Here is a 57,671-nt window from a genome sequence, read left to right as displayed (position 1 = left end):
CAACCCGGAACTGCTGGCCGACATGGCTCGAACGGTCGACCACATGTCGGACGGCCGTCTCATTCTCGGTATCGGCTCGGGGTGGTTCGAGAAGGACTACGACGAGTACGGCTACGAGTTCGGCACGGCCGGCAGCCGTCTGAACGACCTGGGCGCCGCCCTGCCGCGGATCTCCGACCGCCTCGGCAAGCTGAATCCGCAGCCGACCCGCGACATCCCGGTGCTGATCGGTGGCGGCGGGGAGAAGAAGACGTTGCGCCACGTCGCCGAGCACGGGAACATCTGGCACTACTTCGTGGATGTGCCCAGCTACGAACGCAAGTCGGGAATCCTCGCCGACCACTGCGCGGCGGTGGGCCGCGACCCGTCGACCATCGAGCACTCGGCGGGCCTGCAGGCCCGGACCGTCGACGACGCGCTGGCCGAAGCGGAAGAACTGGTCAAGGCCGGTATCTCCCTCATCACCGTCGGCGCGTCGGGTCCGAAGTATGACCTGTCCGTGCTGGAAGCGGTCTGCAAGTGGCGCGACAACCACAACTGAGCACAGACCAGAACTGACGAACGGCTGACACGGCGGGCGGCGGCACGCGGGACCGCCCGCCGACGGCGGATACATTGGGACGCATGCTTGCCGCCGCCACGCACACCCGTCGGTTGGGCCCGACCCGCGTCGTCCTCGGCCTGGCCGCTCTCCTCCTCGGTGTTGTCGCGCTGCTCGGATCCTTCCCGGCGCACGCGGAACCACCGTCACGCCTGCCGACGCAGGTCGTGGACTCCGCCAATGTGCTGACCACCACGCAGCGTACGGACCTCCAGGAGTCGACCGACCAGCTCTACACCGACCACGACGTGATGCTGTGGGTGGTCTACGTCCGCGACTTCGACGGCATGCCCGCCGAGCAGTGGGCTGCCGAGACGGCCGCGACCAGCGACCTCGGCGACCGCGACGTGCTGCTCACCGTCGCCACCGAGGACCGGGCCTACTACTTCGACGCCCCCGAGGAGATCGACGGTCTCGACCAGGAGGCGCTCGACGAGATCGCCCGCGGCGACATCGTGCCGGCGCTGCGTGACAGCGACTGGGCCGGCGCCGGCGAGGCCGTAGTGAACGGCATCAACTCCGCGATGACACCGTCGAACGCGGGCCTCTACACCGCCTTGGGCGTCGGTGGGGTCGTCGTGGTGGGCGGCGGTGGAGCTCTGCTGTATCGCCGGCGGCGCAAGCATCAGCGCATCGAATCCGGTCTCGAGGCGATGCGCGAGCAGGAGCTGACCGGCGACGAACTCGTCGAGCAGCCGCTCGACGTCCTCGACCCGTGGTCGCGTGAGGTGCTGACCGACACCGACAACGCGATCCGGACCAGCGAAGAGGAGCTGCAGCTCGCGATCGGCGAGTTCGGCGAGGCCGAGACGGCACCCTTCACCGAGGCGCTGGCCTCGGCGAAGCAGGGATTGGCGGAGTCGTTCGCGGTGCGTCAGCGACTCGACGACGCCATCCCCGAGACCCCCGACGAACAGCGCGCGATGCTGGTGCAGATCATCACCACCTGCACCGACGTCGACGCCGCGCTCGACGCGCAGGTCGAGAACTTCGACGCGATGCGCAATCTGCTCATCAACGCCGACACCCGGCTCGACGAGCTCACCCGCAAGCTCGTCGCCGCACGCGCCCGGATGGAGCGGTCACAGACGAAGATGGACGCGTTGATCGGCAAGCACGGTGAGACGGTGCTGGTGTCGATCGCCGACAACGTCGATCTGGCGCGCGAGGAGATCGAGTTCGCCGAACACAGCGCCGACCAGGGACGGGAGGCGGTGTCTGCCCCGGCCGGCGAACAGGGCCCAGCGGTGGCCGCGATCCGCTCCGCGGAGGGCGCGCTGGATCAGGCGAACAAACTGCTCGACGCGATCGACAACGCGGAAGGCAACATCGCGGCCGCGAACACGCAGATGCCCGCACTGATCGACGAGGTCGACGGCGAGCTCACCGAGGCGCAGGCGCTGGCCGGCGACGGCGGACCCGCGCTGGCCACCGCCGTCGAGAAGGCGACCGCGGCGCTGTCGGCGGCACGGACCGGCTTCGACGACGATCCGCTCGGCACGTTCACCGCGCTGGTGGATGCCGACGCCGACCTCGACGATGCGCTCGACGCCGCGCGCGCCACCTCGGCCGAGCGGCAACGGCGCTCGGAACTGTTCAACGCCGCGGTCACCTCCGCCCAGGCGAAGGTCTCGACCGCGAGTGATTTCATCTCGACCCGCCGGGGTGCGATCCAGTCCGTCGCACGGACGCGGCTGGCCGAGGCGCAGCGGCTGTTGACCGAGGCAACGGAGTCCGCCCAGACCGATCCGACGGGCGCGGCCCAGAGCGCCCGCCAGGCGGGTCGGCTCGCCGACCAGGCCTTGATGGCCGCCCAGGGCGACGTCGTGCAGTGGCAGCAGAGTCAGCCGCCGCAGTCGACGCCGTCAGTGGGCGGCGTGGTGCTGGGCGGCATCCTCGTCGACAGCTTCCTGCGCGGCACCCTGCGCGGCGGTGGCGGCCGCGGCTGGGGCGGCGGATTCGGCGGCTACGGCAGCGGCGGCCGAAGCCCCGGCTCCTTCGGCGGGTCGGGCAGTTCCGGCCGGATCGGGGTCGGCGGGCGGTTCTGAGACCACCCGCCCGACCCCCGGACACCTACTTGCGCGAGGTCCTCCGCAACCGGGTGTTGACGAATTCGCCCATACCCCAACGCCCGAGCTCGCGTCCGTAGCCGGACCGCTTCACCCCTCCGAAGGGCAGGCCCGGGAGTGTGGTGCCGTGCTCGTTGACGTAGGCCATGCCGACGTCGAGCCGGTCGGCCACCTGCTGCGCCTTGTCGAGGTCGGTGCTCCACACCGATCCGCTCAGCCCGAACCCGACGTCGTTGGCGAGTTCGACGGCCTCGTCGATCGAGGACACCCGGTAGACCATGCCGACCGGCCCGAAGATCTCCTCCGAGTAGGCATCCATCTCCTTGGTGATGCCGGTGAGCACGGTCGGTGCGTAGAACGCTCCGTCACGATCGAGCTTCTTTCCGCCCGTGTGCAAAGTGGCGCCCTGCTCGACCGCCTTGTCGACCTGGTCGGCCACGCCGTCGCGCGCCGAGATCGACGACAGCGGACCCATGTCGGTGCCAGAATCTGCCGGGTCACCGACGGTGACCGATTCGAACTGGCCGACAAGGGCTTCCACGAAGACGTCGTAGAGGTCGTCGAGCACGATGAAACGCTTCGGCGAGTTGCAGGCCTGACCCGAGTTGGACAGCCGAGCCTTCGCGGCGATCGTCGCCGTCCGGGACATGTCCTCGGTGTCGAGGAGGATGAACGGGTCCGAACCGCCCAACTCCAGGACCGACTTTTTGAGGTTCTCCGCGGCGGTCTTCGCCACGGCCGCGCCGGCGCCTTCGCTGCCGGTCAACGAGACGCCCTGGATTGCCGGGTCGGCGATGAGGTCTGCGACCTGGTCGTTGGAGGCGAAAACGTTGACGTAGACGTCCTCGGGAATGCCTGCCTCGTGCAGGATCTCGGCCATCAGCTGCGACGACGCGGCGCAGATCGCCGCATGCTTGAGGATGATCGAGTTCCCCACCATGAGGTTGGGCGCGGCGAACCGCACCACCTGGTAGTAGGGATAGTTCCACGGCATGACACCGACCAGCGGGCCGACCGGTCGCCGCTGCACGATGGACTCCTCGGCGCCCTGCGGGTCGAGGGTCTCGGTCTCGAGCAGATCGGGTCCGTGCTCGGCGTACCAGCGGTAGATGTCGGCCGCGAGTTGGACTTCGCCGTCGGCTTCCGCCTTGGGTTTACCCATCTCGGTGGTGATCACCGCCGACAGTTCCTCGGCACGCTTCTCGTACAGTTCGGCGGTACGCGCCAACACGTCCGCCCGTTCCTGCACCGGGGTGTCCCGCCACCGCCGGAAGCCCGCGGCGGCGCCTTGCGCGACGGCTCGCACGCGGTCATCGGTGAGAGCCTCGAACTCGCGCTCGGTGACACCGGTCGTCGGATTCGCGGTCACATATGTGCTCATCGAGTAACACCTTCCTGTCGGATGATGTTCGCGTACCCGGCAGCGGGTCGCACCCAAACACTGAGGTCGCCGCGAACCCGGTGACGTCTCGCACCAGGTGTTCTCCCCGTGTTCACGATCACCTTCGCGCGGGTTTCCTTTCGCTCCCTAACGTCCACACAGTTCTCTGCGCAGCCCTGCGTGTGTTTCAAGCCCAGCGAATTCAGCCCACTGTGTTCAGCGCGGATCACAGGGAGCGACCCCGGGGGAGGCCCGATCGTGCGTATTCCGTTGCCGTTGTTGACCTCGCAGTCCGATCGGCTCGGCCGATCCTCGCGAGCCCGCGTCACCTGCCAGTACCGATGCGGGGAGGCCTGCTGGCACGAACCCGGAAACGACAGCGACAATCCCTACTTCCGGGATGTATTGCGCGCAAAGGCTTCTCGTCGTGCTGTGCTGCGTTCGTCGGCGGGTGCGGCGGTCGCCATCGGTGCGACGTCGATGCTTGCCGCCTGCGGTTCCGACGACGCCTCCGACTCCGCAGCAGCCTCGTCGTCGCCGGTCGACGACACCCCGCCCGCCGGGATGGACTTCGCGTCCGTCGCGCCGAACACCGAGGACGCCGTGGTCATCCCGGAGGGCTACCAGCAGCGGGTCGTCATCGGCTGGGGCGATGCGGTCCTGCCCGGCGCGCCCGCGTTCGACTTCGCCAATCAGACACCCGAGGCGCAGGCCATGCAGTTCGGCTACAACAACGACTTCGCCGGGCTCATCCCGGTCGACGGTGTGTCGGGCCACTACTACCTGGTCTGCAATCAGGAGTACACCACCGAGGAGTTCATGTTCACCGGGTATGTCCCCGGTGAACCCACCGAGCAGCAGGCCCGAATCGCCATGGCGGCGCACGGCATCACGGTCGTCGAGGTGTCGGCGGAGAACGGCACCGGCGCCATCACCCCGATCGTCGGCGAACGCAACCGGCGCATCACGGCTTCCACCCCGATGCGGCTGACCGGCCCCGGCGCGGGCAGCGATTTCGTGAAGACGTCCGCCGACCCTGCGGGCGTGACGGTGCTCGGCACCTTCGCCAACTGCGCCGGCGGCCTGACGCCGTGGGGCACGATGCTCTCCGGCGAGGAGAACTTCGATGGCTACTTCAGCAACGCGAGTGCCGTCACCGATGCCACCGCGACGGAGCGACTCGACCGGTACTCCGTCGACGACGATTCCGATTACCACCACTGGGGCCGCTTCGACCCACGGTTCGACCTCGGCCAGGAACCGAACGAGATCAACCGGTTCGGGTATGTGGTCGAGGTGGACCCGCACGACCCCAACTCCACCCCGATCAAGCACACCTCGCTCGGCCGGCTCAAGCACGAGGGCGCCACGATTCACGTCGTGTCGTCGGGGCCCGACGAGGGCACCGTGGTGGCGTACACCGGTGACGACGAACGCTTCGAGTACATCTACAAGTTCGTGTCGTCCCGCAAGATGAAGACCGGGGTGTCGGCGACGGCCCGCGCCCACAACATCGGCATCCTCGACGAGGGCACACTATATGTCGCGTCCTTCACCGGCGACAGCCCCGATGCGATCGACGGCAGCGGTGAACTCCCGGAGGGTGATTCGTTCGCGGGCACCGGCACCTGGCATCCGTTGCTGACCGTCAACGCCGACGGCTCCGCGCAGTCCCACGTCGACGGGATGACCCCCGAAGAGGTGGCGGTGTTCACCCGTCTGGCCGCCGACGAGGTCGGCGCCACCAAGATGGACCGCCCCGAGGACATCGAGGCGAATCCGCGCAGCGGCAAGGTGTACTGCGCGCTCACCAACAACGACGAGCGCGGCACCGACGGCGAGGCCCCGGCCGACGAGGCCAACCCCCGCAACGAGAACAAGAACGGCCAGGTCATCGAGATCGAGGACAACCACACCGGCACCGACCTCACCTGGAACCTGCTGCTGGTGTGCGGCGACCCCGCCGCGGCCGACACGTACTACGGCGGCTACGACAAGACCAAGGTCAGTCCGATCTCCTGCCCGGACAACGTGGCCTTCGATCCCCACGGCAACCTGTGGATCTCCACCGACGGCAACGCGCTCGACAGCAACGACGGCCTGTTCGCAGTGGCGCTCGACGGTGCGCAGCGCGGCATGACCAAGCAGTTCCTCACCGTCCCGGTGGGCGGGGAGACGTGCGGTCCGATCATCGACCGCGACCGGGTGATCGTGTGCGTCCAGCATCCGGGCGAGCTCGACGACCACTCCGCCGACAACCCGGCGTCGCACTGGCCCGACGGCGGCAACACGCAGCCCCGGCCCGCGGTGGTCGCGGTGTGGCGGGACGGCGGCACGCCGATCGGGGCCTGACTCCCGCCCCCCGAAGGGCTCAGGAGCTCTTACGCCCCACCACGAAGTAGGCGATCGGACCGACGTAGTTCAGGAAGCTCACCCCGAGCCACAGCGGCTTGGGACCCCTGACCTGCGCGGCCGGTCGCCTTTTCAGGTCCCGCAGCGCAGCGCCCTGTAAAGCGAACTGGACCACCGCGCCGACGATGATCATCGCCCGAGAACGGTGCGAGAGCTGGGAGAATCGCTTCTTCTCAGATCCTGTCATGCATGTCACACTAGCTCAGCTATTATTTCGTAAACCTAAGTATTAGCGTTGTCGTGTGTCCGAAGACGAGGTGTACCGGTTGGCGTCGGCCTTGCGGCCGTCGGTGACCCGGCTGTACCTGGCGCTGAGGCGCCGCACCCCGATCGCGGAGTACACCGCGGCTCAGGCGTCGGCGCTCGCCGTGCTGCTCGACCACGGACCGATGCGTATCGGGGAGCTCGCCGAACGCGAGTCGATCCGCATGCCGACGGCGTCCAACCTGATTGACGGCCTGAGCAAGAACGGTCTCGTCGAACGAAAGCCCGATCCCGCGGATCGTCGTGCGGTGGTGGTCGGTCTCACCGACCGCGGCCACGATCTCCTCACCCAGGTGCGTGGGCGACGGGACCGCATCCTCACCGCTGCGCTGGCCGATCTCGACGAGGCCGACCGTGCCGCCCTCACGGCGGCCGCGCCCGCACTCGAGAAGCTGCGTCGACGGCTCGATGCACTGCCCAAGCCTCACGACGACACCACCAACTGATCCAGAGGAACGCATGACTGTCACAGAGAATCGGCCGGCAGCCCCGGCCGACGAGCACGACCACTCCCTGCTGGAGACGTTCCGGCAACAACCGCGCACGGTCTGGGTGACCGCCTTCGCCGCGGTCGTCGCGTTCATGGGCATCGGGCTCGTCGACCCCATCCTGCACACCATCGCCGAGGCCCTGAACGCGCCGCCGGAGAAGCTCACCCTGCTGTTCGGCGTCTACGTCGGCGTGCAGTGTGTCGCGATGCTGCTGACCGGTTGGGCGGCATATCGTTTCGGCCCCAAGCGCACGCTGACCATCGGGCTGTCGCTGATCGTCGTCGCCGCAGGCATCTCCGCGTTCGCCGGTGACATCGACCAACTCATCGCCTACCGGGTGCTCTGGGGCCTGGGCAACGCCCTGTTCCTCGCGACCGCACTCGCCTTCATCGTGACGGCGGCCAAGGGCAGCCAGACCGGGGCCATCATGCTGTACGAGGCCGCACTGGGTGTCGGCCTCGCGGTCGGGCCGCTACTGGGAGCCGTTCTGGGCGAAGTGAGTTGGCGTGCACCGTTCGCCGGTACCGCGACCCTGATGCTGATCGGCGCCATCCTCTGTGCGGTGATGCTGCCCTCCGACGGCCCTCGCTCCGCCCGCACCCGCGTCCGAATCGTCGACCCGCTCAAGGCATTGCGGAACCGCACCCTGCTGATCACGTCGATCGGTTCCGCGTTCTACACGGGCGCACTGTTCACGGTCATCGCCTGGGCTCCGATCGCGATGGGACTGCGACCCCTGTACGCAGGTCTCGTCTTCTTCGGCTGGGGCGTGCTGACCGCATTCGCCGGTGTCCTCGTGGCGCCCTGGCTGGCCGAGCACATCGGCCAGAAGCGCGGCGTCCTCGCGGCGATCACCGCCTACGCCGCGGTCATGGCACTGGCCGCAGCGGGCGTGCTCACCGACCAGGTCTGGCTGATCGGTCTGGCAGTGATCCTGTCCGGCTTCCCGTCGGGCGTACTGAACACACTGTTCACCGGAGTGGCGATGTCGTCGGGCGACAGCTCCACGCCGCAGTCGGTGTCCAGCGCCGGATACAGCTTCCTGCGCTGGATGGGCGCCGCGATCTCCGCGGTACTGGTCGCGCATCTCGCCGACTGGTTCGGTTCGGCGGCCGCACCGTTCTGGTTCGCCGCGCTGTACTGTCTCGTCGCCGTGGCGGCCGTGTCGTTCGTCCGCGGACAAGCCGCGAAGTCCCGTGATGTCGAGGACACCGCCGCGCTGGTCGGTGCCGAGGAGTACTGACCTCTACCGGAACTGGCTCAGCACACGAGTTCCCGGGCTCGCAGCGCTTCGGCGCCGATGAGTCGCCCGAGTTCGGTGTAGGCAGCGAACTGTCCTTCGTCGAACCACTGATCCGACGTACTGTCGTGCGGGAACACCGAATTGGTGTTGGCGTAGGTCATCAACCAGTCCGGGCATTCCTGCCACAGCACGGCTTTGGCGAGGAGGAGGCGTCCGGTCTGCGACACACCGCCGCTCGGCGGGTAGGTGAAGGTCGCCGCCACCACGCAGCCCTTGGTGATCCGTGCGTTGAGCGCGGCGAAGTCGTCGTCGGGGTCGAAGGACTCCCCGGTCCCGGGCGCCAGATTCTGCGCATCGAAGTCGTCCGGCGCACCGTCGCCCGGGAAGGTGAACGTCACCCCGAGTTCGGCCCGGGCGAGCCGCACGGCATCGGCCAGGGTACTGAGATTCGGCGGGGTGTCGCCGGTGGCGTCGATGCAGACGATGGTGGTGCAGCGGCGGCGCAGGGCCTCCACGAGCCCGAGATTGTCGTAGTGGCCCCCGTCGGAGATCTGCAGCAATCGTCCACGGGCGGAGTTGATGCCGAGCACCTCCCGATAGAGATACCCGGCGCCGCGGTAACGGGGCAGGCCGTGCGGCCACGCCCAGTTGTCCTTCTGGCTCGCCGACGCAGCCAGGAACATCGGATTCGGAAGCCAGGTGCCGAGCCGCGCCCCGGAGATCGCGAACAACTTCTGATATCCGGATCCCATCCGGCCCATCGCCGACGCGAAGGCCGCGCCGCTGACCGCCACCGCCGCCTGCACGGTGAGATCGCGGAGAAGGCGCGGCGGGGCAAGGGCTTTCAACGTCCGCGTCGACACCCACCCCACGTCCGGGCCGCCGACATAGTCCGTCGCGAACGTGAACGGGACGGCGTTGAGTCCGGCGGCCGGCTTCTCCGTCCCGGAAATCGTGGCGGCGGCGGCAAAGACGAAATGCGGCCGCGATCCGGGGGTGTGGAAGTCCGCGAGTTCGGTGGACTCGCTACTCGGATAGGGCACCGCGACCGTCCGCTTTGTCTCGCGCCCACCGACTCTCGACGTGACAGTCAGCCGTCGCACGGCGAATGCCCGCGCCAACCGCCGGCGGTAGAACGGATGCAGACTCGACGAGGTGACATCGTAGAACGACAGTGCGAGAGCGATCGTCACCGCAAGTGCGAAGACGATCCACACCCCGCTGCGGTCGGCCGTGTCGCTCACGAAGGTATCGAAGGTCCATGCACCGGCGCCGCCGAACGTCGCGAACCACGTGAGCGTGACCACCAGCAACGTCACGAGGACGAGCAGCAGCTGAATCGCACCGCGCGGCACGCCCTTACGGGGCGACTCGGTCTTGCCTCTGATGGTCGCGACGATCTTGCCGACGATCCCGCGGTTGCGCCAGAGGATCGCCGCCAGAACCGCCGTGTAGTTGAGCAGGGCGACCGCCGAGGCGCTCCAGACCATCCCCGACGACGACCCGGAGAAGATCGAGTCGGCGACCCGCAGGAGACCGGGCGCCGCAACGGTGATCGCCGCGATGATGGCGACGCCGATCGCGAAACAGATCGCGGCCCGGGAGAGGACGGCGCGGATCTTCTCACCTGTCGGGCCCGCCGACATCGCCTCGGTGAATCCGGCGGCGACGAGGAACACGAAGCAGATCGCCGCGAGCACCCCGAGCATCCACACCGTCGCAGTCGAGTTGGCATGCAGACTCGCCTGTTCCGGCAAGGCCGGACCGCTCGCGACGGCGTCGTCGGGCACCGGCACGACCGCGGCGATCGGAATGTGGGCATAGGTGAGACCGGCCAGCACCCCGGCGATCACCGCAGGAGTGAACAGGATGGTGAGCGACAACAGCATGTTCTTGGCGATCACCACGAGGGCAGTGGCCATCTCGCCAGGGCTGTCGGCGATGTAGCTGGCACGGCGCCGGACGTAGTCGTACTCCTCGCTGCCCTCGTCGAAGAGGTCCTCGAGGGGCACCGATTGCACCGAACTGCCCGACTGCTCGTACGCGGTGCGCTCTCCTGCCGACCAGTAGTCGAGGTTCGGCTCGTGTCGGCGCATCGCCTGCAAGAGTGCGCCGGCCGTGTACCCGCCGCCGGACACGGAGACGACGTAGTCGGGGTGCAATGGGGTCCGCTCACCTGACTGCTTGGTGAGACTCTGCATGGCGCCGAGCGCGACACAGGCCGATCGAACTCCCCCACCGGACAGACAGATGGCGGTCCTGTCGTGGTCCTCGGTACCGACCGGCTCGGGATTCGGGGTCAGATACGCGCGGTCCCAACGGGGTTCGTCCGCCCAATGTTCGTCACTCGGGGCCGGATGCCACGCGTCGGCGCCCTTCTTCTTCAGCCACCGTCGCGCCACCAGGGTCTCGACGAGGCTGACGACCGCCCACGCCGCAACCACCCCAGCCGGAAGTAGGAGCGCGAACTTGGCCGTGGCGAACACCGCCGAGGCCGCGATGCCACCGAGCCGCCAGTCGGTCAGCAGCGCGAGATTCTCCGCCAGATCGAACAGACCGGCCGCGACGATGCCGACCGCGGCAACGGTCGACACCGTCCGGTACGGCTTGGTGAAGGCGAGCAACCGGCCGAGGAACGCCAGCCCACCCAGGGCGAGAACGTAGCCGAGGATCAGCCCGAGATCGGCGGCAAGAGTGTCTCGGAGATCCTCGAGCCGGTCCGGATCGGTCGGCGGGTAGCCGAACTCCCACGCGAGAATGCCGGGCTCGTAAGACGGAACGATCGTGACCGCGATCAGCGCGATCCCCATCGCGATGACGAACAGGACCGCCACCACGGTGTTCCGGTCGGTCGGCTTGCGGGCAGCGGAGAACCGGATACCCATCCGACTCGGGATCACACTCGGTTCACTCATCGCTGGCCTCCGGGATGCGCTACCGATCTGCCGCTGTGCTGTACCAACGTGCTCTGTCTACACCCTTGGGTATGGTCCGGGCCAGGGTTGGGTGGGTGGGTGTCGGTAGATCAGATGAGTCGTGTCGTCGGCTGAAGTAGCCGCGCGAGCCTGCGAGCCGGCGCCCCCGCTCGTTGGTTGAGTAGCCGCGCGAGCGTGCGAGCCGGCGTATCAAAACCCCCCGTGACCTGCACGAACCAAACTTGTCAGACCCATGTCGTAGTTTGGTTGTCAGCAGGAACGACACGATGGTGATGCCGCCCGGACCGTAGGGTTTTGGGGCCTTCTTTCAGAGATATGTGGGACGCAGTTGTCCTGTGCTGTCCATATCTGTCTCTGAAAGGTGTCTACGGTGTCGGGTCCGGGGTGGGCGTTGTCGTCGTGGTGGCGCGATCCGTCACCATGGCCCGACCTGCCGCCGATCTTCACCGGCGGCCTGGATGCTGCCGACGTCGCGTCGACGGACACGAATGATCTGATCGGTGCCCTGGTCGCCGATGTGCGCGGGGAGGCGTTCCTGGCGTGGCACCGCTACCAGATCGCCGCCCAACTGCATGCCCGTCTGGTCGGTGATGAGCCGTCGGATCACGACTTCCTCCTGGTCGACGGCCTCGCCGACTGCGCCGCGCGGGTGGCGCTCGGGTTGGGCATCGGCCAGGCCGCCGCCGAACACCTGATCACGGAGGCGATCGCGCTGCGCGACCGCCTGCCCCGCGTCTCCGAGCGCCTGCGGGACGGCCGGATCAGCGCGACATTGATTCCGACGATCATCTCGCGCACCGATCTGGCCGACGGCCAACCCTATGCGCCCTTGGTGGATGCCGAGATCGCCGCCGACCTCGATGCGCATGCCGGGGGCTGGTCGGCGCACCGGCTACGCGACATGGTCGACCGCATCATCTTCCGGCACGACCCCGACGCGGTCCGCGAACGCCGCCAACAAGCCCTGGATGCGCGCGGTATGCACACCAAGAACAAGCCGGATGGGATGGCCGAGATCTCGGCGACCATGGCCGCCGAGAATGTGCGGATCGCCGCCGCCGCGGTGACAGCTCTCGCCCACTCGGTGTGTGAGTTCGATGAGCGCACCCGACAGCAGCGCGCCTCGGATGCGATGTTCGCGCTGCTGTCCGGCACACCGTTTGAGTGCACCTGCGGGCGTGCCGAGTGCACCGCCGACATCCCGGTGCCGGGGACGGTGCCGCCGGTCGACGCCAAGATCGTGGTGCATGTGGTGGCTGCTGAGTCCACGTTGAACGGCACCGCGCAGCATGCGGCGTTCATCGCCGGGCACGGGGTGATCTCGGATGAACATGCCCGCGATCTCGCCGCCCGCCCCGATGCGGTCATCTCCCCGCTGGTGCCCGAGGGCACCCCCACCAACCCGGACGGCACCATCACCCTGCCATCGCATCTGCCGTCCGATCCGTACCGGCCTTCAGCTGCCTTGGACCGGTTTGTGCGGGTACGTGATGGCTACAGCGTGATCCCCGGCAACGGCACGTCGTCGTTCGACGCCGACCTCGACCACGTCCACGAGTATGACCACGCCCATCCGGAGCGGGGTGGGCAGACCGAGCCGGACAACCTGAACGCCAAAGACCGCTTCTCGCACCTGTTGAAGACGTTTGGGCGGTGGGTCGATGAGCAGTACCGCGACCGGCGCGGCCGGTTACGGACGGCGTTCACCACGCCGGAGGGGCTGATCATCGAGGGCGAACCGGACAATCTGGAAACGATGTTCCCCGGGCTGCGTCGCATCCGATTCGCACCCCCGGACCCACCACCCAGGCGGCGGTCGGACACCGACCCCGACCCGCCACCACCACCGACACCCGACCCTCCCACCCGATCCACACCCCGGGTGGCGGCCAAACATGCCCGCCGACAACAAGAACGAGAACGCAACCGGCAGCGCCGACAAGAGAAACAGAGCCGACAAGAGGAGGAGAGACGAGAGGCGGAGGAACGACAAGAGAGGGAACGATGAGCGGAAGGAGACGCGATGACTGACTAGCCTGTCTCGGCCGCACTGACGCCTCGACTGCCGCTCTCCTCCAACAGGATCGGCAGGCCGACATTGATGGCATGAACACCGACCGAGGTCGCGAGCTTGAGCACCTCGAGGATCTCGCGCTGCGTGACCCCGGACGCCAGGGCTGCGCGGATGTGACGGCGCAGCCCCGGCGCGTACAAGTGCGTGCACGCGGCGTCGACCGCGATGCAGAGCAACTGGACGACCTGCGGTGGGAGGACGCCGCTCTCGTAGGGTTCGAGGATTGCGCCGAGATAGTTCTCGGTCCACTCCGGGTCGAGCTCGTCGAGCCCGTCCCACAGGTCATTCCACGTACCGTCCGCCTTCAGACGCGCGGCCAGTGACTCACCACCGGCAGCACCCGCCATCAGACCGACCCGATCATCAGGTCTGCGGCGGTGGCGGCGCGGACCTGCTCCGCGCTGGCGCCGGGCGCGCACTCGACGAGCACGAAGCCGTGGTCGGTGACGTCGATGACCGCGAGGTCGGTGATGACACGATGCACCACGGCCTCGCCGGTGAGCGGCAACGTACACCGCTCGACGAGCTTGGGCCGACCGTGCTTGTCGGTGTGCTCCATCAGCACGATCACTCTGCGCGCACCGTGGACCAGGTCCATGGCGCCGCCCATGCCCTTGACCATCGCGCCCGGGACCATCCAGTTCGCGAGATCCCCGGCGACCGAGACCTGCATCCCGCCGAGCACGGCCACGTCGATCCGGCCGCCGCGGATCATCCCGAAGCTGGATGCGGAATCGAAAAATGCGGCACCCGGTCGCACGGTGACCGTCTCCTTGCCGGCATTGATCAGGTCGGCGTCCACCTGTTCGGCGGTGGGATACGCGCCGGTACCGAGGATTCCGTTCTCGCTGTGCAGGATCGGGGTCTGCCCGGCAGCCAGGTGATCGGGGATGAGGGTGGGCAGACCGATCCCGAGATTCACATAACCACCCGAGGGCAGCTCCCGAGCCGCCCTGGCCGCCATCTCCGACCTCGACCAGCCCGGTGCTCGAACCGTGTCCATGCATGCGGGGTCCATGCAAGCGGTGTCGATCGCGGTCATTGGACCCCCTTCGCACCGACGCCGGCGAGCGTCTTCTTCTCGATCTGCTTGGTCTGCCTTCCGGTGTGCACGATCCGGTCGACATAGATGCCGGGCAAGTGAACGGCGTCCGGCTCGATCTGGCCGGGTTCCACGAGCTCCTCGACCTGCGCGATACAGATCCGCCCCGCAGCCGCTGCCAGCGGATTGAAGTTCCTCGCGGACTTGGTGAACACCAGATTCCCGTCGGTGTCGCCGCGCACCGCGTGCACCAGCGCGAAGTCGGCGGAGATCGACTCCTCGAGCACATAGCGTCTGCCCGCCCAGCGGCCACCGAACACGCGGATCTCTTTCGGCGGCGACGCGACCGCGACCGAACCGTCGGCGTCGTACCGCCACGGCAGCCCGCCTTCGGACACCGGAGTGCCCACACCGGCCGGTGTGAAGAACCCCGGAATCCCCGCCCCACCCGCACGCATCTTCTCCGCGAGTGTGCCCTGCGGGATGAGCTCCACCTCGAGCTCGCCATCGAGGTACTGCCGGGCGAACTCCTGGTTCCCGCCGACATAGGAGGCAGTCACCCGTCGGATGCGTTTGGCGTCCAGGAGTATTCCGAGACCGACGCCGTCGATCCCGCAGTTGTTGGAGTAGACCTCGAGATCGGTGGCGTCGCCGGCGGCGACCGCGGCGATGAGCTGGTCGGGTATGCCGACGAGTCCGAAACCGCCGACGGCCAGACTGGCGCCGGACCCGATGTCGGCGACGGCGTCACCGGCCGTCGCATGGACCTGTGTCATGTCGTCCTTCGTTCTTCAGGTGTGCTCACGCGGGCTGATGCGCCGAGGTCATCGTGAGCAGATCGTCGATGAGCTGTGTCGCGCGTGGCCACGGCCCGTAGCCCGCGGCCGGGTTGAGGTGGCCGACGTCCCCGAGGTCGATCACCCGCGCACCCCACACTTCGGCCATCCCGGTGATCCGCCGGAAGCCGCCCAGCGCGTCGGTACGGCTCGCGGCGACGACGGTCGGGAACGGCAGACGCCGTCGCGGTATCGGCGTCCACCCACCGTCGTCGAGTTCCTGTGTGGTCGGATACCCTTCGGGCAGACGCAGTTCCAGATCGGCGGGGGTGACGAGCAGGGCTCCGGCCACCTCTCGGGTGGGGTTCTGCGCCCAGTGCACGGTGGTCATCACTCCCGCACTGTGTGCGACCAGCACCACCGGGCCGTCCACCTGATGCAACATCCGATCCAGCGCGGCGACCCGCGCATGGCGGCTGAGCTTGTCGCGCTCGAGCGGCGGGACGGTGACGGAGTCGTAGCGCTCCGCAACGTCGAGGTCGGCCGCGAGATGGGTCTGCCAGTGGTCGGCCACGTGGTCACGCAGGCCGGGGACGATCACGATCGTGGGTTGCGGCGCGGCGTTCATCGGGTTCCTCCGTTCGAGAACTGGCCGAGTGCGGCGAGCTTGCGCACCCCGAGCGGATGCAACCGGTAGCCGACCACCAGGGCCACGATGGCGACGAGGTAGGCCAGCGGCGCCAGTTGCAGCGCCTCACGCAGGCCCAGGCGATCGGCGAGGATGCCGACGACGAACGGCCCGAGCGCGAGACCGAGGAGGTTGTTGGCCACCGTGAGAGTGCCCATCGCCGACGCCCGCACCGACGAATGGGTCAGGTTCGCCACCATCGCCGCTGTCGGGCCGGACGAGCCGGCCGCAAAGAAGCCACCCAGGCAGATCAGCGCCAACTGAACCGGCCCGGTGCTCATGCCGAAGCCGACAGTGAGACAGACCAGGGAGATGCCGCAGAATCCCAAGGCGCTGAGCCACTTCCGCCGGATCACCCGACGCCCCACCCGGTCGGTGATGAAGCCGCACACCACCATTCCGGTACCGACGAGCACCACCACCGCGGCGGCTGCGACGCCGGCCCGGTCCGGGGTGAGGTCGTAGTAGCGGTTGAAGAAGCTCGGTGTCCACGACAGCAGGATCGCCGCGGTGAACATCTGGGCGCCGCCACCGACGTACGCGCAGAGAACGGCGGGGTTGGTGAACAGGCTCGAGATGGGGGCTCGATATCCGCCGGCCTTGGCGTCGGGCATCGGCGCGGAGTCCTCGGCGGAGTGCCGAGCGACCCTGCGTTCGGTCACGACGATCCGGAACAGGGCGACCAGGATCAGCCCGAAGACCGCCATCGCCGCGAATGACCAGCGCCACCCGAGGTGGACGGCGATCACTCCGCCGAGTGCCACTCCGAGCACCGAGCCGAACGATCCCCCGGCCATGAATGCGCCGCTCAACGTCGCGTGGACACGCGGCGCGAACACGCTCAGCACCAGTGCGATGCCCACGCTTCCATAGGCGGCCTCACCGACGCCGACCAGGAACCGCGCCGCCAGCATCTGCTCGTAGTTGCTCGCCACCGCGCAGAGCAGCGTCGCAACCGACCACAGCACCGCCATCACGACGAGGCTGCGGACGCGACCCCAGCGATCGGCGATGAGCGACAGCGGCAAGGTCAGCAGGCCGACCATCAACGCGACGATGCTCGTCAACGACGCCAGCTCGGAGTCGACCAGCGACCACTCGGATTTCAGGAACGGGAACACCGCACTGAGCACCTGCCGCGACATGTAGTCCGAGATCAGGAGCGCGAAGGTGAGGCCGAAGACCAGCCACGGATACAGCCGTGACCGGCCGGACCGCCCGGGGCCATCAAGGGCCTCGGGGGTCGGCGCCGGACGGGAGGGGACCGTTGTACTCATTGGATTCTCCTGGAGACCGGACGTCTCAGGCCTGCGCGGCGAAGCCGTGCTGGGTGAATCCGACCTGACCGGGCCGGCGGTTGGGCGCGTAACCCAGCTTCGCCAGCGTCTCGTCGGCGTCACGATAGGTATCGCCGATCCGGTAGATCTCACGTGCTTCCTTGCCGCCGGCCACCTCTCGTCCGAGCTCCCCGGCGATCCGGACCAACTGCTGAATCTGTTGTACCGACGTCATCTTCTCACCGACGCGGCCCCAGATGGTGTCTTCGTTGCCACATCGGGTGTGCAGCCCCATCGCGATCGCCATCGCGTTGACCGGCAGCACCGAACGCATCAGTGTCTCCAGGGTGAGGCACGCGCCGTCGGGGACCCGCTGGATGAAGTTCATGATGTTGTACGGGTTGGGGCCGTCGAACCCGCCGCCGATACCGACCCAGGTCAGGTTGAGCGGGCCGGTGTAGACGCCGCGACGGATGAGTCGTTCGACGGTCTCCAGCTGCGGGATGCTCGACAGCTGGAAATGCGGCTGGATGCCGGCGGCCTGCAGGCGGCGCAGATGCTCTTCCACCCAGCCCGGGCCGGCGGGAACGGTCATCTCGCGGTAGGTCGCCGCCAGTTCGGGACGTGCCAGCGAGGTGCCGCCGATGTCGTCGGGCGTCATCAGTTCCATGATGTTCATCTGGCTGGTGTTGATCGCGATGGTCACCTGATCGGGAGCGGGGTCGAGTTCGGCCAGCATGTGCCGGGTGTCGTCGGACAGCCATTTCGCATCCGCGCCTTCACCTTCGGGCGCGAACGAGATCGAACCGCCGACCTGCAGGATCATGTCCGGCACCGCCTCGCGCAGCCCGGCGAGCAGTTCGTTGAACTTGGACAGCCGCTTGCTGCCCTTGCCGTCGAGCTCTCGGACGTGGATGTGCAGGACGCTCGCACCGGCCTCGTAGCAGTCGACCGCCTGCTGGATGTGTTCCTCCATCGTCAGTGGGAGGTCGTCGCGGAAATCGTCGGGCTCCCATTCGGGTCCGTACGGAGCGGCGGTGATGACCAGCTTGTCCTGGTTCTCCGGGAACAGGGCGTCGTCGTGGAAATGCATGGTGTTCTCCTTCAGATATCGTGCGGTTCGGCTGAATACGGGCTGATTGCGGATCGGGGGTCAGAACGGGCGATCGCCGACGATGCCGGCGCGCTCCATCTTTCGAACGGCCGGCCAGTAGTCCTGGACGGCGTAGTGCTGGGTGCTGCGGTTGTCCCAGATGGCGACGCTGTTCGGTGTCCACCGCCAGCGCACCTGGTACTCGGGGATGGTCGCCTGACTGATCAGGTACCGCAGCAGATCGCTTGCGCCGGGGGCATAGTCGATGCCGAAGCGGACGTTGTCTGCCGTGTGGTAGTTGACCAGGTGGGTGGCGAACGAGTTGACGAAGAGGATCTCTTCACCGGTCTCGGGATGTGTTCGGACAACCGGGTGTTCGGCGTCGGGGTATTTGGCGTGCAACGCGGCCCGCTGCTCCGCCGGCATCCGGGCACCGAAGGTCGCCTCGATGCTGTGCCGGGCCCGCAGGTCGCGGACACGCTCCTTCACCGACTGGGGGAGCCTGCGATAGGCCTCGGCCATGTTCACCCAGATGGTGTCGCCGCCGACCGGCGGGGATTCGACGCAGCGCAGCACGCAGCCGAACGGCGGATTCTCCCGCCAGGTCGCGTCACAGTGGTAGCTGTTCTCGAAGTGCTCGGGCGGGCTGTCGAGATCCTTGTAGATCTGCACGAGCCCGGGATGGTCGGGGTCGCTGCCGACCACCGGATGGTCCTCGAGCGGTCCGAATCGTTCTGCCAGCCCGACGTGTTGGGCGCGGGTCATGTGCTGGTCACGGAAGAACAACACTTTGTGCTGCAGCAGCAGCGCGCGCAGTTCGTCGAACAATGCCGCGTCGGACGCGACTTCGGCGAGGTCGCAGTCGCGTACCTCCGCACCGATCGTGCAGGTCAGTTGCTCGACGTCGAACGTGGTGCGGGGCCGGTTGGGGGCGGTGATGGTCATCGGAGTTCCTTTCGTTGGACTCTGCTCGTTGGACGCTGCTCGTCGGACGCTGCGAGCCGACGGGTCAGAGGGAGAAGACGGACGATCCGATGCTGCGGCCCGACTCCAGGTCGCGATGTGCGACAACGGCATCGGCCAGCTCGTAGCGTTGGTTGATCTCGATCGAGATCCGTCCGGCGGCGACGTGGTCGAACAGTTCGCCGGCGAGTTCGCTGCGCTCGACCGGATCGGCGATGTAGTCGGCGAGCGCCGGCCTGGTCACATAGACCGACCCGGCGATCGCGAGCCGCATGGCATCGATCGGCGGGACCGGACCGGAGGCCGTCCCGAAACACGCGAGCAGTCCGCGCCGACCGACCGAGGCGAGCGAGGACGCGTGGGTTGTCGCACCGATGCTGTCGTAGGCCACTCGGACTCCGGCGCCGTCGGTGAGTTCGCGAACCCGTTGTGACACATTCTCTTCGGTGTAGATGATCACCTCATCGCAACCGTGGCGGCGGGCCACCTCGGCCTTGGCCTCTGTCGACACGGTGCCGATGACCCGTACGCCGAGCAGGGCGGCCCATTGCGAGAAGATCAGCCCGACGCCACCGGCCGCCGCCTGCAACAGGACGGTGTCGCCCGATTCGAGCGGCCAGATGCGGCGTAGCAAATACGCGGTGGTCAGCCCGCGCATCGTCATCGCTGCGGCGGTGTCGAATCCGATCTCGTCTGGCAGGGCGATCAGGTGTTCGGCGGGCATCACGCGCTCCGTGCTGTACGCGCCGAGGGGACTGCCGGTGTAGGTGACGCGATCACCTTCACGGAAGTCGGCGACACCGGGGCCGACCGCTTCGATGACGCCGGACGCCTCGACGCCCATGCCGGCCGGTAGGGGCGCGGGGTAGAGCCCGGTCCGGAAGTAGGTGTCGGCGAAGTTGAGGCCGACCGCCTCGTGGCGGATGCGGACCTCGCCGGCGGCGGGTTCCCCGACCTCGACGGCTTCCCATTGCATGACCTCCGGTCCACCGGTCTCGTGGAAGCGGATCGCCTTGGCCATGAATTCCTCCTGTGAGTTGTCGTCAGCGACGCGCTCTGTGTGATCCACGTCATGTAACGAACACCACGGTAGGAGGAAACCGGGCACAGATCTTTTCCATACGGGACACATGACTGTGCATCTGGGGACATGATGAGGAAGTGAAACCGCTCGCCCGCTACGCGTCACTGAACAACTTCGTCGAGCTCGGGCACTCGCTCGGCCTGGACCCGGGCCGGCTGATCCGCGACGTAGGACTGGATCCGGCAAGCATCGGACTACAGGATCGCTGGGTGCCCGCCGAGGCGATCGCCGACGTTCTCGAGCGGGCCGCCGACGCCGCCGACCGCGATGACCTGGGCCTCGCCCTGGCGCAGTCCCGCCGGTTGTCGCATCTGGGTCCGCTGAGTCTGGTGCTTCGTGAAGAGCCCGACGTGCGCAGCGCGCTCCAGGTCCTCATCCGTCATCAGCACATGTACAACGAGGCGCTGCGCACGCGGCTGAGTGAGAATCACGGGATCGCAACGCTGCGGGTCACACTCGACGTCGGCCGTCCCGGTGACTTCCGACAGTCGACCGACCTCGCGATCGGGGTACTGCAACAGCTGCTGCAGGGATTCATCGACCCGGGCTGGCGTCCGCTCGGCGTCTCCTTCAGCCATTCGGCGCCACGCGACCTGCGCGTCTGCCAGACCCTCTTCGGCCACCATGTCGAGTTCGACGCCGAGTTCGACGGAATCTCGCTGTACACAAAGGATCTCGACACACCCAATGCGATGGCGGACCCCATGCTGCGGCAGTACACGCAGCAGTTGCTCGGCGACCTCGACACCCCGACGGCACCGTCGACCGAGCAACGTGTCCGTGAGCTCGTCGAGTTGCTGCTGCCGACCGGACGCTGCACCGTAGGCCAGATCGCGCGCAGCCTCGGCGTGGATCGACGGACCGTCCACCGGCGTCTCGACGAGGAGGACACGACGTACTCGGCCATCCTCGACGACACCCGCGCCGAGCTCGCCCGGCACCTTGTCAGCAGTGGGCGGCATCCGATGATCGAGGTGGCCGAGACGCTGGGCTTCTCCTCGCCCGGCAACTTCAGTCGCTGGTTCCGCACACGCTTCGGCCAGTCCCCCACCGTGTGGCGTGCGGAGCTGGTCAGTAGCCCCTCGATGGTCGAGTAGCCGCCCAGTCGACCCCCCGATGGTCGAGTAGCCGCCGAGCCGACCCCCCGATGGTCGAGTAGCCGCCGAGCCGCTAGGCGAGGTGGCGTATCGAGACCACGTGCGTCACAATCGTTTCCGGACGCCACAGAGCGTCACCGGATCTCGATACGGCTCCTCGCTGCCGCTCGTCACCTACTCGATCAGCGGAAAGGCGCTCAGTCCAGCCAGTCCAGCACCGCCGCGGCGGTCCAGCTCTGCTGCATGCTGCCGAGCGGTTCGCCGGTGAACGGTTCGTAATACTCCGCGAACGCGCCGTCGGTGGCCTGCCGCAGTCCCTCCTCGCGCAGCCGGGCCGACCGCTCGGTCCACCCGCGGCGCGCGAACGCCCAGCTGAACAGCCAGGTCATCACCGGCCAGACCGGTCCGCGCCAGTACTCGCGCGGACGAAAGTCCATCGAGATCGGCGACGTCGACGGCGGCACCGCGTATCGCAGATCGGGATGACCGCAGAACCGCGGGCCGTCGAACAGGCGCAGCAGGGCGCGCTCACGTTCCCGCGACAACCCGCCGCAGAGCAGCGGCGCGAACACCGCGAGCGTCTCGGTGTTGATCCACTGATCGGTGCGCAGGTCATAATCCCTTGCGGCGCCATTGCGTTCGTTCGCCGATGCCACCACCCCGGCACGAAACCGGTCCGCCCACGCACGCAGATCACGAACGTCGGAGCGTGGCTTCGAGTAGTCCTCACCGATCGTCGCGAGCACATCGCAGGCGACGGCGAAGATGGCGCTGACGAACACGTCCTCCACGGCGAAACTCATCACCTTCGGGAGCAGGTCGTCGTCGTAGTTCGCGCGTTTCATCTGCTCGACGAGCCACAGGTAGCGGTCATACTCGAGGTCCGACGGCCGCATCGAGAGGTCACCGACATGGTCCAGGTCGGCGCGGACGTAGGCCGGCAGATCCACGCCCGGTACGACGTTCGCGTACGGGCGGTCCCACCGCGGCGAGTTGTCCATCCCGGACTCCCAGCCATGAAACAAGGTGACGCGGCCGTTGCCGTGCGGGTCGCGCGCGTGGGCGAGCCAACGATGCCACCGCACGAGCGACGCCCATCGCCGGTCGATGAACTCGTTGGCCACCGCCCGGGTGGTCCGGCCGTGCCGGCGCGAATGGTCGAGGATGCGTTGGACGGCAATCGCATGGACCGGGGGTTGGGTGATGCCCGAGGTGTCGGGTGCGTCCGGGGCGCTCGGCGCGAGGCGCGCGCACTCCCAGCGCGCCGGCCCGGGGAAGTAGCCGTCGCGGCCGTTGGCGAACACGATGTGCGGGATCATCCCGTTGTCCCATTGCGCCGAGAGCAGCGTGTCCATCTCGATCACCGCCCGCTCCACCGACAGCGGCGCGAGGCCGACGGTCACGAAGGCGGCGTCCCAGCTCCACATGTGTGGGTACAGCTTGGGCGCGGCGCTGGTCATGCTGCCCAGATCGTTGCCGCGCAGCAGGTACGCGGCGCGGGCAGACAACTGAGTCGGGGTGAATCCATACCGGGCCACCAGTCGATTCTGCACCGCCCGCGTCGTCGTCGCGCACCGAGGAGGTGCCCCGGAGGTGCCGGGTAACGTCGATGCTGTGTCGACCGCATTGATCACCGGCGCCAGTCGGGGCCTCGGCGCCGAGATCGCCCGACGGCTCTCCCCCACCCACGACCTGCTGCTCGGGGGACGCCCGTCGCCCGAGCTCGATCGGCTCACCGCGGAGCTCGACGGCGCGAGCACGTTTCCCGTGGAACTGACCGACTATGAGGAGGTGGAGGCCGCCGTCGAGGCGATCACGTCCCTCGACGTCCTGGTCCACAACGCCGGGGTCGGCAGCAGCCTCGAACCGATCGCCGACACCCCCGTCGAGGAATGGCATCAGGTCCTCGAGGTGAACCTGGTGGCCGCGGCCGAACTCACCCGCCTGCTGCTCCCGGCGCTGCGCGAGGCGCATGGCCATGTGGTGTTCATCAACTCGGGCGCGGGCCGCCGCGCCAACGCGAGGTGGGCGCCGTACGCGGCGAGCAAGTTCGGTCTGCGCGCGCTCGCCGACGCATTGCGCGCCGAGGAACCGACCCTGCGCGTCACGACGATCTTCCCCGGCCGCATCGACACCGACATGCAGCGCGACATCGTCGCGCGCGAGGGCGACGAGTACGACCCGTCGCGGTTCCTGAAGACCTCGACCGTCGCCGGCGCGGTGGTGCATGCGATCACCACGTCGGCCGACGCGCATCCGGAGGAGATCGTGTTGCGGCCGACGGGGCGGGGTTGAACCGGCCTCCCCGTTCCCTGAGGAGCGAGCCTGCGAGCGTCTCGAAGGGTCTCGAAGGGCGGCCCTTCGTGACGCCCCTCCGCTAGCGCTCCGGGGCTCCTCAGGGACCGGGGGATATTGCGGTCCGGGCCCCTCCCCTCAGGGACCGGAGGATATTGCGGTCCGAGCCCCTCCGCTCAGGGACCGGGGGATATAGCGCTCCGGGGCTCCTCAGGGATCGGGGGATCAGATCTGCTTCAGATCCGACTGCTCCCACACCGCACGCATCGACGACACCTTGCCGTCGGCGTCGAACACCATGATGTCGATCGGGGTGATCTCGAACTTCATCCCCGACGTGCCCGTGACCAGCGTGAACTCGAACACTGCCGTGTCGCCGGCGATCTTCTTCCACTTGAGGGTCGCCGACCGCTCGTCCATCCCGGTGATCACCGAGTAGAACTCGATGAGCTGCTCGCGGGTGGTGCGTAGCTCGGCCCCGATCGGGTCCTCGACCGTCGCGTTGGCGGCGTACAGGTCCGCGATCTGCTCCGCCGTTCCGTTGGTCAGCAACTCGACGTATGCGTCCACGGTCGCGTTGATCTGCTCGCTCAGGGTCCCCTGCTCCACCGTCATGGTTGGCCTCTCATCGAAGTAGAACGTGTTCTAGTTTGTGACGTTAGCACTGTCTACCGGAAGGTCACCCGCGTTCGCTCGATCCGGGTCGGTGCGCGGCGGGCAAGGTCGGCATGTCGTCGGCGCCACGATGCGACACTGGGCACATGCGTCCGTCGCACGTTTTCGTCACCGGCGGCACCGGCGCGCTCGGAGGCCACGCGGTTCCCGCCCTGATATGCGCCGGGCACACCGTCTCCGCGCTCGCCAGAACCCCGCGGAAGGCCGAGCTCCTGCGCAGCCAGGGCGCGCGCCCGGTCGAGGTCTCGCTCATCGACCAGGCGGCTCTCGCCGAGTGTTTCCTCGGCCAGGACGTGGTCGTCAACCTGGCGTCCGCGCTACCCCCGACGCATCGCTTCGTCCTGCGGTCCGCGTGGAAGGAATGCACGCGGATTCGCACCGAGGGGTCCACCGCCGTGGTGAACGCGGCACTCGAGGCAGGCGTACCTCGCCTGATCCAAGAATCGGTGGTGATGATCTGCGCGGACGGCGGCGCAGACTGGGTCGACGAACGATCAGCCGTCGACCATTTCCCGATCGCCGTCGGCAACCACGCGGCGGAGGCAAACGCACGCCGATTCGGCGACTCCGGCGGCACGGCGGTGGTCTTGCGTTTCGGGCTGTTCTACGGGCCGGGCGCCGCCCACAGCGAACAGATCATGCGGATCGCGCGTCGCCACATCGGATTTCGGGCCGGACGACGTGACAGCTACATGTCGTCGATTCATCTGGAGGACGCTGCGTCCGCGGTCGTGGCTGCGCTGCACTGCCCGGCCGGAACCTTTCACATCGTCGACGACGAACCCGTCACCGCCGAGGACCACGCCGAGGCGGTCGGCGCGGCCGTCGGCACGCATCCGTGGCTCGGCGTGCCGGGTCGTGCCGCTGCCCTGCTCGGCGACCGCACCACGTCGATGACGAGGTCACTACGGGTACGCAACACACGGTTTCGGGACGCGACGGGGTGGGCGCCGCGGTATCCGAGTGTCCGGGAAGGCTATGCCCAGATGGTCGGCGCGCTCGGCTACAGGTGACCCGGCGTGGTGCCGACCTGGCATCGAGCCCATCATCCGCGCGACCTACATACCGGCTCGACGGCGTCTGATTTTGGTAGTTTCGCCGCACACAGACCAATTGCCGCCCGAGGAGAGGGGACGACGCACCATGGGTGAGATCCCCGATCATCGACCGCCCGGCTCACGTGCTCCATGGGCGCCGCCCGGATGGGCTCCGGTGCCACCGTCGGCGCCGTATGGGGGGCCTGCGCATCCCGGACCGCCGTATCCCTCTCCGCAGCAACCCTTCCCGGCACCCCCGTACCCGACATCCCCGTACCCTGCACCCCAATGGGGTGTGGGCGGCGGAGGGCAACCGCCGTACGGGAATCCGCTGGTCGCCCACAAGCCCGGCATCATCCCGCTGCGCCCGCTGACCGTCGGCGACATCCTGCAGGCGGTGTTCACCGCGGTGCGCCGCGGCCCGGGCACCTACCTCGGGCTGACCCTGGTGACCTGGCTCGTGTTCCTGCTGGTGCTCGGCGTGGTGGGAGGCGCCCTCACGGCGTTCATCTGGACCGGAGGCGCCGACGACCTGGACGGTGTGGTCGCGTTCTCCGGCGTGATGCTGTTGGCGGTGCTGGGTGGGTTCGTCAGTGCGGCGCTCAGCGGCATCCTGGCCTACCCGTTCAACCAGCAGGCGATCGGCCGAACGCCCACGGTGGCGGAATCCCTCCGTGAGACCCGATCGACGCTCCCGCCGCTGTGCGGGCTGTATCTGCTGCTCGCCGGCGCCTCGACGTTGGTGATCGGCCCGGTGATCGCCCTGACCATCACCGGGATGGTGGCCGACGAGATCTCGCTGTCGATGGTGTTGCTCATCCTGTTGCTGCTCGCAGTCGTGGGCGCCTGGGTGTCGGTGCGATTCGCCTTCTGCCTGGCGGCGGTGGTCGTCGAGCGACGGGGTGTGTTCGACGCCCTGCGACGATCGTTCGCATTGACCGCGGGACGGTTCTGGCGCACCTTCGGCGTGTTGTTCCTCGTCGGGGGGCTCGCCGCGATCGTCTCGTCCGTGATCTCCGGAAGCATCCAGACGATGACGGCACTCGTGTGGGGGATCGGCAACACCAGCGACGTCGGATTCTCCGCCGGGTTCATCTTCGCGCTCGTGCTGCCGCTGCTCGGTTCCGCGGTCGCCGGTATCGTCACGCAGCCGTTCGTCGCGATCACCGTCGCGGCCCTGCATGTGGATGCCCGCATCCGTTCGGAGGGCTACGATCTCGTGCTCGGCCAGACCGCCGCGGACCGGGCGGCCGGCCGACCGCCGGGTGGCTGGACCACCCCGTGACGATCGCGGTCACGATTGCCGCCGGCTTGTCCCCCGGCAACGACGAGGCCCGGGAGTGGCTCGAGGACGAACTGTCGAAACCCCGGTACGGCGAGAGTGAACCCGGGTTGCTCGAACGATTCACCACCGCGGTGAACGACTGGCTGGATTCGGTGCTCGGCTCCATCAGCGGTACGTCGACGCCCCTGCCCGGGTTCGTCGCCGCAATCGTGGCGGTCGCATTGCTCGCGCTCGGTCTGTACCTCCTTCGATTCGTTCGCCGCACCCCCCGCGCCCGCACCGACGGCAGCGGCAGCGTGCTCGCCGGCGAAGCCCTGAGCGCCGACGAGTTCCGTCGACGAGCTCGTGACGCCATGGCCCGCAACGACTTCGACACCGCCGTCCGCGACGCGATGCGGGCCATCGCGCGCCGCGGCTTCGAACGCACGCTGCTGCCCGACGCGCCGTCGCTCACCGCGCACGAGGTCGCGGACGGATTGGTCGCCAGTTTTCCCGGCGAGACGGCCCGACTGCGGTCCGCCGCAGCGGTCTTCGACGAGGTCGCCTATGGCGGGCGGCACGCCGATCACGGGCAGGCCCTGGCCATGATCGACCTCGATGACACCCTCGCGCGGACCCGGCCCCACACGACCGCGGCTCCCATGGTGGAGGCCGGAGCATGACGGCCACCACCGAGGCGCCACCGGTCGCCACCGGAGGCCGGGCCGGAGGGTGGCGGATGGCCGGCTGGACGTTGCTCGCCGTGGTGGTCGTCGCGACACTCGCCATCCTCGCCGCACTCGTCGGCGACTCCCCGGGCGACGCCCCCACCGAGCGGCTCGACCCGCAGAACCCCGGCGCCATCGGCGCGGGTGCGCTCGCCGCGGTTCTCGACGATCGCGGGGTCGCGGTCACCGTCGCGCGTGGCCAGAACGACCTGCTCGCCGAGCCGCGCCCGGGCTCGAACACCACCGTGGTGATCGGTGCGACAGACGAACTCGGCGATACGACCGCCCGAGAGTTCCTCGACCACGTCCGCGGGGCCGGCCGCATCATCGTCGTCGCACCGACGATGCGGGGACTCGGGTTGCTCGATCTCCCCGTCGCCACCGGCTCGGCCATCGGGATCACCGACGCCGTCGACGCGGACTGCATCACCGACGACATCGCCCGCGACGACATGATCCTGCACGACGTGGACGGGTATCAGGTGGTGGGCGAGAGCATCGCCGCCACAAGCTGTTTCACTGTCGACGACGTATCGGGCGTCGTTCGCCTCGACGCGACATCCACCCGCCCGGAGGTGCTCGTCGTCAGCGGCCAGTTCCTGCAGAACGACCAGATCACTCGTTTCGACAACGCCGGCGTCGCGGTACGCACCTTCGGGAACTCCGACCGCCTGCTGTGGTACCTGCCGTCGTTCGACGACACCCTGACGACCCCGGATGTCCAGGACGAACCGTCTGATGTGCCCCTCGCGGTCGGGCCTCTCGTCCTCCTCGCCTTCTTCGGCCTGATCGCACTGATGTTCTGGCGCGGAAGGCGTTTCGGTCCGCTGGTCAGTGAACCGCTACCCGCGGTCGTGAAGGCCATCGAGACCACCCAGGCGCGTGGCCGGATGTACCACAAGGCGCGAGCCGATGACCGCGCCGCCGGACAGCTGCGTATCCACACCCTCGAGCGCATGTCCCGCCATCTGGGTCTGCCGTTCGACGCGGCGCGGGCGAGTCGGGACCTCGACGACGCCGGCGACTTCGGGGGTGTCGGTCCACCCACCCCGGCCGTCCTGGCGATCGTCGCCGCAGCCGCACAGGCCAGCGGCCACGACCCTCGACACGTCCACGCGTTGCTCGCGGGTCCACTCCCCCAGACACCGGAGCAGCTCGTGCAGTTCACATCCGAATTGACCGCCCTCGACCAGGAAGTCCGTCGCACACCATGACCGTCAATCCGACCACCTTCGCCGACGCCCGCGCCGCCCTGTCCGCCGTCCGCGAGGAGACCGCCAAAGCCGTTGTCGGACAGGATGCTGCGGTGACCGGCATCCTGATCGCGCTGCTGTGTCGCGGCCACATCCTGCTGGAGGGCGTCCCGGGTGTCGCGAAGACGTTGCTCGTGCGGTCCACCGCGGCCGCGCTGGACGTCGACACCAAACGCGTCCAGTTCACGCCCGACCTGATGCCCGGCGATGTGACCGGATCCCTCGTGTTCGACGGCGCCACGTCGGAGTTCACGTTCCGCGAGGGCCCGGTGTTCACCAACCTGCTCCTGGCGGACGAGATCAACCGCACGCCCCCCAAGACGCAGGCATCCCTACTGGAGGCCATGGAGGAGCGGCAGGTGTCGGTCGATGGCATCCCCCGGCCGCTGCCGTCGCCGTTCCTCGTCGCGGCCACGCAGAACCCGGTCGAGTACGAGGGCACCTACCCGCTGCCCGAGGCGCAGCTCGACCGGTTCCTGATCAAAGTCACGCTGCCGCTTCCGCCGCGCGACGATGAGATCGCCGTCGTCATGCGGCACGCCGCGGGATTCGATCCCCGTGACCTCGCCGCCGCCGGGGTGCGCCCGGTCGCCTCCGCGCAGGACGTGATCACCGGTTCGGACGCGGTGCGGCGGGTCGCGGTGTCGCCGCCGGTGGCCGCGTACATCGTCGACATCGCCCGTGCGACCCGGATGTCCCCGTCGCTGGCGCTGGGCGTGAGTCCGCGCGGTGCAACGGCGTTGCTCGCCACCAGTAGGGCGTGGGCGTGGCTCAACGGCCGCGACTACGTCACCCCTGACGACGTCAAGTCGTTGGCGCAATCGACGCTGGCACACCGCCTGTCGCTACGGCCTGAGGCCGAACTGGAAGGGGTGTCGGTGGCCGCCGTGCTCGACGCCGCGATCGGCTCCGTCCCGGTTCCGCGCTGACCCGGCCGTCGACATGTTCGTGACCGGCCGCTTCTTCGTCCTGGTGCTGGTGGGCGCCATCCCGATCGTCGTGTACCCACATTTCGGCACGGTCGGTCTGTGGCTGCTGTTCTGCGTGATCGTGCTGGTGCTGGACGTGATCGGTGCCGGCTCGACGACGGTGGTGCGGATGACCCGGACACCGACCGCACCCATTCGCCTCGGGGACGCCACCGACTCGACGCTGCTGGTGGAGAACCTCGGCAGTCGCCGGTTTCGCGGCCACCTCCGCGACGCGTGGCAGCCGTCGGCCGGCGCGACCGGCAATCGGCACCGCGTCACGATCCCGCCGGGCGAGCGTCGCGCCGTCACCACCGCCCTTCGTCCGACCCGGCGCGGCGACCGGCATGCCATCCGCGTTACGATCCGCCGGACCGGACCGCTCGGCCTCGGGGGACGGCAGCGCTCGCAGTACGCACCCGGGCATGTCCGCGCGCTGCCGCCGTTCGGGTCACGCAAGCATCTGCCGTCGCGGCTCGCGCGGCTGCGGCAGCTCGACGGTCGGTCCGCGGTGCGGATCCGCGGGCAGGGCACCGAATTCGATTCGCTGCGCGACTATGTCGAAGGCGACGACGTCCGCAGCATCGACTGGCGGGCGACCGCACGCCGACAATCCACGGTGGTGCGCACCTGGCAGCCGGAGAAGGACCGACACATCGTCATCGTGCTGGACACCTCACGCACGTCGGCGGGGCGGGTCGACGACGTTCCGCGGCTCGACGCCGCGATGGACGCCGCGCTGCTGCTGGCCGCGTTGGCATCGCATGCGGGCGATCGGGTCGACCTCATCGCCGGTGACCGCCGCGTTCATCGCCGAGTGGTCGGCTCGTCACGGACGACCCTGCTCAGCGACCTCGTCAACGCGATGGCCCCACTGGAACCAGCTCTGTTGGAGGCGGATTGGCCGCTGTTGGGCGCCGAGGTGACGAAGGTGTCGCGGCAGCGGGCACTGCTCGTGCTGCTCACCCCACTCGAGCCGGCCGCCGTGGAGGAGTCACTACTCCCGCCGCTGTCGGTTCTCGCGCAACGGTATCGGGTCGTCATCGGGTCGGTCGCCGATCCGGCACTTCCGGCGATGCTCGACCAACGCGACGACGCCCGCGAGATCTATGACGCCGCAGCTGCCGCACGCACGATGGCGCTCCGTAACCGCACCGCCGCTGCAGTCGGACGGCTCGGGGTGGATGTCGTGGACGCCGAGCCGGAGCGATTGCCCGCGGCACTGGCCGATCACTATCTGGTGCTCAAGTCGAGAGGACTGTTGTGAGTGCCGACTGGCGATGTAGACGTCTAGGTGAGGTTCCAGCCCTTCTGATGCCACGCGGGTACCGCGATCCTCACTCGGGCCGCAGCGTCCGTTCCAGATAGTCCAAGTTCTGCCGCATCTGCGCGATCACACGCTCGGGACCCGGCTCCGAATCACCGGCATTCGGATCCAGAAGCGCATTGACCGCCATGTCCGCGAGTTGGCGGGCAATGCTCCGGTCGGCTTCTGGATCACCCGGATGATGCCACCAGGCGATCCAATTCAGCATGCCGATGATGCCGAGTGCGGACACCCGTGGGTCGGCGGGTCGAAACCGGCCCTCACCGATCCCGTCCTCGACCGCGGCCACCAGTTCCTTCAACACGCGTCGACGGCTCTGCCGATACGTCTCGGCCAGCGCGGGCGGCAACTCGGCCTCCGACCGGATCAACAGACGGAACCGGTCCAGTGTCTGACTCTGATGTAGTGCGATGGACATCGCCATCTCGTGCACCTTGGCCACCGGGTCGAGGTCGTTGCGAGCGTTGATCTCGTGCAGCAGGACCGCGGGCTCTTCGGCGATCTCGCTCACCAGGCGCGCAAACAGCTCGTCCTTGTTGGCGACATAGTGGTACAAAGCCGGCCGGGTCAGTCCGGTCGCATCGGCGATGTCCTGCAACGTCGTGCTCGCCAGCCCCTTCTCGGCGAACAGACGCGTGGCCTGCTCCATGATCTCGCGCTCGACCAGCTCACGCCGAGAGTTGCTGCGGCCGCCCCTGGCGGTGGCCGCCGCGCCCTCGGTGGTCGCCTTCGGCGTCGAGCTGGTCATAGGCGAAGAATAGTGCCGTCAGACCGCAGCAGTGTGCACAGCCTCGGACACACCGCCCCGCCTGGCGGCATCGGCTATACACACCAGATCGGCGCGCAGGCTCACCAGCCCGGCCACCAGGTCGTCCTGGGAGTCGGTCGGCGCCTCGACGACCACCACCGCAGCGGTCTCGCGCCGCAGCCGTTCACCGAGATCGAGGCGGGTCAGCACCGCACCGCGGTCGGCGCTGCCGGTCAGCCACAGGACGGATGCACCCGCCGATCGCGCGACGATGTCGTCGGCGCCGGCACCCCACCCGGAATCGAGGTCCACGGTGATCACCTCGGTGCCGGGTTCATCCCGCAGTGACTCCGGGGCGGTCCGCCGCGGAAAGGTGAACCCGTGCCTGGCCAGCGGCCGCGCCAACACCCAGTCGGCCATCCGCTCGTCGGGGACCCGCGCCGAATCCACCCCGGCGTATTCCGCGAGACCGCGGGTAGCGATGTCGGGCGCCGACGACACGAACCGATCCAGTCCGACCTTCCCGGCCCGCGTCATGTAGGCGATCATCAGCTGCTCGACGGGAATGTCGGTGCGGCTCGGGAACGACTCCCACCACAGCTCGCTGCGGGCGGCGATCGACTGCAGATACTCGACGCCCGGACGACGCGCGGCCTCGTAAGCCGTCAGCGCGTCGTCGAGGGTCGATGCGTCCCGAACCGCACGGTCCAGGGCGATGGCGTCCTCCATCGCCAGCTTCGTACCGGAGCCGATCGAATAGTGCGCGGTGTGCGCGGCGTCGCCGAGCAGTACGACATTGCCAATGTGCCACCGTTCGCAGGTGACCGTTCGAAAGCGCATCCAGCGGGTGCGGTTCCCGATCAGCCGATGTCCGCCGAGGGTGTCGGCGAACGCGTCCTGCAGGTAGGCCAGCGACGTCTCGTCGCTGTCGGCGGCCGCGGTCTGCTCGGACGAGACATCGAAACCGGCGTTGCGCCAGGTGGTCTCGTCGGTTTCGATGAGGAAGGTGCTGCGATCGTGGGAGTACGGGTAGGCGTGGGCGACGAAGGTGCCGTGCGCGGTGGTCACCGGGGTGAAGATCGCGCTGGGCAACGCGAAATCCGTTCCGCACCAGAGGTACAGGCCGTCGCCGGTGGTGATGTGCGGTCGGAACTCGGCAGACAGTTCGGTGCGGGTGGCACTGTTCACCCCATCGGCCGCGATGATGAGATCGGCGTCGAGGTCGCCCACCGATCGTCGCTGGCCGAACTCCAGCCGCACACCGGCATCGGCAGCATGCTTCTGCAGTACGTCGAGCAGGGTCGTCCGCGCGATGGCGAGCAGTTCACCATGCGACAGCCGCGCCACATGATCGCCGACCCTCATCGACATCTCGTGCGGATGGGACACGTCGACGATGGCGTCGAGCGAATCCGGATCGGCCTCCCGCAAATTGCGTTGAGTACGCGACGCCAGCCCGACGCCGAACCCGAATGTAGTGTCCGGCGAACCCTGTTCATAGACGGTGACCTCGGCGTCGGGGTGGCTGCGCTTGAGCAGCCGTGCCGCGTACAGGCCGCCCGGCCCGCCGCCGAGCACGGCGATGCGACTGACATTCATCGGTCTTTCCTCACTGATCTGGGGTTTCGGCAAGCCTGGCGACGATGTCGGCGCGGAGCCGCTTTTTGTCGATCTTGCCCACATTGGTCTGGGGAAACGCACTCACGAACTCGAGCCGTTCGGGCCATTTGAACTTGGCCACACCACGCGCCTCGAGGTGCCCCCGCATCTCGCTCATCGACAGCACTGTGCCGTCCACCGTCACGAGATAAGCGCAGGTGCGCTCACCCAGCCGTGGATCGGGCATGGCCACGACCGCCGCGTTCTGCACGTTCGGGTGCGTCACGAGCAGCTGTTCGACCTCTTCGGCGTTGATCTTCTCGCCGCCGCGGTTGATCAGGTCCTTGATGCGCCCTTCGATCGAGACATACCGGACGCCGTCGATGACGACGATGGATGCCAGGTCTCCGGTCCGATAGAAGCCGTCGGAGGTGAAGGCCGTCCGATTGTGTTCGGGCGCATCGAAGTAGCCCGGGATGGTGTACGGCCCGCGACAGGTCAACTCGCCGACCTCGCCGTCGGCCACCTCGGTCTCGGTGCCGGGTTCGAGGATGCGGATCTCGTCGGTCACCGCGATCGGCGTGCCGACCGTGGTCATGCGGGCCGACGCCGGCGAATCGTGCGGGGAGACGGTGAACAGACCTTCCGACATCCCGAACAGTTGTCCTGCCCAATGTTTCTCGCCGTCGTCGACGCGCTCGAACAGTTCGGGGCTCACCTTGGCGCCGGACAGGATGACGGTGCGCAGCACCGGTCGGACCTCGTCGAAAGCCGGACTCACGACGGCCTGATAGTGGCCGTGGCCGATGAGTACGTCGGTGGCCTGTGCTCGCGCCATCAACGGAAATGCCTGGGTGACATCGGCGGTCGCCAGAACCAGACAGGCACCGACGGAATGTGCGGCGTGCAGCCCGCAACTGATCCCGGCGTTGTGGATGATCGGGATGAGGTGCGCGACCCGGGTGTCTGCAGTCCAGCCGAGGCGGCGTGCGTAGAGTCGTGCGTTGTCCCAGTATTCGACGTGGCGTCGCGGGATCACCTTGGGCACACCGGTGGTACCGCCGGAGAGCTGGAAGGCGACGACGTCGAGCGGATCGATCTCGGCCTGCACCGCCGCGACCCGTGCGCGCGCGTCGTCGGGTGCGATGTCGGCGCCGAGCGTCTCAACCGGGGTCCCCTCACCCGCGGTTGCGCCGATGGTCAGCATCGTCCGCAGAGTCGGATGGCCTTGTGCCTGCTCGCGGGCGAAGTCGACGAGGTCGAACGACAGGCCCGCCTCGACGACGTGGCCCACGGCGCCGACGGCGCGGGAGATATGGCCGATCTCGTGTCCGCGGTGCGCGGCGAGGGTGGCCACCGGCACCAGTCCCGCCTTGATGCAGCCGTACCAGGTGAGCACCGTCTCCAGTCGGTTGGTCGCCTGGAACAGGATCGGGTCGCCCGGCACCAATCCGAGGTCCAGGAGACCGGCGGCGATCTGATCGGTACGCTGCCCGAGTTCGCGGTAGGTGACCGTGCCGCCATCGGTGGTCACGGCAGGCCGGTCGGTGTATCGGTCGACACTGTCCTGCAGACGTTGTGCCAGTGGCCGATCCGTCCACTCCCCTGCGCTCCGATAGGCCTCGGCGAGGTCCTCGGGGTAGCCGACCAGCCGATCGCCCCATCGCGCTCGGCCGGCCGGCTTCGTCATCGTCATCGGCCCGCCACCGCGGGGAGCAGCTGGGCGAGTTCGGCGACCCGGTCGGGATGATCGACGGGGACGATGCCCGAGTAGATCGCGGTCCAGCAACCGGGGCAGCAGTGCTGCCGGAAGACGACCTTAGTGTCGACGTACTCACCGGGGTCGGAGGTGACCTGCGGTCCCGCGTCGCTCGACGGACCGTCGTAGCGGGCCAGGTCGAGGCGTCCGGTCTTGCTGTCGCCGAGAAGCCGTCCACAGTGGGCGCATCCGACGGCGCGCGACTCCCCGATGGTGACCTCGACGAGGTTGTCGTCGAGCCGACGTGCACGGCTCAGGTCGAGGTTCGCCTCCTGGCTCTGCGGGACATCGGACCGGTCGCGGCGGGCCTCGCGCAGCTCGTTGCGTTTCTGCTCGGTGCCGGCCTCATCGACCTGTCCGTCGGCGAGCACGACGCCGTAGTTGTCGGCTGCGCCGGTCGGGGTGACCTTTCCGTTGCGGACGTCGTCGGCCACCGACTCCGGTTCCCGCCGTAGTGGATCTCCGTAGCCGCCGCCACCCTGCCAGTGCATGTAGAGCACCTCGCCGGGCGCCAGGTAGCTTTCGGCGTAGCAGGGGCCGAGTTCCTTGTCGCCGGACAGATCTTCCAGCGTTGCCGGAATCGTGCCCTGGGCCAACAGATCCTGCACCCCGGAGGCGCGGGCGAGGATCTCCAGCCCGGTGTTGCCCGGGAGCCCGCCGGCGAGGCCGGAGTTCTGCGCGACAGCCTTGCCGGCCGACGCGAACACCAGCCCCATCGGCAGACTCGTTCCATACGGGGTGACGGCCAGCGAGGCCGATACACCGCCACGATGCCGGCCGGGCCCGCCGGAGTCGGGTTCCTCACGGCGCCACAGGGTCAGCAGCGGGTAGAGGAACTCGGTCATCTCGGTGTCGGGGATGCGGCCCATAGGGATGCAGAACAGACCGCCGGTGTCCATCCCGTCGGCGACCGGCCGTGCCCCGTAGCCACCGGCCATCGGTTCCATCATGATGTTGAGGAACGGCACCGGTTGCTCGCCACGTTCGTCGAGACCGGCGACCACGGCGGTGTCCCAGGTGCCGCAGCACGACGCCTGCACGTTCTTCCCGAGTTCGAGATGACGGTCCAGCATCTGCGCCAGACATTCGGCGATCAGGTTGCCGGTCAACCAGGCCGGCCCGATCGGGCCGCGACTCACCGCGGCCGGGAAGGTGGCGTTGTTGATCGTCCCCTCCTCGGCGATCAGGTCGAAGCAGCGCATCAGACCGCCTGCCGACCAAGGGATGTCACCGGCGAGAATCGGCAGCAGCGCCAGCATCACCCCGCCGCGCATGCCGGCGTAGGTGCAGTTGATGACGCCGGTCTGCGGGTCGGTACCGGTGAAGTCGAACGACAGGTGGTCGGCTTCTTTGGTCATCGCGACGGTGATCTTGTGGACCTCGCGGTCGCCGGTCTGCGCCTGATCCTGGTACCCGGTGGCATGCCAGGTACCGTCGGGCAGATCGGTCAGCTTGGCGCGCAGCCGGCTCTCGGCGTCGGCCATCATCCGTTTCATCACGGCCTTGACGGTGTCGGCACCGTACTGTTCGATGACCGCGAGCAGACGGTCGCGACCCACACTGTTGGCACCGATCTTGGCGCGCAGATCGAGACCGACGAGCATCGGCACCCGGGAGCGCCGTACCCAGACGTCGGCGACGTCGCGCTGCAACTCGAAGTCACGCACGACCTTGATCGGTGGCGTCGGAAGGGATTCGGAGAAGACATCTTTGGCGGCCGGGTCGAAGGATCCGAGCCCGGAACCGCCGAGGTCGGGTTCGTGGCAGATGGCGCTGGTCCAGCCGAACAGCTGGCCGTCGTAGAAGACGGGTTGGTAGACGATGACGTCGCTCTGGTGCAGGCCACCGCCGACCCACGGATCGTTGCAGAGGAACATGTCACCCTCGGTGATGCCGGGGTTGGTCGACCGGTTCTGCAGCGTCCAGTAGATGGCGAGGTCGACGGCCCCGACGAGCATCGTGTTGTAGAGGCCCACCTGCACCTCCTGACCGATCTCGTCGCTGACGGCGAAGTCGAAGTCGTTGGCGTCGGTCACGATCGGCGATCCGGACATGCGCTTGAGCGCCTCGCCCATCTCGTCGGTCACCGACCACAGGCGGTGCCGGATGACCTCGTAGGTAAGGGGGTCGACGGCGTCGATCTGTTCCTGGGTGACGGTGTGGACGGGCAGCGACGGCGGCAACGAGCGGGCCAGCGCGTCGAGGTCCGTCGGTCGGCTGGAGAAGACCTCCGAGCCGGGAATGGGTGCGGTCATGAGTGCAGAACTCCTGTGGCTGGTGGCTTATGCCTGGTCGACGGTGATGGTGAGGTTGCCGAGGCGGTCGATCTCGCCGGTGGTGTCGTGCGGGATCACCACCGTGGTGGTCGGCACCTCGATGACGGCGGGACCGGTGATGACGTGGCCGGCGCGCAGGCGCGCGTAGTCGTAGATGTCGGTGTCGACGAATCCGCGTCGGCCGTCGAGGCACACCTTGCGCATCCCGACGTGGGCGTCGCTCGGGTCGGCGGAGTCGGCGACAGCGAGTTCGGGCAGCTCCGGCGAGAACGGCAGCACACCGGTGCCCCGTACCCGGTAGGTGATGGCCTGGATGCCTGCTTCGCGGAACCCGCTGTCCTTGCCGTACAGATCGGCATACTTCTTCTCGAATGCCTCGGCGGCACCGGCGATCTCCGTCGAAGTGAGCGAGCCGTCGGGCAGCGGCGTGGCAACCTCGGCCAGCTGCATGGTGTAGCGCATGTCGATCTCACGCTCCATCACGATGGACGCGAAGTGCAGGCCCTGCCGGTCGAGTTGGTCACGAACCTGCTCCTCGAGCACCTTGAAGTTCTGCTCCACCCGGGCGGGGTCCAGCGGCATCGCGGCGGGGTCCGAGAGTTCCTTGGCGAGAACGATGTCCGACGATGCCAGGCCGTAGGCGGAGAACGCCGAGGCGACCTGGCCGAGCGGGACGACGACCCGCGATGCCCCGATCTCCTGGGCATAGAGGCCGCAGTGCGCGGGCCCGGAACCGCCGAAGGCGTAGACGATGAAGTTCCGCGGATCGTGGCCTGCCTCGACGACGGTCTTGCGCAGCAGGTCGCCGGTTTGGGCGTTCTGCACCGCGTAGATGGCGGCGGCAGCGTCCTCGACGGACAGGCCGAGTGGTTCCGCGATGCGGGTGCGGATGGCCTCGCGTGCCTTGGTGATGTCGAGTGCCTTACGCCCGCCGAGCAAGCCGCGTTCGGGCAGGATGCCCAGCACCAGGTTGGCGTCGGTGTTGGTCGGCTCGGTGCCGCCCTGGCCGTAGCAGGCGGGGCCGGGAACGGCCTGCGCACTGTGCGGGCCGATCTGCAGGTTGCCGCCGGCATCCAGCCAGGCGATCGCTCCGCCACCCGCGCCGATCGCGTGGACTTCGAGCGTGGGCACGTTGATCGGATGGTGGTTGATGATCGTCGTCGACGACCGCACCGGCTCGCCGTTGACGACCAGGCCGACGAGGAACGTCGTGCCGCCGGCGTCGGTGGCGATGATGTTGTCGTGGCCGAGTTGGCGGCCGAGCGACACCGAGCCGACGACACCGCCGGTGAGCACCGAACCCACAGTCGAGATCGCGTTGGCCGGCGCCTCCGACGCGGCCACCGCACCACCGTTGCTCTGCATCACCAGCAGCGGACCGGCCAGTTGGTGGTCGCGGAGTCGACCCTCGAGTTCGCCGAGGTAGTCGCGCAGGCCCGGCCCGATCTGGGTGCTCATGATGGTGGTCGCATTACGCGCGAACTCCCGGATGCGTGGACTGACCTCGTGCGAGAGCGACACGAACACCGTCGGGTCGATCTCGTGGACGATGTCGCGAATCCGCTGTTCGTGGGAGGGATTGCGGAACGACCACAGCAGCGACACCGCGATGGCGCTGATGCCCTGAGCGAGCAGTGTTCGCACGGCCGTTCGGACCTCGTCCTCGTCGAGGTTCACGATGACCCGACCGTCGCGGTCCACCCGCTCGGTCACCTCGAGCGCATGGCGTTTGTTCACCAATCCGTGGGACTTGCTCTGCGCCATCACGTTCTGCAGCTGCTCGGGCGACCGACCGAGGTAGCGGCCCTCCACGTTCATGATGTAGATCGAGTCGCGGTGACCTTTGGTGGTGAGGAACCCGACGTCGGGGACCTTGTTCATCACCAACGCGTTCAGCGACGACGTGGTGCCGTGCGCGATGTGATGGGTATCGGCGAGCATGTCGTCCAGCGGTCGGCCGAGTTGCTCGGCGAGCACCGCGAGGACATCCATCACGCCTTCGGAATAGTCGGGGGGTGTCGAGGGCGCCTTGCCGGCGACCACCAGGCCGTTCCCGTCGTCGAGGACGGCATCGGTGAACGTCCCACCGACGTCCACTCCGATCACGTATGCCATGGCCAGGTACTCCTTTGTCAGCTGGATTGACGTTGGCGTTGAGTATTCGACGCTCACGACTCGCTGTCAAGGCCTCGATGTGAGTCCGGTCACCCGATTGTGCCTGCGTCGCGCCTGTTTGCCCAGTTCAGGAAGGGTTGCAACGCACCCTTGACGAATTTTCGTTTGCGTCGAATAATTGTCATTGACGTCAACGCGGCGTCGCACGGCCCCTTCATCGGCCGAAATCGAAAGGACGACAGACACATGGGTGTCCATCGCATCGGCCTCGTGGTGCCGAGTTCGAACGTCACCGTGGAGACCGAGATGCCGGCGCTGCTGAACCGCCATCCGGTATCCGCGTTCTCCTTCCACTCGACCCGGATGCGGATGCATCAGGTGTCGGCCGAAGAACTCGCGGCAATGAATGCGCAGCGCGAACGCTGCGTCATGGAGATCGCCGACGCGTCGCCCGACGCGATCCTCTACGCGTGTCTCGTGGCACTCATGGTCGGCGGACCGGGCGAGCATCAACGCGTCGAGAGTGCCGTCGCCGAACAACTCGCCGCCGGTGGCTCCGACGCGATCATCCGCTCCAGCGCCGGTGCCTTGGTGGAGGCGTTGCGGGCGATGGATGGGCAGCGGATCGCGCTCGTCACCCCGTACCTGCGGCCACTCGCCGAGAAGGTCGTCGCATATCTGGAGGCCGAGGGCTTCACAGTCGTCGACTGGCGGGCCCTGGAGGTCGCCGACAACGCCGAGGTCGGCTGCATTGCGGGTGACCGGGTGATGGACGCGGCCCGATCGCTCGACCTCACCGACGTCGACGCATTGGTGCTGTCGTGCTGTGTGCAGATGCCGTCGCTGCCCCTGATCGACGATGCGGAACGCGAGTTCGGCATCCCGGTGCTGTCGGCGGCCACCGCCGGTGCCTACAGCATTCTGCGGGGCCTGGGCCTGTCCGCCTCGATCGACGGAGCCGGCAGTCTGCTGCGCGCCGACCTGGCTTCCGTACCCGCCTGAACCATTCCCGCTCAACCCAAGGAGTCATGATGAGCGAACTCGCCCACAAGGTGCGTGGCGTCGACCACGTCGCCTACCCGACCTTCGATCCGGCCGCGACGGTGCAGTTCTACCGCGACGTGCTCGGCTTCCCGGTGGTCCACTCGATCTGCGCGGCAGGGTGGGGACCGGACAAACACCCCGACTTCATCCACTTCTTCTTCGACATCGGCAACGACGACCGGCTCGCGTTCTTCTACTACTTCGGCCTCGAACCGTTCGACGGTGGACCGCAGGGTGATTCGTACTCGCGGTTCGCCGAGGACGTGCCGATCTGGTTCATCCGGTCCCGCCACCTGGCGATTCACGTCGACAGCGAGGAGGACCTCCTGGAGTACCGCCGTCGGCTCGACGGCAGCGAGTGGCCGGTGGAGATGCAGATCCAACACGAGACCATCGAATCGATCTACACCCACGACCCGAACGGCTACATGATCGAGGTCACCCGGGCGATGCGGCCGGTGACCCCCCAGGAGGACCTCGACGCCAATCTCACCATCGACGCCCTGATCGACGTTGTATCACAACCGAATCCGAGCATGGCCGCGCTGCTGGCGCGCAAGGCGGAGAAGATCGTCGAACGCGCAGCGACCTGGCAAGAGGAGCAAACCGAGCGTGAGGCGGTGTCGGTTCGATGACCACCCTGTTCATTCTGGACGTCCCCGAGAACAAGCCGGTTGCCGCGGTGGCCGGTGAAGACCCGGACGTCACCGTCGAGCACCTCGGACCGTATTTCCGCATCACCGCCGAAGGCACCATTGTCGTGGACCGACGCGCCACGGGCTGTCGGCATGCGGTCTGGTACAGCAGCGTCGCCGGTCTCCTCGATTCGCGGATCACCCAGTGGGACAAGGACGCACTGCGGGTCGAACCGAGTGTGGTGTCCGACCGATGATCGTCTCGACACCGCCCGCCACGAGTGGGATCGGCGCGGGCCGCTACATCGAGTCTGCCGAGCAGCCTGCGAACACGACGACGTCGGTGCACGAGTTGTCGACGGCCGACGGCGCGAAGGTCACGGGGGTGCTGCGCACGGTTCCCGGCGCGTCGACGGTGGTCGCGCTGATGCATCCCCGCCAGGATCTGACCCATCACGTGCTGGTGCCCGAGCTGCTCGCGCGCGGCTTCGCGGTGTGGACGCAGGGCACGCGATCGGTCAACAACGACTTGAACCTGGTCCATGAACAGGCCCTGCTCGACGTCGCGGCAGGTCAGGTCTATTTGCGCGACAACGACTTCGGCTCTGTTCTCGCGCTGGGACACTCGGGAGGTGGTGCACTGTTCGCCTTCTATCACGAACAGGCGGGACTTGCTCCGGCCGATCGTCTGACGGCCACGCCGGCCGGACGTCCGATCGATCTCGCCGGCGCCGACATGCCCGTTCCCGACGGCGCGATCTTCCTGGCCCCGCATCCCGGCCAGGGACAGCTACTGCTGCGGCTCATCGACCCGTCGGTGAGCGACGAGAGCGATCCGCTGAGTGTGAACCCCTCACTCAACCCGTTCGACCCGGCCAATGGGTTCGCCGAGCCGCCCGAATCGTCCTCCTACTCTGCGGAGTTCATCGAACGCTACCGCATCGCGCAGCGGGACCGGGTGGCGCGCATCGACGCTGTTGCTCGCGATTACGTCGCCGAATCAGGTCGTGCACGTGCGCACTTCGAGGTCTCCGGCGACCCGGCCGATCGTCGGGCGGCGTTGGCGCCGCGGGTGATGACCGTCTACCGCACCGACGCCGACCTCCGCTTCGTCGACCTGTCGCTGAGTCCGAACGACCGCCCGTACGGTTCGCTGTTCGGCCGTCGCCCCGACCTCACCGACTACGGGCTGGTCGGCTTCGGTCGACTGACGACTCCCGAGGCGTGGCTGTCCACCTGGTCGGGGTTGTCCAGCAATGCAGGCTTTCTCCGCTGCGCGCCAGGGGTGCAGGTGCCGACGCTGTTCGTCGAACTGACCGGCGATCAGGCGTGCTTTCCCGAGGACGCGGCAGAGATGGTGAACGCCCTCGGCGCGGATGATGTCGTCCACGTCCGCGTCGAGGGTACCCATTTCGGGGGTCCCATCCGGAAGGGCGCACCGACCGGTGCGAGCCTCGCGGCCGCCGAGATCGGTGGCTGGTTGGCGGATCGGTTCGCCACGGATTCCTGAGACGCAGGATGCGAGCCATCCCGGTTGCGTGACCCGACACGATGTGGGTACATCGAGGTGACTCCGAGTGAGAGGTGCCCCGTGCCCACGACCGCCGACCTACGTCCGGTCGCCGCGTGGGCCGCCACCTGCGCCGAGCGAGTGCTCCCGATCTTCGACGCGGCCGCCCCGACGGATGCCCGGGTCCGGCAGGCCATCGACGCGGCACGCGATTTCGCCGGTGGCCGTCCTCGGGACAGGGCACTTCGCGATGCGTCGTTCGGCGCCCATCGCGCCGCGGGTGCATACACCGACCCGGCCGCGCAGTCGGCCGCCCGGGCCGCCTCGATGGCCGCCGCGGTCGCCTACACGCACCTCGATCTCACCGGAACGGCAGCAGCCCGTCAGACCCGGCATCTGTTGGGTGCGGCGGCCTACGCGGCGCTGGCCACCGAACGTGCACACGGTGCGCAGGTCGCCGCGGAGGTCACCGCCCAGATGATTGCCGATGCCGACGAATCCGTCCGACAGATGGTCGGCGAGCTGCCGCCTTCGGTCGCCGGCGACACCACCCTCGGCCGTCTTCTGCGGGAACTCGATGTCGCACTCAGGCAGCCGTCCGGACCGTGAACCCGCGCTCGGACTCGGCGAGATCGCCGGTCTCGCCGGCGTTGTGGGCCCACCGCCCGAGAGTGAAGACGTAGACCAAGAAGCCGGTCCACGCGGTCACTCCGATCCCGATCCGGGCCCACGTGGGCAAGCTCGAGGGCGTCACGAACGCCTCGATCAGCCCGCAGATCAGGAGCAACACGACCAGTCCGAGCGCCACGCCGACTGCTGCGCGTCCTTCCTCACCCAACGACTGCACCCGCGTCCGGTCCCCCGGTGACACCCACGCCCAGAACAGTCGCAGTCCGACGCCGGCCGCGACGAACAGGCACGTCAACTCGAGCAACCCATGGGGAGTGAGGAGTCCGAAGAACAGGTCACCGCGGCCGTGGCGGATCATGATGGAGCCGATGATTGCCAGGTTCAGCATGTTCGAGTACAGCATGTAGACGACTGGCAGGCAGAACACACCGAACCCGATACACAGTGCGGCGAGCCAGAAGTTGTTGGTCCACACGCGAGCAGCGAACGATGTCGCCGCGTATTCGCTGTAGTACTCCTCGAAGTCGTTGTTCACCAGCTGCTCAATCTGTGCCTCGGACAGCAGCGAACTCTCGATGCGTGGGTGATCGAGCATCCACCAGCCCATCACGACCGCGGCACCGATGGATGCTGCCATCACCGACAGCCACCACCACCGTTGGCGATACAGCGCTGCGGGGAAGCTCCGCGCGAAGAACCGCCCCACGTCCGACCACGACATCACCCGGGTACCGGCGGCGCGGGACCGAGCGCGCGCCAACAGCGCCGAGAGGTAGGCGACCAGCGACGCGTCGGGTGCCGTCGACCGGATCACCGACAGATGGGTGGCCACACGCTGATAGGTGTCGACGATCTCGTCGGCGTCGGCACCGGTCAGCCTGCGCTGCCGGGTGAGTTGGTCGAGCCGCTCCCATGTCGCGCGATGTGCGGCCACATAGGCGTCGAGATCCACCGCCCCAGCGTAACCGGCTGCGGGATGTCGCCGCCCGGATCGTCATTCACGCGGTGCAGGAGGCTGCGCCCGCCGGCCGAGCGCGACTACGCTCTCGTTCATGTACGGTCCTGTCCCTCCGCCGACGGCGTCGCGCGGCGTGAGCGCGACGTACGGCGTGGGCCGCGACGACCTCGTCTCCGGTGAGGCCGTCGCCCTCGACCTCCCGCCGGCGGGGATCGGGCTGCGGATGGTCTCCGGGCTGATCGACCTCTTCCTGGGGTACACGGCATGGTGGGCGCTGCGGTGGCTGACCCTGAAGGTGTTCGGTGACACCGACTTCGCGATGCTCGTCGCGTCGCTGACCCTGTCGCTGATCACCGCCCTGGTCATCATCCCGACCACGCTGGAGACCGTCACCCGCGGCAAGACCGTCGGCCACTGGGTCACCGGCATCCGCACCGTCCGCGACGACGCTGGACCGATCGGCTTCCGGCATGCGCTGACCCGGGCACTGCTCGGCGTGATCGAGATCTACGGTTCCGGCGGCCTGCCGGCGCTCGTCGCGGCGGTCTGCACCAAGAAGGGCAAGCGCTTCGGCGATCTGCTCGCCGGCACCTACGTGATCCGCGACCGACACAAGCTCGACGTACCCGAACCCATCCCGATGCCGCCGGCGCTGGCCGGCTGGGCACAGACCGCGGACGTCGCGCCCCTGCCCGTGCACCTGGCGATCGCGGTCCGCCAGTTCCTCGGCCGCCGCGATCGACTGTCCACGCAGGCACGAATCCTCCTGGCGCAGCGGCTCGTACATGACTCCGCCCCGTTCGTCGCGCCCGCACCACCCACAGGAGCACCGGACGAGATGGTACTCGCGGCGATCATGGCCGAACGACGTCGTCGAGACTCCGAACGGATCGAGCGGGATCAGAGGTTGCGCCAGCGGTTGGTGCGCTGACCGCTCCCCTGTAGCGATACGTTTGACCGGCTTCCGGAATGGGCACGCTCACCACGTCCGCTTCACAACACGAGGTACGAGCGATGACCGAGCGATCGAACACCCGCCGGCGCCCCGCCGAGCATGCACGCCTGTTGAAGGGGATGGGGTTCGTCGGATACGGCGCCCTCATGGTGACCCTGGTCCTGGTCGCCGCCGCCGTGGGCAGCGCCGCCGGCGGACACTCCGCGGCGATCTGGTGGACGGTCGCGGCAGTGCTGGTCGCGATCGTCGCCGTCGCACTGCTCTTCGTGAGTCGCTACATCTCCGCCCGACAGCCCGGAGACACCCGAATCCAGCAGGATCCGCTGCAGCCCGAGGTGACCGCGGAGGAAGAAGAACACTACGAGGAGATGTACCGCGGCGACGACGACACCGGGCACACCCGGTGACCTGACGATCGCCGTCCGGTCATTTCAGGTCGGCACTCGACTTCCCCAACACCCGCCGCGCGATGATCAGCTGCTGAATCTGCTGGGTGCCCTCGAAGATGTCGAGGATCTTCGAATCGCGGGCCCACTTCTCCAGCAGCGACGTCTCCGAAAATCCTGCGGTGGCACCGATCTCGACGGCCTTGTTGGTGATGTCGGTGACGGTGCGCCCGGCCTTGGCCTTCGACATCGACGCCTCCGCCGAGTTCGGCTCCTTGTTGTCGGCCATCCACGCCGCACGTACCGTGTGCAACCACGATGCCTCCCAGTCGGATTCGAGTCGGATGAACTCGCACACCGACGCGTGCTGGGCCGCGGCGGACTTGTCGTAGTCGATCTCGTGGCCGGCTTCCTCGAGGATGCGGCGCAGCTCCTCGAGCGCGGCACGGCCCAGGCCGATCGCCATCGCGGCCACGACGGGGCGGGTGTTGTCGAAGGTCTGCATGACCCCGCCGAACGCCTTCTTGGTGTCCACCTCGGGTGAGCCGAGCAGGTTGTCGGCGGGGACGCGGGCGTTCTCGAACCGGATGACCGCGGTATCCGACGCCTTGATGCCCAGCTTGTGCTCGAGTCGTGCGACGGTCACTCCGTCGGTCGTCATCGGCACGACGAAACTCTTGATGGCCGCACGCCCGGCACTCTTGTCGACGGTCGCCCACACCACGACGTGGTCGGCGCGGGAGCCGGCGGTGACGAAGATCTTCTCGCCGTTGATGAGGTAGTCGTCGCCGTCGCGGGTGGCGGTGGTCGAGACCGCGGCCGAGTCGGAACCGAAGCTCGGTTCGGTGATCGCCATCGCCGCCCACACGCCGGAGAACTTCTCGAGCTGCTCGTCGTTGGCCACGGCGGCGATCGCCGCGTTGCCCAGGCCCTGATACGGGATCGACAGGAGCAGGCCGACGTCGCCCCAGCTCATCTCGCGCGCGGAGATCAGGGCGCGCATGTTGGAGCCGTTGACGGTGCCGGCGTCGCCGTCGGCGGACTCCCCGGCCTCGGCCTCTTTCTCCTGCTTACGGGCCTGCTGGGCGAGCTTGCCCAGCTCGTCGAGCTCGGTCGGGTACTCGTGCTCGGCTTGGTCGCACTTGCGGGAGATCGGCCGGAAGATGTGCTCGGCCGCCATGTGGGTGCGCTCGACCGTCGAATCGAACTTCGTCGGGAGCTCCAGGTTGATCGCCATGCCCGCCATCTTACTGAGCGGTAAGTTCTTTTCCAACCCCCGTTGAGGACTTAGGCTCGTACCCGTGGCCTACGACCTCGACCTCGCGTACCGGATTCGCGGGATGCTCTCCGAAGAGTGCGGTGTGGACGAGAAGTCGATGTTCGGTGGGCTGGCCTTCCTGATCAACGGCAACATGGCGCTCGCCGCCAGCGGTCAGGGCGGCATCATGGTCCGGGTGCCTCCAGAGGACACCGAAGGGCTCCTCGCCTTCGACAACACCGAACCGATGGTCATGTCGGGACATGAGCTGCGCGGCTGGCTGCGGGTCTCCAAGGACGGCATCCGCACCGAGCGCCAACTGCAGCGCTGGGTGACCCTCGGGTCCGACTACGCGCGCAAGTTGCCGCCGAAGTAGGCGGTTGAGACCGGTGGGGGCCATCGGTGGGGGCGGCCCTTCGTGACGGTTCTCCGCTAGCGCTCCGAACCTCCTCAGGGACCAGACAAGGCTACGGGACGACGTTGACCATCCGGCCCGGCACGACGATCACCTTGCGCGGTTCGCCGTCGAGCAGCGGCGCGATCTTCTCGTCGGCCAGGGCGGTGGCACGCACGGTCGCCTCGTCGGCGTCGGCGGCGACGGTGATGCGGCTGCGGACCTTGCCCTTCACCTGGACGGGGATCTCGATGGTGTCCTCCACCAGCCACTGCTCGTCGGCCTCGGGGAAAGGGCCGTGCACGAGCAGGGTCTCGCGCCCGAGGCGATGCCACAGCTCCTCGGCGACGTGCGGGGCCAACGGCGCCAGCATCAGCACCAACGGTTCGACGGCCGCACGCGGCGCACCGGACTTCTCGAAGTTCTTCGTCAGGTGGTTGGTGAGCACGGTCAACTTCGCGACCGCGGTGTTGTTACGCAGCTCGGCGTAGTCCTCGCGCACACCGGCGATCGTCTTGTGCAGCAACCGTGTCGTGTCGTCGTCGAGTTCGGCGTCGGCGCACCGTACCGACCCGGTCTCCTCGTCGACGACGAGACGCCAGATCCGCTGCAGGAAGCGCTGCGAACCCACCACATCCTTGGTGGCCCACGGCCGGCTCTGGTCCAGCGGACCCATGAACATCTCGTAGACACGTAGCGTGTCGGCGCCGTAGTCGCGGCAGATGTCGTCGGGCGCAACGGAGTTTTTGAGGGACTTGCCCATCTTGCCGTACTCCTGGGTGACCGGCTCGCCGTTGTGGAAGTACTTCCCGTCACGCTCTTCGACCTCGTCGGCGGGCACGTAGATGCCGCGGGCATCGGTGTACGCGAAAGCCTGGATCATGCCCTGGTTGAACAGCTTTCGGTACGGCTCACGACTCGTCACATAGCCGAGATCGAACAGCACCTTGTGCCAGAACCGCGAGTACAGCAGGTGCAGCACCGCATGCTCCATGCCGCCGATGTACAGGTCCAGGCCGCCTGGATCGTCGGGTCCGTGTAGCTCGGGCCGCGGGCCCATCCAGTAGGCCTCGTTCTCCTTGGCGCAGAACGTCTCGTCGTTGGTGGGGTCGATGTAGCGCAACTGATACCAGGAGCTGCCGGCCCACTGCGGCATCACGTTGGCGTCCCGCGTGTAGGTCTGCAGACCGTCGCCCAAGTCCAGTTCAACGGTCATCCAGTCGGTGGCCTTGGCCAGCGGCGGCGACGGCTCGCTGTCCGCGTCGTCGGGGTCGAAGGAGACCGGTGCGTAGTCATCGACCTCCGGAAGCTCCACCGGCAGCATCGATTCCGGGAGTGGGTGGGCCTGGCCGTCCGCGTCGTAGACGATCGGGAACGGCTCGCCCCAATACCGCTGGCGGGCGAACAGCCAATCGCGCAGCTTGTACTGGATCTTCCCGACCCCGCTGCCCTCTTTCTCCAGCCGATCGATCATCGCAGACTTCGCTTCGTCGACCGGCAGGCCGTCGAGGAAACCCGAATTGACCAGCGGGCCGTCACCGACGTACGCCTCGTTCTCGACGCCCTGCTCGGAGCCGATGACCTCACGGATCGGCAGCCCGAACGCCGAGGCGAACTCATGGTCGCGGGCGTCGTGGCCGGGCACGGCCATGATCGCGCCGGTGCCATAGCCCATCAGCACGTAGTCGGCGATGAACACCGGAACCTGTTCGCCGTTCACCGGATTGGTGGCGAAGGAACCGGTGAAGACACCGGTCTTCTCCTTGTTCTCCTGGCGCTCCAGATCCGACTTCGCCGCGATGGCCGCGCGATAATTCGCGATCGCGTCGGCGGGTCGCGCCGCACCGCCCGTCCACCGGTCGTCGACACCCTCGGGCCACGACGCCGCGGTCAGGGTGTCCACAAGTGGGTGTTCCGGCGCGAGCACCATGTAGGTGGCGCCGAACAGGGTGTCGGGACGGGTGGTGAACACCTCGATCGAGTGACCGTCGGCCTGAAATGTCACCTGGGCGCCACGGGAACGCCCGATCCAGTTGCGCTGCATGGTCTTCACCTGATCCGACCAGTCCAGCAGGTCCAGGTCGTCGATCAGCCGGTCGGAGTAGGCGGTGATCCGCATCATCCACTGCCGCAAGTGCTTCCGGAACACCGGGAAGTTGCCGCGATCGCTGCGGCCGTCGGAGGTGACCTCCTCGTTGGCCAGCACAGTACCCAGTCCGGGACACCAGTTGACCAGCGAATCGCTCTGATAGACCAGGCGATAGGAGTCGATGAGCTCGTTGCGCTCAGCCTTCGACAAGGCTGACCAGCCCCGGCCGTCGGCAGGTGTGCGTGCGCCGGAATCGAACTCGGCGATCAGCTCGGCGATCGGCCGCGCCTTCTGCTGGTCGGTGTCGTACCAGGCGTTGAAGATCTGCAGGAAGATCCACTGCGTCCAGCGATAGAACTCGACGTCGGTGGTGGCGACGCGGCGCCGCTCATCGTGGCCGAGTCCCAGCCGGCGGATCTGGCCGAGGTAGCGCTCGATGTTCGCCTCGGTCGTGGTCCGCGGGTGGGTACCGGTCTGCACCGCGTACTGCTCGGCGGGCAGGCCGAAGGAGTCGAAGCCCATCGTGTGCAGAACGTTCTTGCCCGTCATCCGTTGATAACGCGCGAACACGTCACTGGCAATGAAGCCCAGCGGGTGCCCGACGTGCAGCCCCGACCCGGACGGGTACGGGAACATGTCCTGGATGAACAGCTTCGACGGCGAATCGGGGGCGTCACCGCCGACGGCACTCATGTCGCCGGCGAGCGGTCCGACGGGGTTCGGCGCCTCGTAGGCATGCTGGTCTGCCCAGTTCCGCTGCCACCGGGTCTCGATCTCACCGGCGAGCTCCGCGGTGTACCGGTGGCCGGGCACACCCGCGTCGGTGGCCGTCGGTGCGGTGCGAGCAGAATCAGCTGAAGTCACCCGACCAGCGTAAATCGTCGGTTCTCGGCGGTCGTCGGGGGTGGTCTCGATACGCCTGCTCGCTGCGCTCGCGGGGCTACTCGACCAACGGAAGAAGCACGCCTGCTCGACCCACGGGAGGGGACGCCTACTCGACCCACGGGAGGGGAGGCCTACTCGACCCACGGAACGGGCACGCCAGCTCGACCCACGGAAGAGTTACCCGGGCGCCCGATCATCGTCGGTCTCGGCGTCGGGCTCCCGTCTGCGCGGTACATCGCCACCGGCGACCTGATCGGCGAGCTCGAGTCCGGCGCCCGCGTACACGTTGAAGGCGATGCCGACTCCGTGGCCTCGTGCCCAGGCGACCTCGTCGTCGTAGCGGGCGACCGCGGCGACCTGGCCGCTGAATCCGGACTCGCGCAGACATTCGAGCGCGGTGACGTTCGCGCCGTGGCGCGGCATCGCCAGCACCGCGATCCGCACCGAGTCGGAATGGCGGAGCTGATTCCAGAAGTCCAGGTCGGTGGCGTCGCCCTCGATGACCCGCAGGCCCTGCTCCTTGAGGCGGCCGATGCGCGGACCGTCGTAGTCGACGCCCACCACCCGCAGCCCGTAATGATCGGTGAGCCGCTGGTAGGCGGCGAATCCGACGCGTCCCATACCGATCACCACCACCTCGGCATCACCGGCGTCGCCGGGCCGCTCCTCGGGATGCAGCTTGCGTTCGTCCTGGTCGGGCAGCCGGGCCGCGATCTTCTCCACCATCAGGTGTCCACGCCCGTTGACCAGCGCCGACACGACGAAACTCATCGCGACGGCGATCGACATCTCCACCAGCCAGGCCTCACCCAGCAGGTCGGCCGTGACCCCGACGGACACCACGATCAGCCCGAACTCCGAGTAGTTCATCAATCCGAGTCCGGCCAGGATCGCGGTGCGGTACCGCAGTTTCAGGAACGACAGCAACGCCACGTACCAGGCCGCCTTGAACGGCAGGAACAGCAGCATCAGCAGGGCGACACCGATGGTGGGCAGATCCGGCAGCCCGGTGAGACCGATCGACACGAAGAACGCGACGAGCAGCAGTTCCTTGATGTGGAACAGCGACCGGGCGAGCTCGGAGGCGGCGGGGTGCGACGCCAACAGCACCCCGACGATCAGGGCACCGAGGTCGCCCTTGAGCCCGACGGCGGTGAACCACGCGTATCCCGGCACCAGGGCCATCACGATCCCGAACAGCGACTGCATCTCCCCGTGCCCGAGCCGGCTCCAGATCCGACGCAGCACCCAGGTCAGCGGCCACAACCCCACCAGAGTCAACGCCCACGGGCTCGGCATCTCCCCGCCCGTGGCGGTCAGGAAAACCACCGCGATGACGTCCTGCATCACCAGGATGCCGATGGCGACGCGGCCGTACAGCGAATGCGATTCGCCGCGCTCCTCGAGGATCTTGACGACGAACACGGTGCTGGAGAACGACAGCGCGAACGCCAGCAGCGCGATGGTCTGCAGGCTCTGCCCGGCGAGCATCGCCATGCCCGCAACCGCCGCGATCCAGAGCGCGATGCTGCCGAACACGACGCTGACCAACATGTGCACCGACGTCGTCAGCCACACCTCGCGGCGCAGCAGGATGCGGACGTCGAGTTTGAGTCCGATCGCGAACAGCAGCAGCGTGACGCCGAGGTCGGCGAGGATGTCGAGCTGCGGGATCTCCTCGACGTCGAGGCCGTTGATGACGAACCCGGCCGCCAGGAACCCCACCAGCGGGGGCAGGCGCAGCGCCATGGCGAGGCCCCCGAGGCCGAAGGTGACGACGAGGTAGATGGCGACTTCTGTCAAGCGTTTCCCCTGCTCATAGCGGCATGCCCGGTGCCGGTACCGGCGGCCACACCCCTGCGGTTCGAGTTCTGATCCTGCGGTCGGGTGCACCAAGTATCGCGGCTGGCACCGGATTCCTCCACGGAGCGCGACACGACACCGCACCGGCCGCCGCCCCAGGACCGGAAACGGATTGGTACTGCTACGACAGTCGGTCGTATGGTTGTGCCTGTGAACGTCCTGCTTGTCGTCGCCGCCGTGATCGTCTTCGTGCTCGCCGCGATGTGGCTGGTGGTCGGCACCCTGGGCATCACCGGCCGGCTGCGCCGCAATCGGTGGCTGGGGGTGCGGTCGCCCGAGACGTTGCGTTCCGAGCAGACGTTCGCCGTCGCCAACCGCGTGGCCGCGCCGGGTGAGTTGGCGGCCGCCGGCATCCTGGTGCTGGCCGGAATCCTCACCCTGGGCGTGGGTGGGTACTGGTCGCTGGTGTTCGCGGTGGTCGGCCTGGTGGCCGCGATGTTCGTGGTCGGGATCGTGAGCGCCTACGGGGTGCGTGCCGCTGCCGCGGTGCCGGCCGATACCGGTTGCGCGTGCTGTTCATCGGCAGACGCCGCGAACACGGAGCACGCTGATCAGGCGCCGCATGACCACAACCCGGCCGACCCCGCCGCCGACTGCGGGACGTCGAGCTGCGGGGCATGCAGCCTGCGCGGAGTGTGCGCGGACGAGTCGTCGCGGAACTGAACCAGGGTGGCGTCCCCTGTGGCGGTCGTGCGCGACTGGCTCAACCGTTCCCCCATCGACGGGTTCATCCTCGCCATCCTGGCCGCGGTCGTCGTGGCCGCATTCCTTCCGGCGCGGGGTGATGCGGCCGAGGTCCTCGACTGGGTGGTCAAGGTCGCGATCGCGGCCCTGTTCTTCCTCTACGGCACCCGCCTGCATCCGCGCGAGGCACTCGACGGTCTCAAGCACTGGCGGCTGCATGCCACGATCCTGACGTTCACGTTCGTGGTGTTCCCGCTCATCGGCCTGGCGATGAAACCGCTCGTCGAGCCGCTGATCGGCGACGACCTCTACGCCGGCATGTTGTTCCTGTGCCTGGTGCCCTCGACGGTCCAGTCGTCGATCGCGTTCACCTCGATCGCCCGCGGCAACGTGCCGGGAGCGATCGTGAGCGCGTCGGCGTCCAACATCATCGGGGTGGTGCTGACACCGCTGCTGGTCGTCGCGCTGATGAGCACCGAGGGTGGCATCTCCGTCGACGGCGGTTCGATCCTCGAGATCCTCGGTCAGATCCTGGTGCCGTTCATCGTCGGTCAGCTCGCCCGACCGTGGGTCGGGCCGTTCTTCGCCCGGCACGCGAAGGTCACCAAGTACGCGGACCGCAGCACCATCGTTCTCGTGGTCTACGTGGCGTTCAGTGAGGGCGTGCGGGAGGGCATCTGGTCGATGGTCAACGCCGGCCAGTTGATCGCGGTCACCCTGATCTCACTGGTCCTGGTGGTGGTGATGCTGATGGTCACGCGCTGGGTGCCGCAACGACTCGGATTCTCGCGCGAGGACGTGATCGCGATCCAGTTCTGCGGCACCAAGAAGAGCCTCGCCACCGGACTGCCGATGGCGACGGTGTTGTTCGCGGGGTCGACGGTGGGCTTGATCGTGCTGCCGCTGATGATCTTCCACCAGATCCAACTGATCCTGTGTTCCTGGCTGGCCACGCGTTACGGGCGGGAAGCCGACGCCGCGACGGCCTGAACACGGGCGAAACCCCTCCCGGGCGAGTCCACTGCGAGGAAACGATAGTTCGCTAGACTATCCGCATGAGTGCCGACCCGACGCCGACCGTTCGCGATACCGGTGATCCCGCTCCCGTTCAGCGCGAGGTGGTCGGTGACGCGCCCACCGGCGGTGACCTGGAGGCCGCGATCGCCCACCAGGTACGGCTGCTACGTCGCAACGCCGGCATGTCGGTCGCCGACATGGCGGCCAAGGTCGGCATCTCCAAGGCGATGCTGTCGAAGATCGAGAACGCCCAGACCTCCTGCAGTCTCTCCACTCTCGCACGCCTGGCCGCAGGTCTCGACGTCCCGGTCACCTCGCTGTTCCGCGGCGCCGACGTCGACCGCGAGGCCATTTTCACCGAAGCCGGCAAAGGTGCCGTGATCGTCGGCCGCGGTACCCGGGTCGGCCATCACTACGAGTTGCTCGGCGGACTCCGCGGCCAGCACAAGCGTCTCGAGCCGGTGCTGGTGACCCTGACCGACGACAGCGAGGTGTTTCCCCGCTTTCAACACCCGGGTACGGAGATGCTGTACATGCTCGAGGGCGTCATGGTCTACGGGCACGGCAAGGCCGAGTACACGCTGCGCCCCGGCGACTGCCTGCTGCTCGACGGCGAAGGAATCCACGGACCGCACGACCTGGTGCGCCTGCCGATCCGGTTTCTCGCGGTCACCGCCTATCCGGACAACCACGAGACGGAGTAGACGAGAGCGGCGGTCTCGACGACGCTCACTCCGCGGCGCGAGACCCCCGGCGGGAGACCATGCTGGAGAACGTGCCCACGTCATCACCTACCCGCACCCGATGGTGGCGACGCCTCGTCGCCACCATCGGGCTCGTCCTGCTGAGCTGGGCGCTCGGCGCCGCCGTGGTGCGGGTGGGCCTGGATCTGACCGATCGGCTGCCGTATTCGCCGCGGTCTGAATGGCTGTACCTGCTCGTCGCGGTGTGCGCGCTGGCCGTGTCGGGCGGTGGCAGCGCCCTGGCAGTCCGCCGGCATCGGCGAGCGTCCGGGCATCGACCACCGAACTGATCCGGGTGGTCAGTCCTGCTTCACGGGTGGCGCGCCGCTGCGGATCCGAGCGACCTCGGCGCGGGCGAACTCGACCTCCGGGGTATCACGTCCGCGGGCCACGGCGAGCGCGTCGGCGAGGTCGTGGGCGGCGTCGAGGATGTGATCGGCCCGGCGGCGTTCCCCCCGACTCCCGGCCGCCTTGTGATATGCCTTGCGGGCCTTGCGGTCTCCGCTGAGCGCAGCCAGCTCGGCGGTTGTGATGACGCCGCTCTCGACCTCCGGTGCCATGACGTCACGCATGAACTGCCGTTCGCGGGGCACGGTCATCTTGAACACCCGCACCACGACGAACAGGGCGATCGCGATGATCACGATCCACGACGGGACGAGCAGGAGTTCGTTGCCGCCGATGAGGGCGGCGTCGGCGTCCCAGACGAAGTGCAGCACGACCGGAATCGCGATGAGCGCGAGGCCGCGTCCGACGTTGCGGGGTTCGGCGGGCCGGCCGAGCAAATAGACCAGGCCGGCACAGAAGATGGCCGAGTAGAGGATGTGCGCGGCCACGCCGACACCCATCCGCAGGACCAGGGTGCTGAAGATCGACTCGAGCTGATTCGCACCGAACTGCTTTCCGGCGGAACTGAGCCCGTATACGACGTCCTCGACGATCTGGAACCCGAGTCCGATGAACGCGCCGAGGATGAAACCGTCGTATGCGGTGCGGATCAACCGCGGCGCCAGGGCGATGAGCAGCACCAGCCCGGCGCCCTTCGCGATCTCCTCGGTGAACGGCGCGGCGAGACCGGCTCCCCAATCCAGGTAGAACACCTGCCCGAAGAACTTCGCGTACATCGACCGCATCGCCTCGTTGGCGTGCGCGGCCATCGCCCACGTGGCGGCCATCCCGCCCCACAGGAAGGCGACGACGATCAGCTTCGCCGGTTGGCTCGCGTAGCGGTCGATGCGCTGGGTGAACCACCAGAACAGCGCGCCGTAGACAGCGAAGACGATCACCGACGCGGTGATGGCCGGACCGTAGGCGCCGGATGCGCCCGCGATCATCGTGACCAGTTCGACGGTGCCGATCGCCACGAGCACGACGTACACCCAGAAGGCAGCGTTGCGGGGCTGGAAGAAGTGGAACTTCCGTCCCCATCCCGACGCCTCGATCGCGGCCAGTCGCTTGTCGGCGAGATCCTCGCTGGCGGCTGTCATCACGTCTCTCCCTCGGTGCGGACGTTGATGCTGGCGATCATGGCTGCGAGTTCCTCGGCGTCGCTTTCGTCGTAGTCGAGCGGTGCCGTACCGACGACCTGGATGCCGAGCCCATCGACGGAGAACGCGGCGATGACACCGTCGACCTGAGGGTTGCTGAACCGGGCGATCACCCCTTCGGTCCCATCGTCGGTGCGGATCGCGACGGGGTCCTCGGTGATTCGGAAGTCGCTCCCGAGAGCGTCGTTGGTGTCCTTGATCTGTTCGAGCAGCGCCTCGGAATCACCGGTGAACGGTCCGGTGCGCACCGAGAAGGCCACACCACCGTCCTCGACTGCCGCATCCCTCGGGTATCCCGTCGCCGGAGTCCCGACGTTGTCGCGGACACCTGATGTGATGCCCCAGCCGACGGACGGCACGAAGGTGACCCCACCGGACAGCTCGAGGATGTCGCCGGCGACGACGTTGTCGTCGTAGCCGATGCGGTCGTCGATCGCGGGCAGGATCACCGCCATCAGCACGGCGATCGCCGCCACCACCGCTGCGGGTAGGAACGTCGCCTTGTCGAGGCCGAACCATCGACGATTGGCCGGAACCCACCGGTCGTCTGGCTCGAAGTCCGATTTCGAGCTCCCCGGAGCCGCGCTCATGTGTGTCCCACCCTTACGTCTTGTTTCCGATCAGCGGTGACGGTACCGCCCAGAGCACTGCCCCGCCTGCCGCGGCAGCACAGGTGCGCCGGCCAGACGATACGACATGCCTCGTCGGAAAGAACGTGCCAGGTCAGCCGACCGGCCGTGACAGCGGCAGATTGACGAAGCTCGGCGACCGCGGATCGAGCTGGATGTGCTGCGGCTTGAGCTGCGACTCGTTCAGCAGCGGCCGCAACGGGAGCCCGCGCGGCAGGTTCATCGCGAACACGTCCACGCGCAGCCGGTGGCCCGGTTTGATCAGCGCTTCGGTCGGCAACAGTCCGATGTCGATGGTGACGGGCCGGCCCGGGGTGACGCGCTCACGCGTGTCCAGCGTCAGTGTGTAGAACGGGTCGATCACGTCGCCGTTCGGAGCGAACTGTGATTGCGATCGGTCGTAATTCCGCAACGACGCCGTCACCTGGCCGGAGCTGATGACCTTCGACGTGCCGTCGGGCGCGACGTCGTTGAGGGTGGCGGTCCAGTATCCGTCGGTCGCGTCCATCACGGCGTTCACCCGGACATTCGAATAGCCGGAGACACTGCGCGCGGTACGCATCGGCGCGCTGGTGAAGGTCAGCGCATTGTGCTCGGAGATTCGGGCGTCCTCGGCGCACCACGGGAACAGGGCCGTGACGCCGGCCATCTGTTGGGCCGAGTCACGCGAGCACAGGGTCAGCACGCCGGGTGAGATCGTCATCCGACCCCGCGACCCCGTCGGCTCGGCGGTGAGACTGCCGTCGCGTACGGCGTGCGGTGCTGTGCCGCTGCGGCGGTCGCCGAGGTACAGGCGCTGGCGAGTCATCCCGGCACGCGGGAACTGCTGTGCGGTGATCCAGGAGTCGCCCACCTGTTTCAGGTTCACCGGCCCGTAGGAGTCGATGCCGTTGTCGATTCCCTTGAGCC

The 57,671-nt window shown here is 67.8% G+C and carries 51 protein-coding genes (2 of these 51 running past the window's edge); 26 read left to right on the top strand and 25 right to left on the bottom strand.

Going from position 1 to position 57,671, the window contains the following annotated elements:
• Positions 1–541: the 3' portion of an LLM class F420-dependent oxidoreductase gene (locus tag VZC37_RS16710; protein ID WP_330433698.1), read on the top strand. The gene continues 263 nt to the left of window position 1, outside the view; only the last 541 of its 804 coding nucleotides appear in the window; the start codon falls outside the window, past its left edge; its stop codon occupies positions 539–541.
• An 83-nt stretch (positions 542–624) separates the two neighbouring features.
• A complete protein-coding gene (locus tag VZC37_RS16705; protein WP_330433697.1) occupies positions 625–2,649 on the top strand; it encodes a TPM domain-containing protein in 2,025 nt (674 codons plus the stop codon).
• 25 nt (positions 2,650–2,674) lie between these two features.
• Here VZC37_RS16705 and VZC37_RS16700 read toward each other — a convergent pair whose 3' ends face one another.
• Positions 2,675–4,051 (bottom strand): NAD-dependent succinate-semialdehyde dehydrogenase, encoded by a 1,377-nt coding sequence (locus tag VZC37_RS16700; RefSeq protein ID WP_330433696.1) that lies wholly within the window; start codon positions 4,049–4,051, stop codon positions 2,675–2,677.
• Positions 4,052–4,309: 258 nt separating this feature from the next.
• Here VZC37_RS16700 and VZC37_RS16695 point away from each other — a divergent pair, with 258 nt between their 5' ends.
• Complete coding sequence (locus tag VZC37_RS16695; protein ID WP_330433694.1) at positions 4,310–6,403, top strand: PhoX family protein; 2,094 nt, start codon at positions 4,310–4,312, stop codon at positions 6,401–6,403.
• 19 nt (positions 6,404–6,422) lie between these two features.
• On the opposite strand, the gene VZC37_RS16690 is transcribed toward VZC37_RS16695, so the two are convergent.
• Positions 6,423–6,650 (bottom strand): PLDc N-terminal domain-containing protein, encoded by a 228-nt coding sequence (locus tag VZC37_RS16690; RefSeq protein WP_330433692.1) that lies wholly within the window; start codon positions 6,648–6,650, stop codon positions 6,423–6,425.
• A gap of 55 nt (positions 6,651–6,705) precedes the next feature.
• Between VZC37_RS16690 and VZC37_RS16685 the strand changes: the two genes are divergently transcribed.
• Together VZC37_RS16685 and VZC37_RS16680 are read left to right on the top strand one after the other, a co-directional pair.
• Positions 6,706–7,173, top strand: a complete 468-nt coding sequence (locus tag VZC37_RS16685) for a MarR family winged helix-turn-helix transcriptional regulator (protein WP_330433690.1) — start codon at positions 6,706–6,708, stop codon at positions 7,171–7,173.
• A gap of 13 nt (positions 7,174–7,186) precedes the next feature.
• Positions 7,187–8,461 carry an MFS transporter gene (locus VZC37_RS16680; RefSeq protein ID WP_330433688.1) on the top strand — a complete coding sequence of 425 codons (1,275 nt, stop codon included), beginning with the start codon at positions 7,187–7,189 and terminating at the stop codon, positions 8,459–8,461.
• A 17-nt stretch (positions 8,462–8,478) separates the two neighbouring features.
• On the opposite strand, the gene VZC37_RS16675 is transcribed toward VZC37_RS16680, so the two are convergent.
• The gene (locus VZC37_RS16675; RefSeq protein WP_330433686.1) at positions 8,479–11,376 is read right to left on the bottom strand and encodes a patatin-like phospholipase family protein; all 2,898 of its coding nucleotides are present in this window, start codon (positions 11,374–11,376) and stop codon (positions 8,479–8,481) included.
• 391 nt (positions 11,377–11,767) lie between these two features.
• On the opposite strand from VZC37_RS16675, the gene VZC37_RS16670 reads away from it, so the two are divergent.
• Positions 11,768–13,405, top strand: a complete 1,638-nt coding sequence (locus tag VZC37_RS16670) for a DUF222 domain-containing protein (protein ID WP_330433685.1) — start codon at positions 11,768–11,770, stop codon at positions 13,403–13,405.
• 23 nt (positions 13,406–13,428) lie between these two features.
• Here VZC37_RS16670 and VZC37_RS16665 read toward each other — a convergent pair whose 3' ends face one another.
• The 8 genes from VZC37_RS16665 to VZC37_RS16630 all read right to left on the bottom strand — a co-directional run bounded on the left by VZC37_RS16665 (position 13,429) and on the right by VZC37_RS16630 (position 20,331).
• Positions 13,429–13,818, bottom strand: coding sequence for a carboxymuconolactone decarboxylase family protein (locus tag VZC37_RS16665; RefSeq protein ID WP_330433684.1), 390 nt, complete (start codon positions 13,816–13,818; stop codon positions 13,429–13,431).
• Positions 13,818–14,474 (bottom strand): 3-oxoacid CoA-transferase subunit B, encoded by a 657-nt coding sequence (locus VZC37_RS16660; protein ID WP_330433683.1) that lies wholly within the window; start codon positions 14,472–14,474, stop codon positions 13,818–13,820. Before VZC37_RS16660 ends, VZC37_RS16665 begins: the two co-directional genes overlap by 1 nt.
• Before the next feature lie 35 nt (positions 14,475–14,509).
• On the bottom strand, positions 14,510–15,289 hold the full coding sequence (locus VZC37_RS16655) for a CoA transferase subunit A (protein ID WP_330433682.1): 780 nt from the start codon (positions 15,287–15,289) through the stop codon (positions 14,510–14,512).
• A 25-nt stretch (positions 15,290–15,314) separates the two neighbouring features.
• On the bottom strand, positions 15,315–15,917 hold the full coding sequence (locus tag VZC37_RS16650) for an RBBP9/YdeN family alpha/beta hydrolase (protein WP_330433681.1): 603 nt from the start codon (positions 15,915–15,917) through the stop codon (positions 15,315–15,317).
• Positions 15,914–17,254 carry an MFS transporter gene (locus VZC37_RS16645; protein ID WP_330433680.1) on the bottom strand — a complete coding sequence of 447 codons (1,341 nt, stop codon included), beginning with the start codon at positions 17,252–17,254 and terminating at the stop codon, positions 15,914–15,916. Before VZC37_RS16645 ends, VZC37_RS16650 begins: the two co-directional genes overlap by 4 nt.
• 25 nt (positions 17,255–17,279) lie before the next feature.
• A complete protein-coding gene (locus VZC37_RS16640) occupies positions 17,280–18,347 on the bottom strand; it encodes a beta-keto acid cleavage family enzyme (RefSeq protein WP_330433678.1) in 1,068 nt (355 codons plus the stop codon).
• A 60-nt stretch (positions 18,348–18,407) separates the two neighbouring features.
• Entirely contained in the window at positions 18,408–19,292 is an 885-nt protein-coding gene (locus tag VZC37_RS16635; protein WP_330433676.1) for a TauD/TfdA dioxygenase family protein, read from the bottom strand.
• Positions 19,293–19,356: 64 nt separating this feature from the next.
• Positions 19,357–20,331 (bottom strand): quinone oxidoreductase family protein, encoded by a 975-nt coding sequence (locus VZC37_RS16630; protein WP_330433674.1) that lies wholly within the window; start codon positions 20,329–20,331, stop codon positions 19,357–19,359.
• Between the two features lie 140 nt (positions 20,332–20,471).
• On the opposite strand from VZC37_RS16630, the gene VZC37_RS16625 reads away from it, so the two are divergent.
• Positions 20,472–21,491, top strand: a complete 1,020-nt coding sequence (locus tag VZC37_RS16625) for an AraC family transcriptional regulator (RefSeq protein WP_330433673.1) — start codon at positions 20,472–20,474, stop codon at positions 21,489–21,491.
• A 197-nt stretch (positions 21,492–21,688) separates the two neighbouring features.
• Here the strand turns inward: VZC37_RS16625 and ggh are convergent, their stop codons facing one another.
• Entirely contained in the window at positions 21,689–23,029 is a 1,341-nt protein-coding gene (gene ggh, locus VZC37_RS16620) for a glucosylglycerate hydrolase (protein ID WP_330433670.1), read from the bottom strand.
• Between the two features lie 76 nt (positions 23,030–23,105).
• Between ggh and VZC37_RS16615 the strand changes: the two genes are divergently transcribed.
• Positions 23,106–23,786 carry an SDR family oxidoreductase gene (locus VZC37_RS16615; RefSeq protein WP_330433668.1) on the top strand — a complete coding sequence of 227 codons (681 nt, stop codon included), beginning with the start codon at positions 23,106–23,108 and terminating at the stop codon, positions 23,784–23,786.
• A gap of 225 nt (positions 23,787–24,011) precedes the next feature.
• Here the strand turns inward: VZC37_RS16615 and VZC37_RS16610 are convergent, their stop codons facing one another.
• Entirely contained in the window at positions 24,012–24,401 is a 390-nt protein-coding gene (locus VZC37_RS16610; protein ID WP_330433666.1) for a nuclear transport factor 2 family protein, read from the bottom strand.
• A 146-nt stretch (positions 24,402–24,547) separates the two neighbouring features.
• Here VZC37_RS16610 and VZC37_RS16605 point away from each other — a divergent pair, with 146 nt between their 5' ends.
• From VZC37_RS16605 to VZC37_RS16580, 6 genes are all read left to right on the top strand, one after another.
• Complete coding sequence (locus VZC37_RS16605) at positions 24,548–25,474, top strand: NAD-dependent epimerase/dehydratase family protein (RefSeq protein ID WP_330433664.1); 927 nt, start codon at positions 24,548–24,550, stop codon at positions 25,472–25,474.
• Between the two features lie 319 nt (positions 25,475–25,793).
• Complete coding sequence (locus VZC37_RS16600; RefSeq protein ID WP_330433663.1) at positions 25,794–26,783, top strand: glycerophosphoryl diester phosphodiesterase membrane domain-containing protein; 990 nt, start codon at positions 25,794–25,796, stop codon at positions 26,781–26,783.
• Entirely contained in the window at positions 26,780–27,445 is a 666-nt protein-coding gene (locus VZC37_RS16595; protein WP_330433661.1) for a DUF4129 domain-containing protein, read from the top strand. The genes VZC37_RS16600 and VZC37_RS16595 overlap by 4 nt, the downstream gene beginning before the upstream one ends.
• Positions 27,442–28,704 (top strand): DUF4350 domain-containing protein, encoded by a 1,263-nt coding sequence (locus VZC37_RS16590; RefSeq protein WP_330433660.1) that lies wholly within the window; start codon positions 27,442–27,444, stop codon positions 28,702–28,704. The genes VZC37_RS16595 and VZC37_RS16590 overlap by 4 nt, the downstream gene beginning before the upstream one ends.
• A complete protein-coding gene (locus VZC37_RS16585) occupies positions 28,701–29,672 on the top strand; it encodes an AAA family ATPase (RefSeq protein ID WP_330433659.1) in 972 nt (323 codons plus the stop codon). The genes VZC37_RS16590 and VZC37_RS16585 overlap by 4 nt, the downstream gene beginning before the upstream one ends.
• 13 nt (positions 29,673–29,685) lie before the next feature.
• Positions 29,686–30,978: a DUF58 domain-containing protein gene (locus VZC37_RS16580; protein ID WP_330433658.1), complete on the top strand. Its 1,293-nt coding sequence runs from the start codon at positions 29,686–29,688 to the stop codon at positions 30,976–30,978.
• Between the two features lie 70 nt (positions 30,979–31,048).
• Here the strand turns inward: VZC37_RS16580 and VZC37_RS16575 are convergent, their stop codons facing one another.
• Genes VZC37_RS16575 through VZC37_RS16555 form a run of 5 tightly spaced genes read right to left on the bottom strand, consistent with a single transcriptional unit; the run spans position 31,049 to position 39,535 of the window.
• Positions 31,049–31,786 (bottom strand): TetR/AcrR family transcriptional regulator, encoded by a 738-nt coding sequence (locus tag VZC37_RS16575; protein ID WP_330433657.1) that lies wholly within the window; start codon positions 31,784–31,786, stop codon positions 31,049–31,051.
• Between the two features lie 18 nt (positions 31,787–31,804).
• The gene (locus tag VZC37_RS16570; protein WP_330433656.1) at positions 31,805–33,385 is read right to left on the bottom strand and encodes an FAD-dependent monooxygenase; all 1,581 of its coding nucleotides are present in this window, start codon (positions 33,383–33,385) and stop codon (positions 31,805–31,807) included.
• 10 nt (positions 33,386–33,395) lie between these two features.
• Positions 33,396–35,081, bottom strand: coding sequence for a (2,3-dihydroxybenzoyl)adenylate synthase (locus VZC37_RS16565; protein WP_330433655.1), 1,686 nt, complete (start codon positions 35,079–35,081; stop codon positions 33,396–33,398).
• A complete protein-coding gene (locus VZC37_RS16560) occupies positions 35,078–37,399 on the bottom strand; it encodes a hydantoinase B/oxoprolinase family protein (protein WP_330433654.1) in 2,322 nt (773 codons plus the stop codon). Before VZC37_RS16560 ends, VZC37_RS16565 begins: the two co-directional genes overlap by 4 nt.
• Positions 37,400–37,426: 27 nt before the next feature.
• The gene (locus tag VZC37_RS16555; protein WP_330433653.1) at positions 37,427–39,535 is read right to left on the bottom strand and encodes a hydantoinase/oxoprolinase family protein; all 2,109 of its coding nucleotides are present in this window, start codon (positions 39,533–39,535) and stop codon (positions 37,427–37,429) included.
• 246 nt (positions 39,536–39,781) lie between these two features.
• Between VZC37_RS16555 and VZC37_RS16550 the strand changes: the two genes are divergently transcribed.
• The 5 genes from VZC37_RS16550 (at position 39,782) to VZC37_RS16530 (ending at position 43,333) form a co-directional block, all read left to right on the top strand.
• Positions 39,782–40,537: a maleate cis-trans isomerase family protein gene (locus tag VZC37_RS16550; RefSeq protein WP_330433652.1), complete on the top strand. Its 756-nt coding sequence runs from the start codon at positions 39,782–39,784 to the stop codon at positions 40,535–40,537.
• Between the two features lie 29 nt (positions 40,538–40,566).
• The gene (locus VZC37_RS16545; protein ID WP_330433801.1) at positions 40,567–41,214 is read left to right on the top strand and encodes a VOC family protein; all 648 of its coding nucleotides are present in this window, start codon (positions 40,567–40,569) and stop codon (positions 41,212–41,214) included.
• Positions 41,211–41,471, top strand: coding sequence for a hypothetical protein (locus VZC37_RS16540; RefSeq protein WP_330433651.1), 261 nt, complete (start codon positions 41,211–41,213; stop codon positions 41,469–41,471). Before VZC37_RS16545 ends, VZC37_RS16540 begins: the two co-directional genes overlap by 4 nt.
• A complete protein-coding gene (locus tag VZC37_RS16535; RefSeq protein ID WP_330433650.1) occupies positions 41,468–42,724 on the top strand; it encodes an alpha/beta hydrolase in 1,257 nt (418 codons plus the stop codon). Before VZC37_RS16540 ends, VZC37_RS16535 begins: the two co-directional genes overlap by 4 nt.
• Positions 42,725–42,805: 81 nt before the next feature.
• Positions 42,806–43,333 carry a putative immunity protein gene (locus VZC37_RS16530; RefSeq protein ID WP_330433649.1) on the top strand — a complete coding sequence of 176 codons (528 nt, stop codon included), beginning with the start codon at positions 42,806–42,808 and terminating at the stop codon, positions 43,331–43,333.
• Here VZC37_RS16530 and VZC37_RS16525 read toward each other — a convergent pair.
• A complete protein-coding gene (locus VZC37_RS16525) occupies positions 43,311–44,306 on the bottom strand; it encodes a stage II sporulation protein M (protein ID WP_330433648.1) in 996 nt (331 codons plus the stop codon). The two genes, VZC37_RS16530 and VZC37_RS16525, sit on opposite strands and share 23 nt — an antisense overlap.
• Positions 44,307–44,406: 100 nt before the next feature.
• Between VZC37_RS16525 and VZC37_RS16520 the strand changes: the two genes are divergently transcribed.
• A complete protein-coding gene (locus VZC37_RS16520) occupies positions 44,407–45,243 on the top strand; it encodes an RDD family protein (RefSeq protein WP_330433647.1) in 837 nt (278 codons plus the stop codon).
• A gap of 83 nt (positions 45,244–45,326) precedes the next feature.
• Complete coding sequence (locus tag VZC37_RS16515; protein WP_330433646.1) at positions 45,327–45,674, top strand: hypothetical protein; 348 nt, start codon at positions 45,327–45,329, stop codon at positions 45,672–45,674.
• A 19-nt stretch (positions 45,675–45,693) separates the two neighbouring features.
• Here VZC37_RS16515 and VZC37_RS16510 read toward each other — a convergent pair whose 3' ends face one another.
• Positions 45,694–46,890, bottom strand: coding sequence for an acyl-CoA dehydrogenase family protein (locus tag VZC37_RS16510; RefSeq protein WP_330433645.1), 1,197 nt, complete (start codon positions 46,888–46,890; stop codon positions 45,694–45,696).
• A gap of 64 nt (positions 46,891–46,954) precedes the next feature.
• Between VZC37_RS16510 and VZC37_RS16505 the strand changes: the two genes are divergently transcribed.
• Positions 46,955–47,287, top strand: coding sequence for a TfoX/Sxy family protein (locus VZC37_RS16505; RefSeq protein ID WP_330433644.1), 333 nt, complete (start codon positions 46,955–46,957; stop codon positions 47,285–47,287).
• Between the two features lie 91 nt (positions 47,288–47,378).
• Here the strand turns inward: VZC37_RS16505 and leuS are convergent, their stop codons facing one another.
• Entirely contained in the window at positions 47,379–50,258 is a 2,880-nt protein-coding gene (gene leuS, locus VZC37_RS16500; RefSeq protein ID WP_330433643.1) for a leucine--tRNA ligase, read from the bottom strand.
• A gap of 198 nt (positions 50,259–50,456) precedes the next feature.
• Positions 50,457–52,082: a cation:proton antiporter family protein gene (locus tag VZC37_RS16495; RefSeq protein ID WP_330433642.1), complete on the bottom strand. Its 1,626-nt coding sequence runs from the start codon at positions 52,080–52,082 to the stop codon at positions 50,457–50,459.
• Between the two features lie 198 nt (positions 52,083–52,280).
• Here VZC37_RS16495 and VZC37_RS16490 point away from each other — a divergent pair, with 198 nt between their 5' ends.
• The 4 genes from VZC37_RS16490 to VZC37_RS16475 all read left to right on the top strand — a co-directional run bounded on the left by VZC37_RS16490 (position 52,281) and on the right by VZC37_RS16475 (position 54,876).
• Positions 52,281–52,805, top strand: coding sequence for an SdpI family protein (locus tag VZC37_RS16490; protein ID WP_330433641.1), 525 nt, complete (start codon positions 52,281–52,283; stop codon positions 52,803–52,805).
• Positions 52,806–52,811: 6 nt separating this feature from the next.
• A complete protein-coding gene (locus VZC37_RS16485; protein WP_431309426.1) occupies positions 52,812–53,816 on the top strand; it encodes a bile acid:sodium symporter family protein in 1,005 nt (334 codons plus the stop codon).
• 65 nt (positions 53,817–53,881) lie between these two features.
• Positions 53,882–54,547, top strand: a complete 666-nt coding sequence (locus tag VZC37_RS16480; protein ID WP_330433640.1) for a helix-turn-helix domain-containing protein — start codon at positions 53,882–53,884, stop codon at positions 54,545–54,547.
• Positions 54,548–54,618: 71 nt separating this feature from the next.
• Entirely contained in the window at positions 54,619–54,876 is a 258-nt protein-coding gene (locus VZC37_RS16475; RefSeq protein ID WP_330433639.1) for a cell division FtsX domain-containing protein, read from the top strand.
• A 9-nt stretch (positions 54,877–54,885) separates the two neighbouring features.
• Here VZC37_RS16475 and VZC37_RS16470 read toward each other — a convergent pair whose 3' ends face one another.
• The 3 genes from VZC37_RS16470 to VZC37_RS16460 form a co-directional block, all read right to left on the bottom strand.
• On the bottom strand, positions 54,886–56,073 hold the full coding sequence (locus VZC37_RS16470) for a PrsW family intramembrane metalloprotease (protein ID WP_330433638.1): 1,188 nt from the start codon (positions 56,071–56,073) through the stop codon (positions 54,886–54,888).
• Positions 56,073–56,723 (bottom strand): hypothetical protein, encoded by a 651-nt coding sequence (locus VZC37_RS16465; RefSeq protein ID WP_330433637.1) that lies wholly within the window; start codon positions 56,721–56,723, stop codon positions 56,073–56,075. Before VZC37_RS16465 ends, VZC37_RS16470 begins: the two co-directional genes overlap by 1 nt.
• A 133-nt stretch (positions 56,724–56,856) precedes the next feature.
• A protein-coding gene (locus VZC37_RS16460; protein WP_431309431.1) for a CocE/NonD family hydrolase crosses the window boundary here: on the bottom strand, positions 56,857–57,671 show its end. It continues 1,171 nt past the right edge of the window; the window shows 815 of its 1,986 coding nt (coding positions 1,172–1,986); its start codon lies beyond the right edge, outside the window; it ends in the stop codon at positions 56,857–56,859.

This window comes from Gordonia sesuvii (genome assembly GCF_036350415.1).
GTDB lineage: Bacteria > Actinomycetota > Actinomycetes > Mycobacteriales > Mycobacteriaceae > Gordonia > Gordonia sesuvii.
Note: the sequence above shows the minus strand (reverse complement) of the source record. Positions and strands in the feature narration are given on the sequence as shown.

What these genes read in the sequence shown, in the direction of transcription:
- VZC37_RS16705 (WP_330433697.1), top strand. Translation starts at nt 625, where the DNA reads ATGCTTGCCGCCGCCACGCACACCCGTCGGTTGGGCCCGACCCGCGTC.
- VZC37_RS16700 (WP_330433696.1), bottom strand. Translation starts at nt 4,051, where the DNA reads ATGAGCACATATGTGACCGCGAATCCGACGACCGGTGTCACCGAGCGC.
- VZC37_RS16690 (WP_330433692.1), bottom strand. Translation starts at nt 6,650, where the DNA reads ATGACAGGATCTGAGAAGAAGCGATTCTCCCAGCTCTCGCACCGTTCT.
- VZC37_RS16680 (WP_330433688.1), top strand. Translation starts at nt 7,187, where the DNA reads ATGACTGTCACAGAGAATCGGCCGGCAGCCCCGGCCGACGAGCACGAC.
- VZC37_RS16675 (WP_330433686.1), bottom strand. Translation starts at nt 11,376, where the DNA reads ATGAGTGAACCGAGTGTGATCCCGAGTCGGATGGGTATCCGGTTCTCC.
- VZC37_RS16665 (WP_330433684.1), bottom strand. Translation starts at nt 13,818, where the DNA reads ATGGCGGGTGCTGCCGGTGGTGAGTCACTGGCCGCGCGTCTGAAGGCG.
- VZC37_RS16660 (WP_330433683.1), bottom strand. Translation starts at nt 14,474, where the DNA reads ATGGACACGGTTCGAGCACCGGGCTGGTCGAGGTCGGAGATGGCGGCC.
- VZC37_RS16655 (WP_330433682.1), bottom strand. Translation starts at nt 15,289, where the DNA reads ATGACACAGGTCCATGCGACGGCCGGTGACGCCGTCGCCGACATCGGG.
- VZC37_RS16650 (WP_330433681.1), bottom strand. Translation starts at nt 15,917, where the DNA reads ATGAACGCCGCGCCGCAACCCACGATCGTGATCGTCCCCGGCCTGCGT.
- VZC37_RS16645 (WP_330433680.1), bottom strand. Translation starts at nt 17,254, where the DNA reads ATGAGTACAACGGTCCCCTCCCGTCCGGCGCCGACCCCCGAGGCCCTT.
- VZC37_RS16640 (WP_330433678.1), bottom strand. Translation starts at nt 18,347, where the DNA reads ATGCATTTCCACGACGACGCCCTGTTCCCGGAGAACCAGGACAAGCTG.
- VZC37_RS16635 (WP_330433676.1), bottom strand. Translation starts at nt 19,292, where the DNA reads ATGACCATCACCGCCCCCAACCGGCCCCGCACCACGTTCGACGTCGAG.
- VZC37_RS16630 (WP_330433674.1), bottom strand. Translation starts at nt 20,331, where the DNA reads ATGGCCAAGGCGATCCGCTTCCACGAGACCGGTGGACCGGAGGTCATG.
- VZC37_RS16610 (WP_330433666.1), bottom strand. Translation starts at nt 24,401, where the DNA reads ATGACGGTGGAGCAGGGGACCCTGAGCGAGCAGATCAACGCGACCGTG.
- VZC37_RS16605 (WP_330433664.1), top strand. Translation starts at nt 24,548, where the DNA reads ATGCGTCCGTCGCACGTTTTCGTCACCGGCGGCACCGGCGCGCTCGGA.
- VZC37_RS16590 (WP_330433660.1), top strand. Translation starts at nt 27,442, where the DNA reads ATGACGGCCACCACCGAGGCGCCACCGGTCGCCACCGGAGGCCGGGCC.
- VZC37_RS16585 (WP_330433659.1), top strand. Translation starts at nt 28,701, where the DNA reads ATGACCGTCAATCCGACCACCTTCGCCGACGCCCGCGCCGCCCTGTCC.
- VZC37_RS16580 (WP_330433658.1), top strand. Translation starts at nt 29,686, where the DNA reads ATGTTCGTGACCGGCCGCTTCTTCGTCCTGGTGCTGGTGGGCGCCATC.
- VZC37_RS16575 (WP_330433657.1), bottom strand. Translation starts at nt 31,786, where the DNA reads ATGACCAGCTCGACGCCGAAGGCGACCACCGAGGGCGCGGCGGCCACC.
- VZC37_RS16570 (WP_330433656.1), bottom strand. Translation starts at nt 33,385, where the DNA reads ATGAATGTCAGTCGCATCGCCGTGCTCGGCGGCGGGCCGGGCGGCCTG.
- VZC37_RS16565 (WP_330433655.1), bottom strand. Translation starts at nt 35,081, where the DNA reads ATGACGATGACGAAGCCGGCCGGCCGAGCGCGATGGGGCGATCGGCTG.
- VZC37_RS16560 (WP_330433654.1), bottom strand. Translation starts at nt 37,399, where the DNA reads ATGACCGCACCCATTCCCGGCTCGGAGGTCTTCTCCAGCCGACCGACG.
- VZC37_RS16555 (WP_330433653.1), bottom strand. Translation starts at nt 39,535, where the DNA reads ATGGCATACGTGATCGGAGTGGACGTCGGTGGGACGTTCACCGATGCC.
- VZC37_RS16550 (WP_330433652.1), top strand. Translation starts at nt 39,782, where the DNA reads ATGGGTGTCCATCGCATCGGCCTCGTGGTGCCGAGTTCGAACGTCACC.
- VZC37_RS16545 (WP_330433801.1), top strand. Translation starts at nt 40,567, where the DNA reads ATGAGCGAACTCGCCCACAAGGTGCGTGGCGTCGACCACGTCGCCTAC.
- VZC37_RS16540 (WP_330433651.1), top strand. Translation starts at nt 41,211, where the DNA reads ATGACCACCCTGTTCATTCTGGACGTCCCCGAGAACAAGCCGGTTGCC.
- VZC37_RS16535 (WP_330433650.1), top strand. Translation starts at nt 41,468, where the DNA reads ATGATCGTCTCGACACCGCCCGCCACGAGTGGGATCGGCGCGGGCCGC.
- VZC37_RS16520 (WP_330433647.1), top strand. Translation starts at nt 44,407, where the DNA reads ATGTACGGTCCTGTCCCTCCGCCGACGGCGTCGCGCGGCGTGAGCGCG.
- VZC37_RS16515 (WP_330433646.1), top strand. Translation starts at nt 45,327, where the DNA reads ATGACCGAGCGATCGAACACCCGCCGGCGCCCCGCCGAGCATGCACGC.
- VZC37_RS16510 (WP_330433645.1), bottom strand. Translation starts at nt 46,890, where the DNA reads ATGGCGATCAACCTGGAGCTCCCGACGAAGTTCGATTCGACGGTCGAG.
- VZC37_RS16490 (WP_330433641.1), top strand. Translation starts at nt 52,281, where the DNA reads ATGGTTGTGCCTGTGAACGTCCTGCTTGTCGTCGCCGCCGTGATCGTC.
- VZC37_RS16480 (WP_330433640.1), top strand. Translation starts at nt 53,882, where the DNA reads ATGAGTGCCGACCCGACGCCGACCGTTCGCGATACCGGTGATCCCGCT.
- VZC37_RS16470 (WP_330433638.1), bottom strand. Translation starts at nt 56,073, where the DNA reads ATGACAGCCGCCAGCGAGGATCTCGCCGACAAGCGACTGGCCGCGATC.
- VZC37_RS16465 (WP_330433637.1), bottom strand. Translation starts at nt 56,723, where the DNA reads ATGAGCGCGGCTCCGGGGAGCTCGAAATCGGACTTCGAGCCAGACGAC.